The sequence below is a fragment of the Campylobacter sp. RM12640 genome, assembly GCF_020137595.1.
GTDB lineage: Bacteria > Campylobacterota > Campylobacteria > Campylobacterales > Campylobacteraceae > Campylobacter_E.
Genome location: NZ_JACGAU010000013.1, coordinates 1 through 53,853, shown reverse-complemented (window position 1 = coordinate 53,853; position 53,853 = coordinate 1). Strand labels below are relative to the sequence as shown.

Annotated in this window: 72 protein-coding genes and 1 other RNA gene; 47 read left to right on the top strand and 26 right to left on the bottom strand. The window is 30.0% G+C overall.

Translation table 11 applies throughout. The features are described from left to right. The first annotated feature begins 19 nt into the window (after window positions 1–19). Both AVBRAN12640_RS06405 and AVBRAN12640_RS06400 read left to right on the top strand, forming a co-directional pair. A complete protein-coding gene (locus AVBRAN12640_RS06405) occupies window positions 20–661 on the top strand; it encodes a hypothetical protein (protein WP_336612976.1) in 642 nt (213 codons plus the stop codon). A gap of 45 nt (window positions 662–706) precedes the next feature. After that, on the top strand, window positions 707–1,357 hold the full coding sequence (locus AVBRAN12640_RS06400) for a hypothetical protein (RefSeq protein ID WP_336608982.1): 651 nt from the start codon (window positions 707–709) through the stop codon (window positions 1,355–1,357). Window positions 1,358–1,494: 137 nt separating this feature from the next. On the opposite strand, the gene purU is transcribed toward AVBRAN12640_RS06400, so the two are convergent. Both purU and AVBRAN12640_RS06390 read right to left on the bottom strand, forming a co-directional pair. Next, on the bottom strand, window positions 1,495–2,322 hold the full coding sequence (gene purU / locus AVBRAN12640_RS06395; protein ID WP_214118690.1) for a formyltetrahydrofolate deformylase: 828 nt from the start codon (window positions 2,320–2,322) through the stop codon (window positions 1,495–1,497). A gap of 3 nt (window positions 2,323–2,325) precedes the next feature. Beyond that, entirely contained in the window at window positions 2,326–4,935 is a 2,610-nt protein-coding gene (locus AVBRAN12640_RS06390) for a valine--tRNA ligase (RefSeq protein ID WP_336608981.1), read from the bottom strand. A 104-nt stretch (window positions 4,936–5,039) separates the two neighbouring features. On the opposite strand from AVBRAN12640_RS06390, the gene AVBRAN12640_RS06385 reads away from it, so the two are divergent. Beyond that, window positions 5,040–7,043, top strand: a complete 2,004-nt coding sequence (locus AVBRAN12640_RS06385) for an ATP-dependent helicase (RefSeq protein ID WP_336608980.1) — start codon at window positions 5,040–5,042, stop codon at window positions 7,041–7,043. A gap of 13 nt (window positions 7,044–7,056) precedes the next feature. Here the strand turns inward: AVBRAN12640_RS06385 and AVBRAN12640_RS06380 are convergent, their stop codons facing one another. Further along, complete coding sequence (locus tag AVBRAN12640_RS06380; RefSeq protein ID WP_336608979.1) at window positions 7,057–9,396, bottom strand: heavy metal translocating P-type ATPase; 2,340 nt, start codon at window positions 9,394–9,396, stop codon at window positions 7,057–7,059. Window positions 9,397–9,483: 87 nt separating this feature from the next. On the opposite strand from AVBRAN12640_RS06380, the gene rho reads away from it, so the two are divergent. From rho to AVBRAN12640_RS06355, 5 genes are all read left to right on the top strand, one after another. Continuing rightward, window positions 9,484–10,803 carry a transcription termination factor Rho gene (gene rho, locus AVBRAN12640_RS06375; protein ID WP_214118675.1) on the top strand — a complete coding sequence of 440 codons (1,320 nt, stop codon included), beginning with the start codon at window positions 9,484–9,486 and terminating at the stop codon, window positions 10,801–10,803. A 1-nt stretch (window position 10,804) separates the two neighbouring features. Further along, window positions 10,805–12,547, top strand: a complete 1,743-nt coding sequence (gene dnaX / locus AVBRAN12640_RS06370; protein WP_336608978.1) for a DNA polymerase III subunit gamma/tau — start codon at window positions 10,805–10,807, stop codon at window positions 12,545–12,547. A 383-nt stretch (window positions 12,548–12,930) separates the two neighbouring features. Then, window positions 12,931–13,282: a transfer-messenger RNA gene (gene ssrA / locus AVBRAN12640_RS06365) on the top strand. A 231-nt stretch (window positions 13,283–13,513) separates the two neighbouring features. Next, on the top strand, window positions 13,514–14,641 hold the full coding sequence (locus AVBRAN12640_RS06360) for a tyrosine-type recombinase/integrase (protein ID WP_336608977.1): 1,128 nt from the start codon (window positions 13,514–13,516) through the stop codon (window positions 14,639–14,641). Further along, window positions 14,638–15,027, top strand: coding sequence for a type II toxin-antitoxin system PemK/MazF family toxin (locus AVBRAN12640_RS06355; protein ID WP_336608976.1), 390 nt, complete (start codon window positions 14,638–14,640; stop codon window positions 15,025–15,027). Before AVBRAN12640_RS06360 ends, AVBRAN12640_RS06355 begins: the two co-directional genes overlap by 4 nt. Window positions 15,028–15,301: 274 nt before the next feature. Here AVBRAN12640_RS06355 and AVBRAN12640_RS06350 read toward each other — a convergent pair whose 3' ends face one another. The 12 genes from AVBRAN12640_RS06350 to AVBRAN12640_RS06295 all read right to left on the bottom strand — a co-directional run bounded on the left by AVBRAN12640_RS06350 (window position 15,302) and on the right by AVBRAN12640_RS06295 (window position 20,624). Then, on the bottom strand, window positions 15,302–16,117 hold the full coding sequence (locus tag AVBRAN12640_RS06350) for a hypothetical protein (protein ID WP_336608975.1): 816 nt from the start codon (window positions 16,115–16,117) through the stop codon (window positions 15,302–15,304). Between the two features lie 142 nt (window positions 16,118–16,259). Further along, window positions 16,260–16,448, bottom strand: coding sequence for a hypothetical protein (locus tag AVBRAN12640_RS06345; protein WP_214118665.1), 189 nt, complete (start codon window positions 16,446–16,448; stop codon window positions 16,260–16,262). A gap of 193 nt (window positions 16,449–16,641) precedes the next feature. After that, on the bottom strand, window positions 16,642–17,130 hold the full coding sequence (locus tag AVBRAN12640_RS06340; protein WP_336608974.1) for a helix-turn-helix domain-containing protein: 489 nt from the start codon (window positions 17,128–17,130) through the stop codon (window positions 16,642–16,644). Window positions 17,131–17,225: 95 nt separating this feature from the next. After that, a complete protein-coding gene (locus AVBRAN12640_RS06335; protein ID WP_214118661.1) occupies window positions 17,226–17,396 on the bottom strand; it encodes a helix-turn-helix domain-containing protein in 171 nt (56 codons plus the stop codon). A 1-nt stretch (window position 17,397) separates the two neighbouring features. Next, the gene (locus AVBRAN12640_RS06330) at window positions 17,398–17,784 is read right to left on the bottom strand and encodes a DUF3310 domain-containing protein (protein ID WP_336608973.1); all 387 of its coding nucleotides are present in this window, start codon (window positions 17,782–17,784) and stop codon (window positions 17,398–17,400) included. After that, complete coding sequence (locus AVBRAN12640_RS06325; protein WP_336608972.1) at window positions 17,781–18,170, bottom strand: hypothetical protein; 390 nt, start codon at window positions 18,168–18,170, stop codon at window positions 17,781–17,783. The genes AVBRAN12640_RS06330 and AVBRAN12640_RS06325 overlap by 4 nt, the downstream gene beginning before the upstream one ends. Beyond that, window positions 18,167–18,349, bottom strand: a complete 183-nt coding sequence (locus AVBRAN12640_RS06320) for a hypothetical protein (protein ID WP_336608971.1) — start codon at window positions 18,347–18,349, stop codon at window positions 18,167–18,169. Before AVBRAN12640_RS06320 ends, AVBRAN12640_RS06325 begins: the two co-directional genes overlap by 4 nt. Beyond that, the gene (locus AVBRAN12640_RS06315) at window positions 18,333–18,848 is read right to left on the bottom strand and encodes a single-stranded DNA-binding protein (RefSeq protein WP_336608970.1); all 516 of its coding nucleotides are present in this window, start codon (window positions 18,846–18,848) and stop codon (window positions 18,333–18,335) included. The genes AVBRAN12640_RS06320 and AVBRAN12640_RS06315 overlap by 17 nt, the downstream gene beginning before the upstream one ends. Continuing rightward, a complete protein-coding gene (locus AVBRAN12640_RS06310; protein ID WP_336608969.1) occupies window positions 18,845–19,690 on the bottom strand; it encodes a lambda-exonuclease family protein in 846 nt (281 codons plus the stop codon). Before AVBRAN12640_RS06310 ends, AVBRAN12640_RS06315 begins: the two co-directional genes overlap by 4 nt. Window position 19,691: 1 nt before the next feature. Continuing rightward, window positions 19,692–20,246, bottom strand: a complete 555-nt coding sequence (locus AVBRAN12640_RS06305; protein ID WP_214118651.1) for an ERF family protein — start codon at window positions 20,244–20,246, stop codon at window positions 19,692–19,694. Then, entirely contained in the window at window positions 20,239–20,442 is a 204-nt protein-coding gene (locus tag AVBRAN12640_RS06300; RefSeq protein WP_214118649.1) for a hypothetical protein, read from the bottom strand. Before AVBRAN12640_RS06300 ends, AVBRAN12640_RS06305 begins: the two co-directional genes overlap by 8 nt. A 17-nt stretch (window positions 20,443–20,459) precedes the next feature. Next, the gene (locus AVBRAN12640_RS06295) at window positions 20,460–20,624 is read right to left on the bottom strand and encodes a hypothetical protein (RefSeq protein WP_214118647.1); all 165 of its coding nucleotides are present in this window, start codon (window positions 20,622–20,624) and stop codon (window positions 20,460–20,462) included. 156 nt (window positions 20,625–20,780) lie between these two features. On the opposite strand from AVBRAN12640_RS06295, the gene AVBRAN12640_RS06290 reads away from it, so the two are divergent. Genes AVBRAN12640_RS06290 through AVBRAN12640_RS06220 form a run of 15 tightly spaced genes read left to right on the top strand, consistent with a single transcriptional unit; the run spans window position 20,781 to window position 30,724 of the window. Then, entirely contained in the window at window positions 20,781–21,554 is a 774-nt protein-coding gene (locus AVBRAN12640_RS06290; RefSeq protein ID WP_214118645.1) for a S24 family peptidase, read from the top strand. A 44-nt stretch (window positions 21,555–21,598) separates the two neighbouring features. Next, window positions 21,599–23,428 (top strand): hypothetical protein, encoded by a 1,830-nt coding sequence (locus AVBRAN12640_RS06285; protein WP_336608968.1) that lies wholly within the window; start codon window positions 21,599–21,601, stop codon window positions 23,426–23,428. 59 nt (window positions 23,429–23,487) lie between these two features. Further along, complete coding sequence (locus tag AVBRAN12640_RS06280) at window positions 23,488–23,757, top strand: hypothetical protein (RefSeq protein ID WP_336608967.1); 270 nt, start codon at window positions 23,488–23,490, stop codon at window positions 23,755–23,757. Beyond that, window positions 23,747–24,784 carry a baseplate J/gp47 family protein gene (locus AVBRAN12640_RS06275; RefSeq protein WP_336608966.1) on the top strand — a complete coding sequence of 346 codons (1,038 nt, stop codon included), beginning with the start codon at window positions 23,747–23,749 and terminating at the stop codon, window positions 24,782–24,784. Before AVBRAN12640_RS06280 ends, AVBRAN12640_RS06275 begins: the two co-directional genes overlap by 11 nt. Next, entirely contained in the window at window positions 24,775–25,227 is a 453-nt protein-coding gene (locus AVBRAN12640_RS06270) for a hypothetical protein (RefSeq protein WP_336612975.1), read from the top strand. Before AVBRAN12640_RS06275 ends, AVBRAN12640_RS06270 begins: the two co-directional genes overlap by 10 nt. After that, the gene (locus AVBRAN12640_RS06265) at window positions 25,224–26,645 is read left to right on the top strand and encodes a tail fiber protein (RefSeq protein WP_336612974.1); all 1,422 of its coding nucleotides are present in this window, start codon (window positions 25,224–25,226) and stop codon (window positions 26,643–26,645) included. The genes AVBRAN12640_RS06270 and AVBRAN12640_RS06265 overlap by 4 nt, the downstream gene beginning before the upstream one ends. Window positions 26,646–26,648: 3 nt before the next feature. Next, window positions 26,649–27,140, top strand: coding sequence for a gp53-like domain-containing protein (locus AVBRAN12640_RS06260; protein WP_336608938.1), 492 nt, complete (start codon window positions 26,649–26,651; stop codon window positions 27,138–27,140). A gap of 11 nt (window positions 27,141–27,151) precedes the next feature. Next, the gene (locus AVBRAN12640_RS06255) at window positions 27,152–27,691 is read left to right on the top strand and encodes a DUF4376 domain-containing protein (RefSeq protein WP_336608937.1); all 540 of its coding nucleotides are present in this window, start codon (window positions 27,152–27,154) and stop codon (window positions 27,689–27,691) included. Next, entirely contained in the window at window positions 27,691–28,056 is a 366-nt protein-coding gene (locus AVBRAN12640_RS06250; protein ID WP_336608936.1) for a DUF1353 domain-containing protein, read from the top strand. The genes AVBRAN12640_RS06255 and AVBRAN12640_RS06250 overlap by 1 nt, the downstream gene beginning before the upstream one ends. After that, the gene (locus AVBRAN12640_RS06245) at window positions 28,053–28,259 is read left to right on the top strand and encodes a hypothetical protein (protein WP_336608935.1); all 207 of its coding nucleotides are present in this window, start codon (window positions 28,053–28,055) and stop codon (window positions 28,257–28,259) included. The genes AVBRAN12640_RS06250 and AVBRAN12640_RS06245 overlap by 4 nt, the downstream gene beginning before the upstream one ends. Beyond that, on the top strand, window positions 28,250–29,155 hold the full coding sequence (locus tag AVBRAN12640_RS06240) for a phage late control D family protein (RefSeq protein ID WP_336608934.1): 906 nt from the start codon (window positions 28,250–28,252) through the stop codon (window positions 29,153–29,155). Before AVBRAN12640_RS06245 ends, AVBRAN12640_RS06240 begins: the two co-directional genes overlap by 10 nt. Further along, window positions 29,155–29,445 carry a hypothetical protein gene (locus AVBRAN12640_RS06235; RefSeq protein ID WP_214117614.1) on the top strand — a complete coding sequence of 97 codons (291 nt, stop codon included), beginning with the start codon at window positions 29,155–29,157 and terminating at the stop codon, window positions 29,443–29,445. Before AVBRAN12640_RS06240 ends, AVBRAN12640_RS06235 begins: the two co-directional genes overlap by 1 nt. Continuing rightward, window positions 29,408–29,629: a hypothetical protein gene (locus AVBRAN12640_RS06230; RefSeq protein ID WP_336608933.1), complete on the top strand. Its 222-nt coding sequence runs from the start codon at window positions 29,408–29,410 to the stop codon at window positions 29,627–29,629. Before AVBRAN12640_RS06235 ends, AVBRAN12640_RS06230 begins: the two co-directional genes overlap by 38 nt. Next, window positions 29,630–29,944 carry a hypothetical protein gene (locus AVBRAN12640_RS06225; protein WP_336608932.1) on the top strand — a complete coding sequence of 105 codons (315 nt, stop codon included), beginning with the start codon at window positions 29,630–29,632 and terminating at the stop codon, window positions 29,942–29,944. Next, window positions 29,945–30,724 (top strand): DNA adenine methylase, encoded by a 780-nt coding sequence (locus AVBRAN12640_RS06220; protein ID WP_336608931.1) that lies wholly within the window; start codon window positions 29,945–29,947, stop codon window positions 30,722–30,724. On the opposite strand, the gene AVBRAN12640_RS06215 is transcribed toward AVBRAN12640_RS06220, so the two are convergent. The 9 genes from AVBRAN12640_RS06215 to AVBRAN12640_RS06175 all read right to left on the bottom strand — a co-directional run bounded on the left by AVBRAN12640_RS06215 (window position 30,704) and on the right by AVBRAN12640_RS06175 (window position 34,404). Next, window positions 30,704–30,940: a hypothetical protein gene (locus tag AVBRAN12640_RS06215; protein ID WP_336608930.1), complete on the bottom strand. Its 237-nt coding sequence runs from the start codon at window positions 30,938–30,940 to the stop codon at window positions 30,704–30,706. The two genes, AVBRAN12640_RS06220 and AVBRAN12640_RS06215, sit on opposite strands and share 21 nt — an antisense overlap. A gap of 2 nt (window positions 30,941–30,942) precedes the next feature. Continuing rightward, entirely contained in the window at window positions 30,943–31,152 is a 210-nt protein-coding gene (locus tag AVBRAN12640_RS06210; protein WP_336608929.1) for a hypothetical protein, read from the bottom strand. 441 nt (window positions 31,153–31,593) lie between these two features. Next, window positions 31,594–32,019, bottom strand: coding sequence for a Panacea domain-containing protein (locus tag AVBRAN12640_RS06205; protein WP_336608928.1), 426 nt, complete (start codon window positions 32,017–32,019; stop codon window positions 31,594–31,596). Then, the gene (locus AVBRAN12640_RS06200; RefSeq protein WP_336608927.1) at window positions 32,020–32,238 is read right to left on the bottom strand and encodes a hypothetical protein; all 219 of its coding nucleotides are present in this window, start codon (window positions 32,236–32,238) and stop codon (window positions 32,020–32,022) included. 6 nt (window positions 32,239–32,244) lie between these two features. Next, the gene (locus AVBRAN12640_RS06195) at window positions 32,245–32,706 is read right to left on the bottom strand and encodes a hypothetical protein (RefSeq protein WP_336608926.1); all 462 of its coding nucleotides are present in this window, start codon (window positions 32,704–32,706) and stop codon (window positions 32,245–32,247) included. After that, window positions 32,693–32,971, bottom strand: a complete 279-nt coding sequence (locus AVBRAN12640_RS06190) for a hypothetical protein (RefSeq protein ID WP_336608925.1) — start codon at window positions 32,969–32,971, stop codon at window positions 32,693–32,695. Before AVBRAN12640_RS06190 ends, AVBRAN12640_RS06195 begins: the two co-directional genes overlap by 14 nt. Then, window positions 32,968–33,327, bottom strand: coding sequence for a hypothetical protein (locus tag AVBRAN12640_RS06185; protein ID WP_336608924.1), 360 nt, complete (start codon window positions 33,325–33,327; stop codon window positions 32,968–32,970). The genes AVBRAN12640_RS06190 and AVBRAN12640_RS06185 overlap by 4 nt, the downstream gene beginning before the upstream one ends. Beyond that, on the bottom strand, window positions 33,327–33,767 hold the full coding sequence (locus AVBRAN12640_RS06180; RefSeq protein WP_214117609.1) for a hypothetical protein: 441 nt from the start codon (window positions 33,765–33,767) through the stop codon (window positions 33,327–33,329). Before AVBRAN12640_RS06180 ends, AVBRAN12640_RS06185 begins: the two co-directional genes overlap by 1 nt. After that, window positions 33,760–34,404, bottom strand: coding sequence for a hypothetical protein (locus tag AVBRAN12640_RS06175; RefSeq protein ID WP_214117608.1), 645 nt, complete (start codon window positions 34,402–34,404; stop codon window positions 33,760–33,762). The genes AVBRAN12640_RS06180 and AVBRAN12640_RS06175 overlap by 8 nt, the downstream gene beginning before the upstream one ends. A gap of 184 nt (window positions 34,405–34,588) precedes the next feature. Between AVBRAN12640_RS06175 and AVBRAN12640_RS06170 the strand changes: the two genes are divergently transcribed. The 22 genes from AVBRAN12640_RS06170 to AVBRAN12640_RS06065 all read left to right on the top strand — a co-directional run bounded on the left by AVBRAN12640_RS06170 (window position 34,589) and on the right by AVBRAN12640_RS06065 (window position 50,418). Further along, window positions 34,589–34,846, top strand: coding sequence for a hypothetical protein (locus AVBRAN12640_RS06170; protein WP_214117607.1), 258 nt, complete (start codon window positions 34,589–34,591; stop codon window positions 34,844–34,846). Further along, window positions 34,843–35,802, top strand: a complete 960-nt coding sequence (locus tag AVBRAN12640_RS06165) for a hypothetical protein (RefSeq protein WP_336608923.1) — start codon at window positions 34,843–34,845, stop codon at window positions 35,800–35,802. The genes AVBRAN12640_RS06170 and AVBRAN12640_RS06165 overlap by 4 nt, the downstream gene beginning before the upstream one ends. Continuing rightward, entirely contained in the window at window positions 35,762–36,361 is a 600-nt protein-coding gene (locus AVBRAN12640_RS06160) for a hypothetical protein (RefSeq protein ID WP_336608922.1), read from the top strand. The genes AVBRAN12640_RS06165 and AVBRAN12640_RS06160 overlap by 41 nt, the downstream gene beginning before the upstream one ends. Then, window positions 36,358–36,987, top strand: coding sequence for a hypothetical protein (locus tag AVBRAN12640_RS06155; protein ID WP_336608921.1), 630 nt, complete (start codon window positions 36,358–36,360; stop codon window positions 36,985–36,987). The genes AVBRAN12640_RS06160 and AVBRAN12640_RS06155 overlap by 4 nt, the downstream gene beginning before the upstream one ends. After that, complete coding sequence (locus AVBRAN12640_RS06150; protein WP_336608920.1) at window positions 36,923–38,629, top strand: terminase gpA endonuclease subunit; 1,707 nt, start codon at window positions 36,923–36,925, stop codon at window positions 38,627–38,629. The genes AVBRAN12640_RS06155 and AVBRAN12640_RS06150 overlap by 65 nt, the downstream gene beginning before the upstream one ends. Beyond that, window positions 38,626–38,790, top strand: a complete 165-nt coding sequence (locus tag AVBRAN12640_RS06145) for a ribbon-helix-helix domain-containing protein (RefSeq protein ID WP_214117602.1) — start codon at window positions 38,626–38,628, stop codon at window positions 38,788–38,790. Before AVBRAN12640_RS06150 ends, AVBRAN12640_RS06145 begins: the two co-directional genes overlap by 4 nt. Then, entirely contained in the window at window positions 38,787–39,248 is a 462-nt protein-coding gene (locus tag AVBRAN12640_RS06140; RefSeq protein ID WP_336608919.1) for a hypothetical protein, read from the top strand. The genes AVBRAN12640_RS06145 and AVBRAN12640_RS06140 overlap by 4 nt, the downstream gene beginning before the upstream one ends. Before the next feature lie 186 nt (window positions 39,249–39,434). Further along, window positions 39,435–39,656, top strand: a complete 222-nt coding sequence (locus AVBRAN12640_RS06135; protein WP_336608918.1) for a hypothetical protein — start codon at window positions 39,435–39,437, stop codon at window positions 39,654–39,656. Next, window positions 39,653–41,032, top strand: coding sequence for a phage portal protein (locus AVBRAN12640_RS06130; protein ID WP_336608917.1), 1,380 nt, complete (start codon window positions 39,653–39,655; stop codon window positions 41,030–41,032). Before AVBRAN12640_RS06135 ends, AVBRAN12640_RS06130 begins: the two co-directional genes overlap by 4 nt. Then, on the top strand, window positions 41,029–42,822 hold the full coding sequence (locus AVBRAN12640_RS06125; protein WP_336608916.1) for a phage major capsid protein: 1,794 nt from the start codon (window positions 41,029–41,031) through the stop codon (window positions 42,820–42,822). Before AVBRAN12640_RS06130 ends, AVBRAN12640_RS06125 begins: the two co-directional genes overlap by 4 nt. An 11-nt stretch (window positions 42,823–42,833) precedes the next feature. Continuing rightward, the gene (locus AVBRAN12640_RS06120) at window positions 42,834–43,112 is read left to right on the top strand and encodes a DUF7210 family protein (protein ID WP_336608915.1); all 279 of its coding nucleotides are present in this window, start codon (window positions 42,834–42,836) and stop codon (window positions 43,110–43,112) included. Next, window positions 43,112–43,408, top strand: coding sequence for a hypothetical protein (locus AVBRAN12640_RS06115; protein ID WP_336608914.1), 297 nt, complete (start codon window positions 43,112–43,114; stop codon window positions 43,406–43,408). Before AVBRAN12640_RS06120 ends, AVBRAN12640_RS06115 begins: the two co-directional genes overlap by 1 nt. Next, on the top strand, window positions 43,405–43,836 hold the full coding sequence (locus AVBRAN12640_RS06110) for a hypothetical protein (RefSeq protein ID WP_336608913.1): 432 nt from the start codon (window positions 43,405–43,407) through the stop codon (window positions 43,834–43,836). The genes AVBRAN12640_RS06115 and AVBRAN12640_RS06110 overlap by 4 nt, the downstream gene beginning before the upstream one ends. Beyond that, on the top strand, window positions 43,833–44,327 hold the full coding sequence (locus AVBRAN12640_RS06105; RefSeq protein ID WP_336608912.1) for a hypothetical protein: 495 nt from the start codon (window positions 43,833–43,835) through the stop codon (window positions 44,325–44,327). Before AVBRAN12640_RS06110 ends, AVBRAN12640_RS06105 begins: the two co-directional genes overlap by 4 nt. Continuing rightward, window positions 44,324–44,527 carry a hypothetical protein gene (locus AVBRAN12640_RS06100; protein ID WP_214117593.1) on the top strand — a complete coding sequence of 68 codons (204 nt, stop codon included), beginning with the start codon at window positions 44,324–44,326 and terminating at the stop codon, window positions 44,525–44,527. Before AVBRAN12640_RS06105 ends, AVBRAN12640_RS06100 begins: the two co-directional genes overlap by 4 nt. A gap of 12 nt (window positions 44,528–44,539) precedes the next feature. Next, the gene (locus AVBRAN12640_RS06095; protein WP_336612973.1) at window positions 44,540–45,655 is read left to right on the top strand and encodes a hypothetical protein; all 1,116 of its coding nucleotides are present in this window, start codon (window positions 44,540–44,542) and stop codon (window positions 45,653–45,655) included. Continuing rightward, on the top strand, window positions 45,652–46,092 hold the full coding sequence (locus tag AVBRAN12640_RS06090; protein ID WP_336608910.1) for a DUF5675 family protein: 441 nt from the start codon (window positions 45,652–45,654) through the stop codon (window positions 46,090–46,092). The genes AVBRAN12640_RS06095 and AVBRAN12640_RS06090 overlap by 4 nt, the downstream gene beginning before the upstream one ends. A 10-nt stretch (window positions 46,093–46,102) precedes the next feature. Continuing rightward, window positions 46,103–46,603 (top strand): phage major tail tube protein, encoded by a 501-nt coding sequence (locus AVBRAN12640_RS06085; RefSeq protein ID WP_214117590.1) that lies wholly within the window; start codon window positions 46,103–46,105, stop codon window positions 46,601–46,603. Window positions 46,604–46,612: 9 nt separating this feature from the next. After that, a complete protein-coding gene (locus AVBRAN12640_RS06080) occupies window positions 46,613–46,909 on the top strand; it encodes a hypothetical protein (protein ID WP_336608909.1) in 297 nt (98 codons plus the stop codon). A gap of 106 nt (window positions 46,910–47,015) precedes the next feature. Further along, window positions 47,016–49,502 carry a phage tail tape measure protein gene (locus AVBRAN12640_RS06075; RefSeq protein WP_336608908.1) on the top strand — a complete coding sequence of 829 codons (2,487 nt, stop codon included), beginning with the start codon at window positions 47,016–47,018 and terminating at the stop codon, window positions 49,500–49,502. A gap of 8 nt (window positions 49,503–49,510) precedes the next feature. Further along, window positions 49,511–49,897, top strand: a complete 387-nt coding sequence (locus AVBRAN12640_RS06070) for a hypothetical protein (protein WP_336608907.1) — start codon at window positions 49,511–49,513, stop codon at window positions 49,895–49,897. Further along, window positions 49,894–50,418 (top strand): hypothetical protein, encoded by a 525-nt coding sequence (locus AVBRAN12640_RS06065; RefSeq protein ID WP_336608906.1) that lies wholly within the window; start codon window positions 49,894–49,896, stop codon window positions 50,416–50,418. The genes AVBRAN12640_RS06070 and AVBRAN12640_RS06065 overlap by 4 nt, the downstream gene beginning before the upstream one ends. A 57-nt stretch (window positions 50,419–50,475) precedes the next feature. Here AVBRAN12640_RS06065 and AVBRAN12640_RS06060 read toward each other — a convergent pair whose 3' ends face one another. Continuing rightward, entirely contained in the window at window positions 50,476–50,691 is a 216-nt protein-coding gene (locus AVBRAN12640_RS06060; RefSeq protein WP_336608940.1) for a hypothetical protein, read from the bottom strand. A 398-nt stretch (window positions 50,692–51,089) separates the two neighbouring features. Between AVBRAN12640_RS06060 and AVBRAN12640_RS06055 the strand changes: the two genes are divergently transcribed. Then, entirely contained in the window at window positions 51,090–51,986 is an 897-nt protein-coding gene (locus AVBRAN12640_RS06055; RefSeq protein WP_336608564.1) for a Rha family transcriptional regulator, read from the top strand. Between the two features lie 453 nt (window positions 51,987–52,439). On the opposite strand, the gene AVBRAN12640_RS06050 is transcribed toward AVBRAN12640_RS06055, so the two are convergent. Beyond that, window positions 52,440–52,769, bottom strand: coding sequence for a hypothetical protein (locus AVBRAN12640_RS06050; RefSeq protein WP_336608563.1), 330 nt, complete (start codon window positions 52,767–52,769; stop codon window positions 52,440–52,442). Window positions 52,770–53,062: 293 nt separating this feature from the next. On the opposite strand from AVBRAN12640_RS06050, the gene AVBRAN12640_RS06045 reads away from it, so the two are divergent. Beyond that, window positions 53,063–53,281, top strand: coding sequence for an XRE family transcriptional regulator (locus tag AVBRAN12640_RS06045; protein WP_214117584.1), 219 nt, complete (start codon window positions 53,063–53,065; stop codon window positions 53,279–53,281). Window positions 53,282–53,853: the final 572 nt, after the last annotated feature.

The window sequence follows — 53,853 nt, the reverse complement described above, 5'->3', positions numbered from 1 at the left end:
GAAAGTATAGGGATTTGTTATGATGGTTAATGGAGTAAATAATTTTTCAAATACTTATGTAAATACACTTAATAATAAAAACTCACAAAATAAAGCAAATGATGGGGCTAGTTTAGAATATCTAAAACTAGCTCAGCAAAAGCTAGAAAACGATCCGACTTACAATCCAATAAATGATAAAAATCTAAATCTTGGAGAAAAGGCAGGTTATTGTGTGTTTGGAGCATTAGACCCTGATTTAGTAGAAGAAATAAGCAAAGAATTTATGAAAAATTGGGTAGAAATTGATAAAAAAGAGCTTGATAGAACGCTAAACTCACTAAATATGTCATCTTTAGGTTTGCCTGATGATTTTCCTTTAGGTTATATAGATAGTAAGAAAATGCCAAGCGTTGAAGAATTACAAGCTAGAGTTAAAGAAAAAGAAAATTTAAGAAATAATGCAATAAATACTAAAGAAGAAATTAAACAAGAAGAAAAAGAAGAACAAACTAAAGAAAAACCATTCGAAGCCATAGAAGTAAAAGGCACAAGCACTCGTGAAAGTATGGAAGAAATACTTAGTAAAATGGATATTCAAAATATCAAAGATGAAAGAGATTTGTTGGCTATATTTTTAGCCTATAAAAATGGCGAGAATTTATATGATAAAAGGGTTTAAAATAAAAGAATTTAAAAATCTTAATTTTTATCAAAAGAGTAAAAAATGAAAATTAATTTTAATGATTTAAATCTAAGAAATTGGAATGACGCTTATAAAGATTATCAAAAAGCAAAAACACCAGAAGAAGAGAATAAATACTTAAAAGAATTAAGTAATATCGCTTTGTTTAAAGGTAAAAATGATAGTCAAGAAAACAATAATATAAGTAACAATAATGCATCGACAAATATTAGTGATATTTCTATATTTTATGTTTATATGCGAGATTTTAGCTATGCTAGGCTTCATCCTGAAATGTTTATTTCTAAGCTTTTTCAAAACGATGATGAGGCAAAGGATATTAAGGCATTTTTAAAAGAAAATGCCTTAAATAACGATTACACTGCTAATTATGATTATGAGATTAAAGAACTTTTTGCAAGTGATATTAGCGTGAATGAATTTAAGCAAAAATACTTAAAGCGTATAAACGAGCTTAAGCAAGAAAATCTAAAAGATAATATAGAAGAAACTAGCGAAGAACTTAAAAAAGATGAGTTTAAACCCATAGAAGTGAAAAGTGATAATATTCGTGAAAGTATGGAAGAGATTTTAAGCAAATTAAATAAAACTGAAATCAAAAATGAAAGAGATTTGTTGGCTATATTTTTAGCCTATAAAAATGGCGAGAATTTATACGATAAAAAAGTTTAGATTAAAAGAATTTAAAATCGTAAAAATTAGCATAATTTTAAAACTAATCACAAATTATTATATTTGTTTAATAAGCTAAGGAGTTTAATAAAATTAAGGCTTAAAAACTTAAACCCTAATTGTATTTTCAAAATTTTTTAAAATATAATTGTTTTATTACCTGCAATAAATACTTTATCATCAAACACTTTTTCAAGGGCATTTCTTAGCACTAGAGTTTCTATTTTTTTACCTGCTTTTCTTAAATCTTTTGAATTATAAGTGTGATTTACTCTAACTATGTCTTGAAAAATAATAGGCCCTTCATCTAAATTATCCGTTACAAAATGCGCACTTGCTCCTATGATTTTAACCCCACGCTCATAAGCTTGTAGATATGGATTTGCACCGATAAATGCAGGTAAAAAAGAATGATGAATATTGATGATTTTATCTTTAAAAGTATTTACAAAATTTGGGCTTAAAATCCGCATATATTTTGCTAATACTATATAATCAACATTGTATTTTTTAATCTCTTGAATTATATCTTGCTCGTAAAGTTCTTTATCTTTGCTAGTATCAATTAGGCTAAAATCTATATCAAATCTTTTCACAAAATCGCTTAAATCGTGATTTGCCATAACTTTTAAGATATTTGCATTTAGTTCATCTTCATAGTTTGCAAGTAGCAAATCACCTAAACAATGAAGTTCTTTTGAAGCTAGGATTATTATGTTTTTCTTTCTTTTTGGGCTAAATGTGATTTGTGCGTCTGTTAAAATCTGTTTTAAATTGTTTATAAAATCATCTTTTACACTTTCACTTGAGCTTAAAATCGCTAGAAAATAAAAAGAATTTGTATCGCTATTTACAAATTCATTATTGCTTTCTATATTAAATCCCGCCTTATAAATCTCATTTGAGATAATAGCCACAAGCCCTTTTTTATCAGGGCAAGTGATTTTTAAGATATATTCATTCATAATTTATCCTATGTTATTTAATTCAGCTTTTATTTCATTTAATTCGTTTTCAGCTTTTTGCATAGCAATTTTGTTTTGTTCTACAACTTGTGCTGGTGCGTTAGCTACGAATTTTTCATTACTTAGCATTTTGTTTAGCTTTTCGTATTCTGCTAGAACTTTTTTATATCTATTTTCTAACTTAGCTTTCATTTCATCAAGTGCTTTGCTATCTATAAAAATAGCGGTTTTTAGGTTCGTGCTAACATTTACGCTAAAGCTTTCTTTAGGATTTTCATCTTGGCTTAATTCTCCTACTTTAGCTAATTTTGCTATTAGTTTTAGATAATATTCATCAAATTTATGTTCGCTTATAATTTGTGCCGGAGCGTTTTTATCAGTAATATTTGCTGTTTTTTTGATACTTCTTAGGCTATTAATCGCTTCTTTACAAAGCTCGTAGTTTTTGATAATTTGCTCTTCAGTGGTTGAAATTTCATTTATTTTAGGATATTTTTCTACCATAATTGAGCCATTTTCAAAAATACTTGTCCCGCTTAATTTATGATATAAATAATCACTAATAAATGGCATAAATGGACTAAGTAATTTCATAGCGTTTAAAAATACGCTCGCAAGCTCATCTATACTACTCTCATCAGCCTTGCTAAACTCAATTCCATAATCACAAAACTCATCCCATAAAAACTTATAAATATTCATAGCAGCATCATTAAATCTATATTCATCTAAGTTTTTGCGAGTTTCATTTACGCATTTTTGAAATTCTGCGTTTATATAAATACCTAGTGTTGTTTTATAGCTACCTAGTATCTTATAATCCTTACCTTTAAGTAGTAAGAAATTTACCGCATTATAAAGCTTATTTGTGAAGTTACGAACTAAAATCATTCTATCTTCACTCATTCTTATATCTCTTCCTTGAACGGCTAAAAGTGCTAAAGTAAAGCGTAAAATGTCAGCACTATATTTATCAATGCTATCAAGTGGGTCAATTACATTGCCTTTGCTCTTACTCATTTTTTGTCCGTTTTCATCTTTTACAAGTGCGTGAAGATAAATGTCTTTAAATGGGATTTCGCCTAGCTCATTTTCACTTTGAAATAGCATTCTACATACCCAGAAAAATAATATATCAAAGCCTGTAATCAAAAGCGAATTTGGATAAAAGTCTTTTATATCACTTTCATTCCATAAAGTGCCTTTACCAAAATCGCCATTGTTATAACCTAGAGTTGAAAATGCCCAAAGTCCCGAGCTAAACCAAGTATCAAGTACATCTTTATCTTGAGTGATACTATCACAGCCACATTTTTCGCATTTTTCTACCTTGCTTTCACTTACATGAATATGTTCGCACTCATCACAATAATAAACAGGAATTTGATGTCCCCACCAAAGTTGTCTGCTGATACACCAAGGGCGTAATTCTCTTAGCCAAGCATTAAAGCTATTTATCCAATGAGCTGGATAAAACTTAGCATCACCATTATTTACCTTTTCTATAACTTTTGTTGCGATATCAGTTTTTACAAACCATTGTTTAGAAATATACGGCTCAACGATATTTTTACAACGATAACAATGTCCAACTTGATTTACATAATCTTCAATTTTTTCAATAAAGCCTAATTCGTTTAGTTTATCAACTACTATTTTTCTAGCCTCAAGTCTTTCAAGTCCTTTAAACTCAGCACAATGCTCGTTTAAAATTCCATTTTCATCAAAAATAGTTAAAAACTCTAAATTATGTCTAAGTCCTACTTCATAGTCATTATTATCGTGAGCTGGTGTTACTTTTACAATTCCTGTTCCAAAGCTCATATCAACATGGCTATCAGCTATGATTTTTATTTTACGATTTATAATAGGCAGCGTAACTTCTTTACCAACTAAGTGTTTATATCTTTCATCATTAGGATTTATCATTACGGCAGTATCGCCAAAATAAGTTTCAGGTCTAGTAGTTGCAACTACTAAATAATCCTTATCATTTAAAAAATATCTTATATGATAAAGTTTGCCTTTATTTTCTTCATATTCAACCTCAATATCACTTAATGCTCCATCTTTTGTGCACCAGTTTATCATTCTGTTATTTTGCTCTATTAAGCCTTTATTGTAAAGGTCCACAAAAGCTTTTTTAACGGCGTTTTGAAGCCCTTCATCCATAGTAAAACGAAGTCTTGAGAATGCTGGAGTAATGCCTAGTGCTTGCATTTGCTTAACTATAGCTCCACCGCTTTGCTCTTTCCATTCCCATACTTTTTCTATGAATTTTTCACGGCCTAATTCTTCTTTTTTAATCCCTTTTGCTAAAAGTTGCTTTTCAACTACATTTTGAGTAGCAATGCCTGCGTGATCAAGTCCAGGTTGATAAAGCACCTTAAAGCCATCCATTCTTTTATATCTTGTAATAATGTCTTGAAGTGTAAAAGTAAGTGCGTGTCCTATATGTAAAACACCTGTAACATTTGGCGGTGGCATCATAATTGCAAAGTTTTTGCCATTTTCTTGAATATTTTTATTTCCATCTATTTCAAAATAGCCTTTTTGTTTGCAAAATTCATAATAATCTTTTTCAATTTCTTTTGGATTGTAAAAATCGCTCATAAATAATCCTTAAATTAGTGTTTTTTGCCATTTTATTAATTTTTGCTTATTTTTAGGTTATTTTGCTAGACTTTTTGGCTTTTAATTTAATTTGTGGAGATGTTTTGAATAGATTAAATGATGAACAATTTGCGGCGGTTAATACTAGTTTAGGTAGTAATTTAATAATAGCAAGTGCAGGAACAGGAAAAACAAGCACAATAGTTGCAAGGATAGAAAAATTATTAAATGATGGTGCTAAAGCAAATAGCATTATGCTACTTACATTTACAAACAAAGCCGCTCGTGAAATGATAGCAAGACTTGAAAAAAAACTCGGCTCAAGCAAGATAAAAGGCATTGTAAGTGGGACATTTCACGCAATTAGTCTTGAGTATCTTAAAAAGCATAAAAATATTCAGCTTAAGCGAAATAGTGAATTAAGAGCCTTGTTAAAAAGTATTTACGAAAAATATTCTCCTAATAAAGATGATTTGTTTGATTATTCATATTTAGCCGATATTTATTCAAGGTTTAATAATACTAATTTAGTTGATGATTTTCGTGGATATTTGAAGGCTAATTATGAAGAGCAAGGCGATAATATTAATTTTTATTGCAAAGTTTTAAGTGAATACGAAGAGCAAAAAAAAGCTCATAATTATTATGATTTTGATGATTTATTGCTAAATGCTAAGGATTTTTTCACAAATGATTATAAAAATGAGCCTTTTTATGAAGTTTTAGTAGATGAATATCAAGATACAAATAATCTTCAAAGTGCGATTTTAGACGCAATCCCTAAAAAATCTCTTTTTTGCGTAGGAGATTATGACCAAAGCATTTATGCGTTTAATGGGGCAAATATAGAAATAATTGGAAGTTTTAAAGATAGATATAAAAATGCTAGAATTTATTCACTTAATAAAAACTATAGAAGCGTTAGCAATATTTTAGAATTTGCAAATAGGGTTATTACAAAAAACGAAAGACTATATCCAAAAGAGCTAATCGTAACTAGAAAAGAAGCTACAAAACCTATTAAATTACATAGTTTTAATCTAGCAAACGAACAATATGAATTCATTGCCAATGATATTTTAAGCAAACTTGAAGCAAATAATAGAGCTGATATTGCAGTGATTTATCGCAATAATTCAAGCGGTGATTTAATGGAAAGAAGCCTAAAGCAAAAGGGCATTAAAATAGCTAGAAAAGGTGGCAGTAGTTTTTATGAATTAAAAGAAATAAATACTCTTATAAATCTAGCTAATTTAACTAATAAAAATAGTGATATTTTAAGTTTTTTAGGGATTTTATTAGAGAGTAAAGGTGTTGGAAATGCTAAGGTAAATATTATTTATAAAGCATTTTTAGAATTAGGAAATGGCTCTTTATTAGAAGGTATTTTAAGACCTATTAAAAAAGATAATTACGATTTTTTAGCTAAAAGCGATGAGGCTTTTGGTCTGTTTGCAAGCACTCAAAATCAAGCTAAGCAAAGTGAGTTTAGCTTTTTAGCAACCGAGTTTAAAAATAATCCTGTTTTATTGTTAAAAGAATTAAAATTTGATAATGTAACCTTTCTTGAAGAACTTTATAAATTCTTAAAAGAAAATGAAAATATTGATAATCCTAGCGTTTTATTAAATAATGCTTATTCATCTAAGATTTTTAGCTTGATTATCAATAATCTTGCAGCTAAGCGTTCTTTTAAAGGTGCAAAAATAGTCAATGAGATAAAAGAGCAAAAGCTAGAAAATATTAAAAATAATTGTAAATATATTTTAGACGATGCGAAAAACTACAATACTTTTAAAGAATTTTATGAAAAAACTATTTTAAATATTGATTATGAAAATACTAAAGGAGTTCAGCTTTTAACCGTTCATGCTAGTAAAGGTTTGGAATTTGAAATTGTTTATTTGATTGACTTAGCACAAGGTAGATTTCCAAATCTAAAGCTTAGCAAAAGTGCTGGGGGTATTGATGAAGAGCGAAGATTATTTTATGTAGCACTTACAAGGGCAAAAGATGAACTTATTATGAGCTGGGCTAAAAGGCAAAAAGAAGATGATAAAACAGACGCAATACGCTCAATTTTTATTGATGAAGGTAAGAAAAATTAAAAGAATTTAAATCTTATTTTAAATTCTTTATTTTTTTAGCATAATTTTTAATTCTTATAGAATTAAGTATCACACAAATTGAGCTAAGCGACATAAAAATGCTAGCAATTAATGGATTTATAAGCCCCATAAAAGCTAGTGGAATGCTAATTATATTGTATAAAAAGCTTAATGCTAGGTTTGTTTTTATTAGTCTATAAGTTCTTTTTGCTAATAAATGAGAGTTTTTAATGCCTATTAATTTATTATCAAGCATAATTATATCACTTGAATTAAGGGCTAAATTAGTAGCGTTTTTAAAGCTAATTGATACTAATGCTAATTTTAAAGCTAGTGCGTCATTTATGCCATCACCTACCATTAAGACTTTATTATTTTTACTAAGATTTTGAATTATTTTAAGCTTATCTTCGGGCAAGCATTCACTATATAAATCATCAATTTGTAATTCTTTTGCTATTTTTTCACAAGGCTTTTGCTTATCCCCTGATAGCATTATTACTTTTATATTTTGCTTTTTAAAATAATTTATTAGCTCTAAAGCATCATCATTTAATTGATTAGAAAATACAAAATGCTCTAAAATCTCATCATTTTTAGCAAAAAACATTTCAGTTTCGTTTTTAGAATTTGCATTAATATTATGATTATTTAATAATTTTGCAGAGCCTAAATAGTATTTATCATTTTCAAATTCCGCAATCACTCCTAAGCCGCTTAATTGCGTGAGCTTAAAGTCTTTTAAACTAGGCTTAGTATCTTTTATATATTCATTTAGCGAACTTGCTATGAAGTGATTGTTTTTATCTAAAATTGCTTTTAAAATGCTTTTTTCATAATCATTTAGATTTATTTGGCTTAATAATTCTAATTTTGATTTTGTTAAAACCCCAGTTTTATCAAATACAGCTATGTCAATTTTACTAAGATTTTCAATATAATTTGAGTTTTTAAATAATACTTTAAGCTTTAAAGCTTCGTGTAAGCACAAAAGATTTCCAACAGGAGCACTAAGTGCAAGAGCACAAGGACAAGCAATAATTAATAAACTAACGCTTCTAATAATTGCTTCTTGAATATCGCTCATATTATATAAAAAGCACAAAAATGCAATGCTAAAAATCGCATAACAAAAATAAACACCAATTTTATCAGTTAGTTTTTCTAGGTTTGATTTTTTGGTTTTATTTAGTAATTTTGCAAGTTTATTAATATAGCTATCTTGAAAAGTGCAATTTGCTATGTAATCAAAACTAGCACATTCAACCATGCTAGCACTTTTTATAAAATCTCCTTGCTTAATATCAACTAATTCACTCTCGCCTGTAATAGCACTTAGATTTAATCTAGCTTGTAAGCTTTTGCAAGTGCCATCTATTAAGATTTTATCCCCTAAAAACACTCTAATTACATCATCTTTTTTTATTTTAGTAACGCTTATTTTTTCTATTTTGTCATTTTTAACAATGTTTACACTAGCGTTTAATAAATCACTTAAAAAATCAATATTTTCTAAAGCTTGTTTATATGATAATTGTTCTAAAAATCTACCTATAAAAACAAAGCAAATTATCATAGCTACGCTATCAAAATACACATAAGAAAGTCTTGCAAACATAGCATAAATACTATAAATATAAACTAAACTAGCCCCAAATGTAACTAGGCAATCCATATTTAAAATCTTATTTTTTAAAGCAGAAATTGCGCTCTTAAACATAGATGAAGCACTATAAAAAAGCACAGGAGTGCATAAAACAAATTCAGCAAAATTAATAATATCTTGAACGCTTTGCTCCATACTAGAAAAATACCCAGCATATCTTGCGATACTAAGCCACATAATATTCATAACACAAGCAATTGCTACAATTAGTTTTGAATAAAACTCAATATGAGTTCTTTTAGCTTTCATTGTTGTATTTGGATTGTAAGCTAGTGGGATATAGCCTAGAGATATTATTATATTTAATATATCTTTTGCTTTAGTTTTATTAGGATTATATTCTATACTTGCTCTTTTTGTTTGATAATTTATATTAATTTCTAATACGCCTTCATTTTTAAGCAGCATTTTTTCAATAAGCCATACACAAGCTGCGCAATGTAAATTATCTATTAAAATTAAAATTTTTTCATAATTATTTTCTTTTTCTATGTAAAAAGAGTTCTCATCATAAGAAATTTGCTCATTAATTTTAGATAAATTTGAAGCATTTTTGTAAAAATCTTCTAAATTATTTTCATTTATGAGATTAAAAACATTTTTACAACCATTACAGCAAAATGCGTTATTGCCTTGAAAAATCATACTATTTTTATCAAAATCTATTTTACAATGAGAGCACTTCAAGATAATTTCCTTTAATTTTATTGACAATTTTATTTTTAATTTATAAAATAATTTTTAATACTTCGTTTTTTACAAATAAGGAAATCAATGGATAAAGATATACAAACAGAACAAAAGCAAGATAAAAAAAATCAAAAAAAGCATATTCCAGTAGATGGATATAAAATAGAAGAATTAAAACTACTAACTCTTGAAAAACTAATAGAAATCGCAAACGAAGCTGGTGTTGAAAATCCGATGGAATTTAGAAGACAAGAGCTAATGTTTGAAATATTAAAAGCTCAAACAAAAAAAGGTGGTTTTATACTCTTTACAGGTATTTTAGAGATTAACCAAGAAGGTTACGGCTTTTTAAGAGCTATGGATGCGAATTTAAGTGATAGTGCAAACGATGCTTATGTTAGTAATTCACAGATTAAAAAATTTGCTTTAAGAGTGGGTGATATCGTAACAGGTCAAGTAAGAGAGCCAAGAGAACAAGAAAAATATTATGCACTTTTGAAAATTGAAGCGATTAATTATTTACCTTTAGCAGAAGCTAAAAAAAGAGCTTTATTTGATAACTTAACTCCAATTTTTCCAACAGAAAAATTACAACTTGAATACGACCCTTTAAAGCTAACGGGTAGGGTGCTTGATTTATTCACACCTATTGGAAAAGGTCAGCGTGGATTAATAGTAGCACCTCCTAGAACAGGAAAAACTGAATTAATGAAAGAATTAGCAACTGCAATTGCTAAAAATCATCCTGAAAGCCAACTAATAGTGCTTTTAATTGATGAGCGACCTGAAGAAGTAACTGATATGCAAAGATGTGTAAAAGGTGAAGTTTTTAGCTCTACATTTGATCAACCTGCATTAAATCATGTGCGTGTGGCTGAACTTGTGATTGAAAAAGCTAAGCGTTTAGTAGAAATGGGTAAAGATGTAATAATCTTACTTGATAGTATCACAAGACTTGCTCGTGCTTATAATACTGCAACTCCTAGTAGTGGTAAGGTTTTAAGTGGTGGTGTTGATGCAAATGCACTTCATAAGCCAAAAAGATTTTTTGGAGCTGCTAGAAATATTGAGCATGGTGGAAGCTTAACAATAGTTGCAACTGCTTTAATTGATACGGGTTCAAGAATGGATGATGTGATTTTTGAAGAATTTAAAGGAACAGGAAATAGTGAAATCGTTCTTGATAGAAATATTTCAGATAGAAGAATATATCCAGCTATAAATATTACAAAGAGTGGAACGAGAAAAGAAGAATTATTACAAGGGCCAATTAATTTACCTAAGATTTGGGCAATTCGTTCAGCTATGAATTCTATGGAAGATGTAGAAGCGCTTAAATTTTTATATGCAAAAATGCTAAAAACTCAAAATAATGAAGAATTATTGTCAGGATTAAATGAATAATATGCAAAATTTATCACTTAAATATCGTCCAAAAAATTACGATGATTTAGTAGGACAAAGTGCTGTTAGTAAGAGTTTAAAATATGCACTAGATAGTAAAAACATAGCTAATGCTTATCTTTTTTCTGGTCTTCGCGGGAGTGGAAAGACTAGCTCTGCTAGGATATTAGCAAAAGCACTAAATTGTGAGCGTGGGATTAGCTCAAAACCTTGCGGAATGTGTGCTAGTTGCGTTAGTAATGATGGAATAGATATTTATGAGCTTGATGCGGCTAGTAATCGTGGTATTGATAGTATTCAAGATTTAATAGAAAATACAAAATATGCACCACTTCATTCAAGATTTAAGATTTTTATAATTGATGAAGTACATATGCTTACTCGTGAAGCCTTCAATGCGCTTTTAAAAACACTTGAAGAACCACCTAGTCATGTTAAATTTATTTTAGCAACAACTGATGTGCATAAATTGCCAGCTACTATTTTAAGTAGGGTTTTACATTTTAGATTTAAAAAAATTCCTTTACAAGATATTGTAAGTAGAATGGAATTTATATTAGCAAATGAGCAAATTCCTTATGAAAAAGAAGCTTTAACTCTTATTGCTAGAAGCGGTGGCGGGTCTTTAAGAGATAGCCTTACTTTATTAGAGCAAGGCATAATTTATTCTCAAAGAAAACTTAATAAAGAAAGCATAGCTTTAATGCTAGGTTTAATAGAACCAAATATTATAAAGCAATTTTTTGCTGATGTTTTAAGCTCAAATGATAATGGTATTTTTAGATTTTTAGAACTTGCTAAATCTTATGAAGCAAGTGTGGTAATTGATGAGATGAGTTCTTTTTTAAAAGATAGTTTTGCTAATAAAAATCCAAATTTTTCTTTAATTTTATACGATAGGTTTTTTCATATTTTAGCAAAGGCTAAAAATATGACAAAGATTAGCGATGATGATGAATTTATTTTATACATTTTAGCATTTATGCTAAAAGACGCTACAAAATTAAAAAGTATAGATGAAGATTTAAAAGTAGAAAATATAAATAAAAACGAGCAAGATTACTTAAATTTTGTAACTATGATTGCTAAAAGAGATTATAAATTAGGAGAAATATTTAAAGAATGTGCTTCTTTTGTAAGTTTTGATGGTAGTGAATTTTGTATTAAAATCAACCCTAAAAATGAAGAAGATAAGCAGTATTTTAAACAATATTATACAAGCGTTGTAAAGAATGTATTTGCTAGTATCTTTAATGATGCAAAATTAGTTTTAATTAGCGATTTAACGAAGCAAAATGTAAAAAATGAAGCAATAAAAGAAGAAAATAATTATCCTAAAATAAATAATACTAATTTTGAAAATAATTCAAATAAGAATTTAAAACAGGAATTTCAAAATAATTACAATACTTATGAAGAAGAGATTAAATATCCTGAGTATCAAAGCGATGATTTTTTAGATTCTAATATGACTTTTGAAGATGAAGATAATATTTATGAAATACCAGATGATATTTTAGAGCAATACGAACCTGAACTTCAAAATATTTTATTTGAATCATTAGTAAAAATTAAAATAGAAAATGATACTTTAGAATTACATGTAATGCCGCCTTATAATGAGAAAGAAAAGGCTATTTTAAGAGATAATATTAAAAATGTTTTAGCTAAATGTAGTGCGTTTTTTAAAACTAAAAATGCAAAAATAATCAATGCAGAGCTAGATAAAAAAAAACTTCATTAGAAACTAAACCTAATGAGTTTAATAAAGAGCAAGATTTTAATATATCTAGGCATTTAGGCGAATTAGAATTATCTAAATTTGTAATAGAACCAGATTTTCAAAGTAGTATTGATTTAGAAAATAAGGCTAATGAATTTAATAGAGAACAAGATTTTAATATATCTAGGCATTTAGGCGAATTAGAATTATCTAAATTTGTAATAGAACCTGAAAACATTGAAGAAAAAAATATAAATTTAGAAATAGAGCATTTAAAGTTAAGTAAAGAACAATTAGAAATTAAGAAAAAATTAGATTTAATTACAAATGCTTTAGGACCTTTAAGTGAAAATAGACCTTGAAAAATAATGTTAATTTGATATAATCACAACTTTACTTTTCTTGGGGCTGACTAGGTTTCGACAGGATTAGTAAGGGATTAGCTGCATGCCGTGTTGCTACGTTAAACGCTAAATTAAAATTAAACGCAAACAAAAAAGAATTAGCTCCTGCTTACGCTTACGCTGCGTAAGTTCAGTTGAGCCCTGCGATGCTTAAAGCTTGTAATAGCATTAGCGGGTCATCATTCAAGCTAGTTTAAAGCTTTGGCTAGACTTTAAATAAAATAAAAGCCTTAGTTTTTGCTAAAGTCGTAAGCTGCACTTGGCAAAAATGAATTTAAGCAGCCTACTAAGCATGTAGACGCTGGTTTTGAGCTAGTTTTGGACTGGAGTTCAAATCTCCACAGCTCCACCATTCTTATTTTTTATCATCTTTTATCATTATTTATCAAATTATCTTTAAATGTCTATAATATCACGCTTTAAGCTTGTTTATTTTGTATGTTTCTTTTATCTTTATTTATCATTGTTTATCTTTTTTTATCATTATTTATCAAATTTTTAGTCCTTAATTTAAGTCCTTAATCATTTTTAAGGACTTAAATTGAACTATTAGGGACTAAAACAATAAAAAAAGGAGCTTATTATGCTAACTGATAGTGAAATCATAAAATTAAAGCCAAATGATAAAGTTTATATGAAAAAGGTCGTTTATAATTTATATATTTGTATAACACCTAAAGGTAAAAAATCTTTTGTTTTAATTACATTCATTAATAAAAAAAGAGTTAAAAAGACACTAGGCGAGTTTAGCTCAAGTTTTAGAATAAGAAATGCAATAATGCAAATTGATAGCACACAAGAAAAAATTATTAATGATAAAAATAAAATACCTTTCAAACAAGTATGTTATGATTATATGCAAACTCAAGAAAACCAAATTAGCGATAAGCAATTACACACATATTATTCACTATTAGATAGATTTATACTTGATAAAGAATTGAGCGACAAAGACATAAAAGAAGTTAGCAAAGCCGATATTATAAAACGCTTTGGAATACTAAAAGATAAAAGTTCAACTGCTAAAAAGCTTTTAAATCTATTAAAACGCATATATTCTTACGCTTGCATGCTTGATTATACTGACAATCACATATTATTTCCTATAAAGCTTGATATGATAGTTCGCTATAAGCCAGTAGAAAATTATCCTACAATAACTAAAGGCGATGATTTAGAATATCTATTCACACTAATTCAAAAAGCAAGACCTATTACAAAATACGCATTAATTTTTAATGCACTTACGGCATTAAGACCTGGCAATGTGAGACTGCTTAAATGGGAATATATAAACGATGATATTTTAGAAATACCTGCCGAACAAATGAAACGCAAAAAGCCGTTTTATTTACCACTTAGCACCCAAGCAAAAAGAGTGCTAGAAATTATGAAGACTATGAAAAATAGTGATTATGTATTTTATAGTGAGAAACAGCAAAATCAAGGTATAAGCGATAATACTATGCGTTCATTTTTGCGTAAAAATGGCATTACAAACGATGAATTCACGCCCCACGGATTTCGTGCAATGTTTAGCACGATAGCTAACGATAATAATTATTCAAGCGAGATTATAGAGCTTTGCCTAGCTCATACGGTAGGAGGAGTTCGTGGCGTGTATGATAGAAGCCATAAGCTAGAAGCTAAAAGGGAATTAATGCAATGGTGGGGAGATTATTTAGAGAAGTTTATTAAGGATTTTCTATGAATTACGATGAATGGAATGAAGTAAAAAAGAATACTAGTAAAAGCACAGAAAAAGCTGTTAAAGTAGGTAAAGTATACTGGGTACGATTAGGTTTAAATATTGGCTCTGAAGTGTACGGTAAGGGTAAAAACTATGTAAGACCTGTGCTTGTGTTAAAATTAATTTATAAAAACTCTTTTATAGGAGTGCCATTAAGTACTAAGGCGAAAGATAATAGCTTTCCATACTTTTATAGCTTTTATACTAAAAATAATGATATTAGAACGGCTTTGTTATCTCAAATAAAATTATTCGATACAAAAAGAGTAGAAAATATAGCAAATATTAATATAAGTAAAAGTGATTTTGAAAACATTAGAGATAAGATAAAGGCTAATTTAATTTAGCCTTTTTTAATTCCCCTAGCTCTAAGGCTAGGCATCCGAGCCGTTATCTTGCGATAAGGGGACAAAACTTGCTATTAAAAGCAATTGTCATTATTTTAACTAAAAATTATTAACAAACCATTAAATTAACCCCACACCTAAAAGGTGGGGGAAACCCGAGCCATTATCTTGCGATAAGGGGGCGACTAAGCCAACACGGCTGAAACATTTTAATTATAGTGTTTATTTGGTTAAAATAAATAAGAATAGAATTTATTTCCGTATTAGGGAGCCATTAGCCCCCATAACTTAATTTTTTATCCCCTTTCCACCTTAACTCAAGTTCCCAACCTACAATCTGCTTTCCATCTTCAATTACCCATTTGCCATAGATTGGCGTATAAGAACTATCGGCTCTTTTTATTTTATAACTTTCTGCTGTAAATGGCAATCCTTGATTAGTACTAATTCTTTTATTAAAATAATTCCTTGTTTCCATAAAACTAACATCAATTAATTGCTTCAAGCAAGGCGGATAATTAGTGCCTAGAATATCTCTTAGGCTAATGCAAATCCTAGTTGCTATATTTTCTCCTAAAACACTGAAATTATCCTTATTCATAAGCAACCACCCACGCTCGGCTAATGCTTTCTTTAGCTCTTGGCTTGGTTTATCATAATCAATCTTGCTTTTATGTTCTAGTTCGCACTCTAAAACCTTGAGCTTTAATTCATACTTTTCTTTCTGTTGTGCTAATTGTGATTTATAACCTAAAGCAACTCGCTTATTTCTGCGTTCTAGGGTTGTGATGCTATTATTTAGGCTTTTTAGTTTTTCTTCGCTTTGTTCTCTCAATAGCCTTGCTACTTTTTTACGATATTCTTTTGCTTTGGCACTTTTGATAAAAAAGCCTAACATATAAACGCCTTCTAAAGTCCATTTAATTACTTTTTGAACCCCACCTTTTGTTCTTTCGTATTCGTAAAAATAATGTATTCCTTCTATTAACTCGTCTGAATTGCGAGTAAAATGTTTTAAAATTGTGCTTTTTATAATTCCATAATAAGAAGCAACTAACAGTGAGTTGCTATTTTGTATTTTTTGCAACATAATCATCTCCTAATTTAATATTTTTAAGAGATGAATGTTTAATTTTATTTAACTATCTTTTCCCTTTTTTGGATTTGGTACGAAAAACCATACCAAAATCGTTAATATTATTCCAACGAAAGTAATTGTTTTATAAATTATATCAAGCGTTTCCATCTTTACCTCCTTTGTAAATACAAGCTGAACCAAATGCAACACATACGATAACAGCTATAATGCTCCAATAATTAAAACTTTCATCTTTTAAAACAGGTGTGATTATCGCTAATGCAAAAATCACTTTTGCAAAATCAAATGAAAGTTTGCCTAATTCTTTTAATAAATCTTTCATAGTAAAAATTATAGCAAATAAAATTAATTAACAATCATCTCTAAAAGAACATAAATTACTAATACTAGTAATTATAATAATATTATATTCTAATTTTAGAATAAAGTCAAGTATTTTATTTTAATTTTAGGATTTTATTTATTTTAAAATACTAATTTTAGTATTTTAAAGGTATAGACATTTTGTCTACACCTTATAATTTGCTAGCGAGTTCAAAAGCTTTTTTAAATACATCTAATTTTTCCTTTAGTTGTTTGTTTTCTGCTAAGAGATTAAGCGATAACTCTGCCATCTTTGGAATATTCGTTGTAGCCCAGCCTGATATTGTTGATTGTGGAACATCTAGCATTTCACTTAGCTCTTTTTGTGTAATTCCTAATTCTTTACAAGTTTGTTTTACTATATTTTCTTCTTTGTTGTTTGCATAATGCCACTTTATACAATAGTATTCACCACCGATTGATTTTTCTGCACTTTCTGCAAACACTATATGATTACCACCTTCATGAATAAATGGCTCTTTGCCTGTAATGGCTTCAATTTGTGCTTTTATATCTTCTATTAATAGTTTTTCGTTTCCACGCTTTACTTCTATATTGTTTTTTATTTTTCTTTTTAATGAACCGTAAATATAAATTCTTTCATTTGTTAAACTATCATAACCATAAAAATCTTTTCCCATAAAATCTCCTACTTATTCCTAAATACTAAAATATTCAAGTAAGAATTAAGTTAATTTATTACTTAATTCTTTAATATGTTTTATAGCCATACTTACTAGGCTATCTTGTTTAAGTAGTCTTGTAAATTTTCTTCGCTAACTTTCCAAGTCGCTTTAAAAGCTGTTGATTTAGCATTTAAAATACCTTGCTGTAAATGTCTATAAACTGTTATATAACTTTGGCTTGTAATTTTTGCTACTTCTTTTAATGTGTATGTTTTTTTCATTTTAACCCCTTGCCATATACTCTAAAATTTCAAGCATACATCTATCATCTACTGAATGAAAATCTTTATTTTGTAAATACTCTAGCTTCGTTTTAAGCGATTCTTCTGTCACTTTCCCAGCTAAAATACGATAAGCTAATTGATTATTCAGTAACTTCGCACAATCAATAAGCAAAGCTGTGTAATAAAAGCTCTCGTATTTTTCTTGATTGTCCTGTTCGCTTTCGCCTTGCTTTTTGCCTTTTCTTGCTTTGTATTTTGCAGTATTAATTCTGCACCAAGCTAATAAATCTTTTTGCTTATACTTATCATACATTTTATAAATGGTTGCGTCCTTACCACTTCCGTAGTGGGGGCTTTTTGGATTTAGTAATGGATGTAGTTTCATTCTTCATCTCCCCAAACAAAAGTAATATAATCTTGCTCTTTGTTGTATTCATCAATGATTTGCTCTATATATTTTGCTATGTCTTTTGAAGTACAATGCTTTTCTAGCTCGATGGTTTTTTGAATGTTAATAGCTTCGTTATAGCTTGTAAAATTTGTGTCAATTGTTGCATAGTTCAAATCAATATAAAAAATAAAGTTATTTATATAATTAGTTCCTAGTTTTTTTCTTATTTCTTCATTTTTTATATGCAAGAAAACGCAACCGTCAACTAATAAAGCAACACTGAATAAATTACTATACTTATAAAAGTTATTAATTTTTAATTCTAATTCTATTATTTCTTCTAAATCTTTTTTATTAATTAGTTTTACTATTTCTCTCATCTTAAACTCCTTAAAATCTTTAATTCTTTATCTCTTAGTTTGTTTAGGCTGCTAGCTGTGTAGCTAGTGCCTAAGTTTTCGTTATATCTTGCTAAGCCAAAACGCTTTATAAAAAGCTCTCTAATGCTTATTTCTAAGCAAAAGATAATCATATTTCTTACATTACCAAGGCAATTCATCAGCTCCACCTTGTTGGTAATTATTGTTTTGATAATTCTGCTGTGGCTGTTGATAATTATTAGCTTGATTTTGTCTTGGTTGTTGCTGATAATTATTGTTTTGATAATTATTTTGTCTTGGTTGCTGATAGTTATTTTGATAACCACCTTGATTGTTATTTTGATTATCTTGCTTATTGTCTAGCATTTCCATATTTTCTATAATCAATACGATTTTACTTCTATTCTGCCCTGTTTGATTATCTACCCAAGTCTGTTGTTGCAAATATCCTTCAACTGCTAGTTTTGAGCCTTTATGTAAGTATTGGTTCATTACTTCAGCTGTGCGATTAAATGCTACTATGTCTAAAAACAATGTTTCTTCTATTCTCTCGCCGTTTTGATTATTTCTAATACGACTTGTTGCGATAGTGTTATTTACTATCGCTGTGCCTGTGCTGCTTGAAGTTTTTAGCTCTATATCTTTTGTTAATCTTCCTATGATGATTGTCTTATTCACGCTATCTCCTTAATTCTTATTGTTCTTGTTTCGCTAGTCTTTTTATCACTTTCTAAAATCTCATATCCGTTACGCTCAACTATCGCTTTATAATCAATTGTTTCTCTCGTGCTTATGCTATAAGTTAGCTTTGCTGTAGGCGTTTCATAAATCGTGCTATCATCAAACTGATAAAAGTAGCTTTTAAGCTCTTTTTCACGCTCCCCTAATGTTTTTAATTGCTTTTGCACTTCGCATAATTCATCTGTTTTTATTAGTGCTTGATAATCAATATTTTTGTATCTATAAGTGCTTTCAAACTCTAGCCATTTGCTTTTAATCTCATCTTGCATTGCCAAATCAGGCTCTATGTTTATAAGTTCAATATCAAGTGTGCCATCGTATTTTGGATAAGCGATAGCTAAAAGTGCTTTTTTAGCTACGCTTACCATCATTTGATGCTGTATTTGATACATATATCTTAATGGAACTTCGTGTGACTTTCTATAAGCGATTAACCCTAGTTCGCTTACCTTAATTTCTAATATCTCGCCGTTATCATATCCATCTAAACTCGCAATAAAGCGTCCGTCTTGTTCGTCTTCGCACACGATAGGCTTAAAATTACGCTTCAAACTAACATTTATAAAATCTCTAACTTTTGGCTCATATTCTACGCCAAGCTCAACTGCAGGTATCCAAGAGATGTCAGGACGCTTTCCACCACCATATCTATAATATGCTTCTTGATAGGCTTTGTGATAACCCACACCAAAAAGCACAGGTGTAATACTCGCACTAAACTTATCTTTGCGATAGTCTAACCATTCTTGTGTATTTTGCTCTAAATTAATTATTTTCATATTAACTCCTTAAATTGTCTAATATTTTGTGTAATTGCTCAGGTTTTGCATTTTCTAAACTTTTAAGTTTTTCACACTTTAGTATTTGTTCTATTGCTACATTGTTTATTTTTGCTAGGTTTTTGATTTCATCAACTAAAGAATTTGAATTTGGGTTTTCGTCATTATCTAAACTATCAGGATCATCTTCGCTATCATCAAGACATAATAAAGATGAAACGGCTCTTTTTTTAGCATAAGTTGAAGCTGTTCCCCAAATCTGCTCCTTACTCATACCTTTGTGGTTATAGTCAATCTCCACGATAGCATTAGAACTAATACTCTCATTTGCTTTTTGTAGAATAGCTGTAGCTTCTAAGATAATCTTGCCATCAAAATCGCATAAGATTTTTTCGCTAAATGTAAGCGTCGTTTCTAATCCTTCGCTTGCCTTTTTATAATTTTCTAAAATGCTTTCTATTGTTCTATATTCGTATTTTGCAAACTTATTTTTGGCATCTTTTTTCGCTTTTATCTTTTGCTGAATAGTGCTTAATACTTTTATAATCTCACTCATCTAAATCTCCACAATCAATTCTGTATTTTCTAGTTCTAATAATTGAATTATCAACAACGTGGTGAGTTGAACTAGAAAACTCAACCCCTTCTTTATTGCGATAAAATCTACAATCATCACGGCTTTTATCCCTAAAGCCACTACAAAAGTTAGTAAGATTAAATCTTGCTATGTCTGTTAAATAAAAATCACGCATTTTTTAAATACCTTTCATTAAATATCTTTTTTAGTATTTTTTAATCTATCAACTGCAAACTTAAATCTTCTATCTCTTATTATGTTACGATTATCTACATAATATACTAAAGCCGAATAATCTTTTCTATGTCCTGAAATTGCATAATCATAAGTTAAAGTTTTGATTTCTAAACAATTCATATAAATCTCCTTTTTTAATAATATACTTAAAAGTATAGTTAAAAATATCTTAATAATATCTTAAAATATATTTTTTAGTATATTATTTTTAAACTATTGATTTTTTTTATTTATTTCACTATACTAAAAAAGATATTTATAAATTAAGGACTAGCTATGAATACACAACAAGTAAAAGAAGAAAGTAAAATAATCAAAAAAATATTAGATATTGATGTGTTAAGAACATATCTAGGCAGAAATGGTTATGCTTGGTGGTCTAGGCATTTTCTTAGTTTGGGTATTAAAGGAGCAAAAGAACCTAGTATTAAGTGTTGGGTAAACGAAGATAAAAATATGGCACCAAAAAGAGAAATGCTTTTTATAATTGCTAAAGAGAATAATGTAGATGTTAGTACATTTTTTAAAGACAGGACAATGTTAAATGATAGCGAGAGAGAAGTATTAGATAGTATATTAAATGAGGCACAAGAATTAGATTTGGAAAGCTCTAAGATTATTTATATCCCTTTTTATAAAGATTTAACTGTTTCAGCTGGAACTGGGATAGAAGTATTTGAAACTGACAAAGTTGATATACCTTTTTTAAAAGATGAGATTATGGCTCATTTGGAAATAAGAAAAGTAAAAGAGCTTAATGAATTAGCACTGTTTCCCATGATAGGAGATAGTATGAAGCCTACAATAAACGAAGGAAGTTCGTTAGTCGTTAAAAGGCTAAGTAATATTCCTGTATATGGTGCCATTTATGTTTTGTTTTATGAAGATAAATACTATGTAAAAAGAGTAGTTGAGATAGATGATAAACTATTTTTACGCAGTGATAACAAAGAAGATTATAAAGATAAAGAAGTTTTACCAGACCGTAATTTTAGTGTCTTAGGAATGGTCGTTGGTATTTATAATTACGATTTTAAAAAATTATGCTAGTTTAAAGTATTTTAGCTATCCTTTTAATAAAAAAAGGATGGCTTATGAATAAAGATGATGTTTTAGCAAAATTAAAAGAAGATATAAATATTTTTAAAATACTTGATAAAGAATTATATAAAGATAAAAATATTTGCTATTACGCACTCACACAAAATACAAAGCTAGTAAAATATGTAGATGAAAGCTTGTTAGATGATAGTGATTTTGCCTTTTCTATCTTACAGCTTAGTAGCTCCCATTTTAACAAACTTAGCGAAAGATTGCAAAATGATTATGATTTTATACTAAAGCTATCCGAAAACAAAATCAATGTGCTAAAACACATAGGTCCTGTTATCAGACAAGATGCTAAGATTATGATAAATTATGTAAAAATGCTAGGCATTACAAAAGCATTAAGCTATGCTGCTGAAGAGTTGAAAAATAATAAAGAGTTTGTTTTATATATAGCACAAAATACTAAAAAAGCTGATTTTATAGGCGATAAGCTAAAGCAAGATGATGATTTTATGAAAGAGTTAATTAAAATTGATTTAAATTACATAAAACACGCCTCTAATAATATTAAAAACGATAAAAGCTTTTTGATGTTTTTAGAGAACTTTCATCACGCAGAACATCTAGGAGAACAAATATTAAACGATTTGGAGTTTTGCGAATGGTTGCTTGATTTAGACGCTAAAAACTTACAATATATATCAGAAAATATGCAAAATAACCTAGAATTATTTAAAAAGATATTGCCTAAAAGATATTCTTTAATAAAATATGCAAATGATAATATAAAAAACAGCTTAGAACTTGCTATGTATTGTGTGGATATAAACAGCTTTAGAACTCTTGCTTTGTTTAATGATAGCGTATATTTAAATAAGGATTTGTGGAAATACGCACTTTCTAAAACCACTTGGGCTTTAAGTTCAATGCCAAAAGAGTTTAAGAATGATAAGCAGATGTGGATTTTTGCTTGGGAAGAATATGTAAAAAGAGTGCAAAATCACTCTATGGATAATTATGATATAGTATGTGAAAGCTATTTAGATTTTATAGATCAAGCACCTGATGAATTAATTGGCGGATTAAAAAAAGAAAAAGTCAGCACTAGAAAGCTTGATAAACAACTATTAGTAAAAGATTTGCTATCTAACAATACTTATAAACTAAGCGATAAACAATTAAAAGACTATGATGTTTTAGTGGAGCTTTTGACAAAAGATAGAGAGGCTATAAAAGATTTATCAGATGAGATAAAATCAAGCGAAGAAATGTTTAGAGCATTGATTACTTGTAGATACTTTGGTGGATTTTATGAAGTGCCTGAAGAAGCATTCAAAAACCATTTACAAATAATATATGATGAGCTTTGCAAAAGTCCGCACTTATTTAAATACTTACCTGATGAAATAGCTACTGAAGCGGTTTTTTGTAAAGCTTGGTATGAATATAGCAAAACTACGCCAAAAAACGAGAGAAAATATAGCGTATTAGATGAAATAGATTTAAGTCATTTAGATAGCGATAACATAGATAAATATGCTGAATATTATAAAGATTTTAAAATACCTGATGCGTTTTTTGATAGCGAAATAAGAGAAATAGATAGTCCACTTAACGAGTATCCTGAAGAATTACAAAAAATGCTAAAAGAAGAGATAAGAAAATCTATGAAATTTTCAAAAGATAGTAAAGGCATTTCAATTTCATCTGATTTTGATAGCAAGAATGTAGAAAAAGTCATTAAAGAATACGAAATGAAACAAAATCAATCATCAGACATCAAAGCAAAAAAGAAAAGCAAATGGAAAAAATATTTATTGATTTATTTAGCTATTTGTTTAGTTGGTTATATTGTAGAACAAATGCTATCTTGATATAACATTCTTTTTATTTGTAATACAAATAACAACCAAAGCTTTTTTAAACTTCATCTATGTATAAGATAAGCATAGATGATAATTTAACTAGAATTATAAAAAAGCGTAAGTTTAGTCACGCATTACGCCCATTTTTGGGTTGTGATAGCTTGGTTGATAAAGAGCTAACACATGCTAACACTCACGCATATTTAAAGACTTTAGCAGAGCAAATAAAACTACTTGAGCCACGCATTATCATTAAAAAATTAGCCCTAAACGGAACAAATGTGCTTATTGATTACGAAGTAATTGAGAGCAAGGAGCGTGTCATTTATGAATTATAATGATGTATTTTTCGCTCCATTTGATATAGATAAAGCTCGTAATGAAATCATAGAAAATTACAAAAACAAAGCAAATCAAAGCGATTATAAGCCGCTAATAAATGATGATATTATGATTTTAACTGATTGCTTTTTGGAGTGGTTTAAGACAAAGCATGAATATATCACAAATATAGCTATGCAAAACTATTTAGTATATTCACGCGATACATTTTTAGATGAGCTTGTAGCACTTGTAGGACTAACTAGAAAACACGCAAATAATGCAACATGCAAAATAAAAATCACAGCAAATAGCCCTACATTTATACCTAAGAATACCAAATTAAGCGATGGCAAAGGTCATTATGCGTATTTGCTAAATGATGTATATGTAAAAGATGAGATTATAGAGCTATGTGAGATAGAAAATAACGAGTTTTTAGATATGAAAATATCAATGCTTGAAACTCAAAATATCTACATTGAAAAAATAGAGCAAATAACAGAATGGCAAAACGATAGTTATCGTGAGAGCGATGAAGAGCTAAAAGAACGCTTTAAACTAGCACTTCATAGATTTAGCACGGCAGGAAGTGCTGAAAGCTATTTATTTTATGTCTTATCAACTAAAGCTGTATTAAAAGCTAAAGTATATGATGATAACACAAAGCCAGGACAGGTCTTCATTTGCTACTACACTCAAGCTGAAAATATAGAGCCACAAATCTTAAAGGCCCTTGAAAATAAAGTGCCATTAACAGATAAAATTAATCTTATTAAATGTAAAGAAATCACGCAAGATTTAGTAATAAAAATCAAAGTAAAAGATGATTTTTTATTTGCCGAGAACTTAGCAAAGATTGATTATATCATAAAAGATTTTTATAAAAAGCTTGACATTGGCGAGAGCGTAAGCGAGAGTAAAATCATAAGCTTATGCAATGATGAGAATATAAGTGATATAAGTATCACAACGCCACTTCAAACGATAGATAAAAATAGTATTTTAAAGCTAAATTCATTAAGGATTGAAAAATGGATTTAAGTATTTATTCAAAATCTTTAGAAGATTACAAAAACTCTATTTTAGAAGTGCTTGATAATGCATATTCTATAAATACCGAGCATTTTTATAAGCCAAATGTAAAAAATACAAAAGTTTTATCATCACAATGGGGACATTATCAAGAACTAAAAACTCCACTTCTGCTAAATCAAAGCGAAGGGACTGCGAGCTATTTTAAAACTATGCTTCGTGGGGTTTTTGCTGATTGTAAAGTTGTTAATTTAGATAAACCTTATACTTTTAAAGCAGTGGTTGAGATTAGCGAAAACACAACTAGCGAAAACATACTAAAGCTTAGCGAATACATAAATAAATATAAAAACGTAAGAAGCGTATGTGAAAACATAGAACTTATCACAATACACGAAAAGCCTTTAATAATTCAGGCAGTAATGCAAATTAAGGAGTTTAAAGAACTATGACAATAATTACGAATGCAGGTAAAAAGCTAATAACACACGCAATTATAAATAAGCTTGATTTATTTATATCAAAGGTTGTTTATGCTGATTGTAATTTAGATACACTAGATGAAAACACAGCGTCTTTAACAAATATCAAATATGAAAATCTTCCAACAAGCGTAAGAATAGATGAATTTGATAACTCAAAAATAATCCTTGAAGCAGTGCTAAGAAATGATACAGCACAAGATTTTTTCATAAATTGCGTTGGATTTGTGGCAAAAAATAGAGAGCTTTTATGCTTTACTAAAATAAAAAGAACACCAGTGCTAAGTAAAGCAACAGATACAAACGCTTCATTGTTTCATTATAAGTTAGCAATGGAGCTTAAACACGCAAGTGAATTAAGTATAAAAATAGATGAAACGATAGTCTATCCAACTTTAGCACATTTTAATACTTCTCAAAAAGCACAAGATGAGTTAATAGCAAAACTAGGATTAGATAAAGTCAATATAAGCGATTTTACAGCTTCTCAAAACTTGCAAGATGATAAGATAAAAACTCTTGAAAATACTAAAGCTGATAAAGCAGCTTTGAATAATTACTATACTAAAACAGAAACGTATACAAAAGCTGAGATTGATAAAAAAGATACAGACAAGTATAATGCTTTAAATAATACTAAAGCTGATAAAGCAGCTTTGAATAATTACTATACTAAAACAGAAACGTATACAAAAGCTGAGATTGATAAAAAAGATACAGACAAGTATAATGCTTTAAATAATACTAAAGCTGATAAAACTACAACTTACACAAAAGCTGAAGTTGATAACAGCCAAACCACACAAAATACAACAATTAGCACAAATCATACAAGTGTATTAAATCAACTCGCACTTCAAAACACACAAATGAGTAAGTTAATGACCCAATGCCAAAACCTACTCACTAAAATTGAATTGGGGGGGGGTAAAGTAGGTATGATATTTATGTATGCAGGTGCGACAATTCCTAGTAACTATATGTTGTGCGATGGTCGTGAATTATTAAAAACAGCTTACCCACAATTATTTAGTGCTATCGGCACAATTTATGGAGAAAGTGCTGACAAACTTAAGTTTAAGATACCTGATTTGCGTGGTCGTTTTGTTCGTTGCGTTGGCGGTAATGCTGCAGCATTAGGCGTATCACAAGGTGATGCGATTAGGAATATAACAGCTTCAATATTTGCTTCTTATCCAATATTCACAAAAGGTGTCGGAGCATTTGTTAAAACTAATGGCAAAGGTGATGATTTGGCGCAAGGTGGTAGTAGAGTAGGTAATGGTAATTCCTATGTTGACTTTAATGCTAGTCGTGTTGTTCCAACCGCTAATGAAAATCGCCCAATCAATATGTCAATGAATTTCATAATTCAAATAAAGGAATAAACAATGGAAGAAATACAAAGAAGTTTAAGTGAATTAATCACCAATCAAAGAGCAATGTTAGATGCTCAAAGTAAGCTACTAGCTAGTGTGTATGATAAGCAAGTAGTAGATAACAAGCTTAATGCTAAGCTTAATATTACTGATTTTACAGCTATTAAAAATGCTATAAATATGCACTTAAGCCAAAAATCTTTTGCAGACAATGGTTATACAAAATTACCTAACGGACTAATTTTGCAATGGATAAATGCGAACAATACAAAAGTATCAACTGAAGTAATAAAATTTCCTATAGCTTTTCCAAATAAAGTTTTAAGCGTTATTGCAAATTCAAAAGATAAAACAGATTCAGGTAGTAGTATTGGTGGTGGTTATGGCTCTATATTACATATTACAAATTATACAAATACGCAAGTTGAAATTCATAAGACTTATTGGAATAAATATGCCACTAATTCAAATGTTATAGGTTCAATTTTTGCGATTGGTTTTTAAAAGGAGAAAAAATGATTTATGTAAATTATGATGAAAATACAAGAGAAATTAAAGCTTATTATGATGATGAGATAAGTGATTTTATACCTGAACCAAATTTTACAATAAGCGAAAAAGAACACTCACAAGCTTTAAATATAAATGCTAATTATGTAACAAATGAATTGCGTTTAATTTATAAAGAAAGAGAGCTAAGCATAGATGAGTTGAAAGAGCTTAAATTAAACGAGTTAGAAAGTTTAAAATCATCAGTTGAGAATGCTGATATTTTATATAAAGATAAGTTTTATCAAGCAGACGCTAAAGCAAAAGAACTTTTAACCCAAAGTTTAGTTATTTTTTCTAGTGTTGGTGCAGTACCTGATAATTTTTCGTGGAAAGCAAGTGATAACTCACTTAATGTTTTTGTCTTAGATGATTTAAAAAATCTATCTTTATTAATAGCACAAAGATTACAAATAATCACAGCTAAATACTGGACTTACAAAGAACAAATTAGAAATGCTGAAAATAAAGAAAGTTTATATGCAATTAATTTGGAGTTTAACTAATGCAAAGAGTAGTAATAAAACCTTTTGATAAAGATAAATACGAATTAGCAGAGCCATATTGTTACGAATGTGGATTTGCTAAAGTTGAAATTAATAAAGGTTATCAAACCAACGGGGCAAATATACCTCGTTTGCTTTGGTCTATCTATCCACCCAATTCGCCTGAATACTTATCAGCAGTAGTTATTCATGACTACTTGTGCGATAAAGCATATCAAAACGATAAAAACTATGAAGACTTTATTTTAGCTGACAATATATTTTTTATTGCGTTAAAAGAGCTAGATGTTAGCAATTTCAAATCGGCTTTATTTTACAACTCGTGCAGATTTTATCATTTTTTAAAATACAAGGTTTTTAGATGATTTATATTGCAAAGCAAGGCGAAAAATTAAGCGTGATTTATGCCAAACATTATAAAAGAGATGATTATTCATCTAGCTTTTATCAAGAGTTTTTAAGAGCTAATCATAAGCATTTAAACGCGCTTTATTTTCGTGGTGGCGAACAAATAGAACTAATAGAGCCTAAAGTTGAAACTAAAAAAACGGAGACTTTATGGAGCTAGTTTATAAGCCAAAGATAACATTATTTTATAATGATATTGATAAAACGGCTCAAATACCTTTTATAAATATTACTATTAATGATTATGCAAAAGGTCAGGCTGATACTTGCAATATCACGCTAAGTTATAACACACCTGAGCCAAGATTAAATGACACTATAAAAGTATTTTGCGATGGTGTGCTTTTAGGTGCTTTTTATATAAATAAAATCAAAATCAAGTATAAGCAAACTTATGAGCTAGAATGTGTGAGTGCAAATCTAAGCCGTGCAAAACAAATAAAAAATAGGACATTTAAAGAAAGCGAGTTTTTAAAAGTTGCACGTAGTATAGCAAAAGAAAATGGCTTAAAGTTTAAAGCACAGGTTAGCAAAAACGAGCTTAAAAACTATCAGCAAAACAATCAAAGTGATTTAGCCTTTTTATCTAATGAATGCGACAAGCTAGGTGTAAATATGAGTATCAAAAATGATACATTGATTTTGCACGATGCAAATAAAGAGAATAAAAGACTTAAATATGAATTGCAAGAAAGCGAGTTAATAGAGCTTGATTATGAGTTCATTGCAGCAGTTAGTGCAGGTAGTGTAGAAGTAACTTATTTTGATGCTAAAGAGAATAAAGATATAGTTATAAGAGCAGGTAACAGTGAGCCTGTAAAAAAAATCAATAGTTTTGTAAAGAACAAGCAAGAAGCACTAACCCTAGCAAACTCTAAGCTACAAACTCAAAAGAATGCGAGCTTTAAAGGCTCTTTAAAAGTTTTGGGTCGTGCTATGAATGCAGGTGCATTGCTTGATATAGTGCTTGAAAATAAGACTTTAAACACTCAAATAGAAAAAATAACGCATTCAATAAATGCTAGTGGGTTTATTACTAGCGTGGAGTTTTGCTAATGAAAATAAATGCGATTTTAGGAGTTATCATCTTGCTAATGTATTTATACATAAGTGATTTAAAAGCGAGTTTAGATAAAGCAAAAACTAAAGCATTTGAGCTAAATGCCGTGATTTTAGCAAAAGATGATGAGCTAAAAAGAGCAAATTTAGCAAGAGATGAGCTAAATAAAAAACTACAAGATAAACAAAAAATCCGTTTATCTTTAACAAAAAAGGTAAGTGAAAATGAGAAAAGTAAAGATAAGCTTGATGATTATTTTCTTGATATTTTTAACAGCTTGCAGTGAAAAGATAGTGTATGTAAAAGAGCAAGTGCCAACAGACTTTTTAGAATGCGAGAATTTAAATATAAATAGAGATATGAAAACAAACGGCGATTTTGCTTTATTTGTTATAGATAGCGTGAGTGCTTATCGTGATTGCAAAGCTAAGTTAAAAGCCGTGAGAGATTTTGTAAAACAAGGAGAATGAATGGACGCAGGTATGGTAGATATACTAATCAAGATAATTACACTTGATGGAATTACGCCTAATGGACTTTTAGTAGCATTTATTTTGTATCAAGCATGGCAACATAACCGACACTCAAAAAAAGTAGATGAAACAATAAAAGCTTCATTAGAACGCAACGCAAAAGCATTAGAAGAAGTAGCTCAAGGTGTAAAAACTAACGCTGAAACATTTAAGGCGTTGACTGAATGGAATAAAGAAATGTGTAAAGAAGTAAAAGAAGAAATCAAAGGCGTTGATAAGACCGCTCAAGCCATCTTAAATAAGGTGGCTTAAATGCAAAAAATACTTAAGTTAAAAGCTCCGTTTGCGTGGGTCGGTGGAAAATATAAACTAGCTGATACAATAGTTCCGTTTATAGATAAAGCAAAGCACAAAATATATGTAGAGCCGTTTTGTGGTGCTTTAAGTGTATTTTATGCTAAAAATCCGAGTAAAATAGAAGTAATAAATGATGTAAATGATGATTTAATTAACTTACATTTCATCATTAAAACACGACCACAGAGCTTAAAAAATGAACTTGAAAGATTGTTAATTAGTAGAAAATTACACGAACTTATAAGAGATAAAAAGGCAACTGCAAGAAATGATATTGAAAGAGCTGCATTTACATTTTATATGATTAAATGCTCTTTTGGTTCTAAAATAAATAAAAGTGGTGGCGGAGTAACTTTTGCTTGCGGTAAGCATAGAAGCCCAGCTAATATTGTAAGAGATTTTACTGTATATTCAAGACGATTAAGAAATGTTTGTATAGAAAATAAAGATGCCCTAGAACTTATTGAGTATTATAACGATAAAGATACATTGTTTTATTTAGATCCACCTTATGTAAGCAACAGAAAGCTTTATGATAATATTGCAGGTTTTAGCCATGAAAAACTACAAACATTATTAAAGCATACAAAAGCAAAATTTGTATTAAGCTATAACAACTGCGATGAAATTTTGGCACTTTATAAAGATTTTAATATACATTTTACAAGCGTTAAGCAATGTTTTAGAGCAAAATATCAAAGCGATAGAGCCGAGCTAATAATTACTAATTTTTAGTAATTTTGCTTGGTATTTATGTTTTTTTGGCTTTATTTTCTTACATTCATTAATAGTAAAATATCTATATTTATATGGTGCTTTTAAACGATTTATAAAAGCATTTAGGTCGTTTCTTATCCCCCTGAACACTTTTTTAATAGCTTTAGCATATTTTTTGTAGTGCTTGTTAATTTCATTAATTATCATTTGCCATTCTGGACTTAATTCAATCATCATTACTCATTGAATTTCTCGAACTCTGTTTTCATTAACTCATAAAATTTCTTATACTTATAATTATCAAGCCAACTTTCCACCCACTTAGGCGTTTCCCCTTTGCTGTTCCAATTCACAACCCCATTATAAGTAGCACCTACAAGATTAGCAAAATCTTTTTTACTAAGTCCTAATTCATTTAATTTTTTTTCAAATGCAATTATATCCATTTTAATCCTTTTTTTATGTTAATTATATCAAAATACATAAATAATTAATAAAAAGCTTAAAAAAGTTATAAAAATATGTATTTTAGTCTTGACAAAACTTATAAAATTATGTATAATATTGGTGTAAAAGTTAAAGATTTATGAACTTTTACAAAATAAAACAAAAGGAGCAAAAATGACTAAAGTTCTGCAGATTTTAGTTTTGGTTTTGCAAATGCTTTACTGGATAGCAAAACTACTAGGGTGGCTTTAAAGCCACTCCCCCTACAGGGGACTAAAATACTTTAGTTTTAAGCTCCTTGATAATTTTATCAAGAAAGGATTAAAAATGGTTTTAGATGTGATTATGGTTTTAGTTTTTATTGCCACTTGCGTGTGGATTTATAAAACAAATAAAAAACATTAGCAACTACCGAATAATTCTCGGTAGTTTATATTTGGCTAAGCTGTTGTTGCTTCTAGGCTTATTAATTTTTTATCAATAATATTTCCTATACCAACACCGTTGCGAAAAGTTTTATACCAAGCCCCACCAACTTGAGTGTTTATATCTACTAATTTAAATGCAGCTAAGTTCATACAATTTTCAATCAGTGATTTTTGCTTATATGACAATTCTAGTCTATCTGTAATATCATCTGCTATCGCATGAGCACCATAACGACTATAATTGTTATATACTTCATATATAATTGCCCCATACTTAAAAGCTTCAAAATCATCTTCAAATAACGGCTCATTATAAAGTCTTAGGTTTTGTGCTTGTAGAAAATACAAAATCTTTTGTAATTGCAAATTAGTTATGTCATGATTATTTTCATGGCAATATTTAATCACTTGTCTAGCGTAAAACATTGCATTTTTCATTTATTTTCTTTCTATATTTTTATTTATATAATATAATAATTCATCATTGATTTTTTGCGTTTCCCTTATTTCTTTTATTGCATTTTCTGCTATTTGTCGTGAGAATTCTGATTGTTCTAGTGCTTGATTTAATAGTTGTCTTTGTTTTGTATTTTCCCAACTTGCTCCTAATAACAATATTAAAATAAATATAGATATTACATTCCAAATAGTTTGCATTTTTACCTACTTACCATCAAAAAAATTATCGCCATTTATATTATTTTGCGAAATAACTATATTTCCACCTGCCATATTTCCACGATTAAAAAAGCTTCTTTGCTTTATTTTGGCTTTCTTTTTCCCATCGCCTATATTTGTAACGACGCTACTAAAAAATGCTGTTGAATTTATGTTATTTCCTATGTAGCTATTTATATTATTACTATTAATGTTGCTACTATTAACATAAATGCAGTTATTACTATCAAATACAAAATCGTTATCTTGTTCTATTTCTTTTTGTATTTGTTCTAATCCATCTCTTATAGCTTTTACATCATCAAAGCTTTTCTCTTTTATAGCTTCATCAAGTCTAGCGATACATTCGCTAAAGACTTTATTAATATCAATATTATTTATAATAATACTCTTGCCACAAACTGTCACACCTTTATTTTTCTTTTTAAATAGATTAAATATTTTCATCTCTTTTCCTTTGCTTTATTTCATTAAATAACTTTTCGCTTTGTTTATCTAGTTCTTTATTCCGTCTTTCACGCTCTTTTATCTTGCGTTGTCTTTCTTCGTATGCAACTTCTTCTATTAATTTAATTCTTTGTCTAGGGCTTAATGCTAGATATTCATCAATGCTAATGTCGTAATATTTTTGAACCATCCTTAATGGCTTAAGCCTATTTTGAAAATATAATTTGGTAATTTTTAAAAATTCTTTTATTTTTTGTAGGTTCATAGCTCATTCTCCTTTTCTTGAGATAATGATTTTATTTTACGCTCCACACACTCATCATAAAGCCCTTGCAAAGTATCAGAAGATAAAATAGCAATGCTTTCTATGTCCGTCTTAAGTTCTTTAGATACAAATATGATTTTTTTATAATATTCATGTGCAAAATCAAAGCAAAAAACGAAAACACCCAAGTTTATAAAAGCAACTGCTAGAATACCCATGTTATCCCACAAACCTGTGCCTAAATAAACAAATCCATAAAAAAAGCAACTAAATAACACAACACACAATAATGCTAAAAAGAGTAATAATATAAACATTGCGAGTTCATGCCTAATAAAAGTAAAAACTATTCTCATCACTCGCTCCAAACTAGCTCAAATAAAGACTGTTTATTATTAATCTCTTCTATTAGCTCGATAATTGCGTTTGTGGTTTCTTCTACCGTGCTTTTAGGTGTGCGTCGTATCCTTAGCTTGTCGTAAGAAACATCATAAATAAGGTCATAACAATATACTTCTATATCAATTTCTTTATTGCAATATGCAATGTTTAACTTTATAAATAATGAAAGATTGTCAACACAATCATCAGGCTCTGCAGCATAAATATTAAAATTCTTAATTTTTCTTAAATCTACAGCGTTTTCAAATAAGTAACTGCATTCTCCACTTTGTAGCAATGGAAAACACATTTCTACATAATATTTATCACGATAAATTTTCCTTTGCTCATACACTTGATTTACTAGCGTTTTTAAATCATCTTTGCTTATGATATTGATTAGTTCTTTACTCATTTTTAACTCCTAAATCATCAGCCAAATCGCTTAATATTTTCTCAACAACTTTTATCGCTTCAAAATCTTCATTATGTAAGCCAATATCTAAGTATTCTATGCTTTTATTTAGCACATTAAGAGTATTGATATTTTTATCATCGCTAGGTTTGAATAGCTCTAAAAACTCGTGTAATGAGATATGCTTATCAATGTATTTAAGATCAGTGAATATGTATTTATCATGCTTAATATCGCTAGATTTGATTTTCAAATCAGCTTTTTCTATCGTATAATCAGCTGTTTCGCTAAACTCATATTCTAAGTCTTCATGACAATAAACTAAATTATCATAATATCTAGCTCTTAAATTTAAATCCTTATCTATAAAATAAATTCCATTATCATAACAATCATATTTGTCTATGAATTTTGCCACGCTAAAATTCTCATCTATTTTTATAACTTCATTAAGGACTGTGCCTTCATTGTAAGCCTTTTCATTTAGTTTTGCAAAATCTTTAAAATCAAGTTGTAAATGTTTAGCAATTTCAAGCGTTGGCACAATACTAGAAAATCCACCATTCCAGTGATTATAAAAAAGCTCAATTTCTTTCTTTTCTACATCAATTTTAGCAACATAACATCTGTTTCCCATGTTTTCTCCTTTTTTTTCTAATTTAAATTCTTAATACGATTACAAGAATATTAATATCTTATTCTTAAAATATCCTTTTAAGTATATTAAAAAAACATTATAATACAATCATTTACTAAAAATATTTATTATTAATATATTTTTTAGTATAAAATAAGATATTTTAAAATAAGGTGCAAAAAAAATGACACTAGGCACATTTAACACAAACGAACTTTTGAAAGCTCAAAAAAAGCGAACTATGTTTATGGCTAATTTGCGTGCGAAATTGCAAGGCGAGTTTTCTTTAGATGAGCTAAAGAAAACAATTCTAAAGCTTGATAAGGATTTAAGATACAACCTTGATAGCTTCATAGAAGAGCTAAAAGCAAATGAGCTAACAGAGATAAGCACACTTTTTAGTGATACCAAATATTATCAATTTAGAAAGGAGAGAAGATGACTTTTTGCGTAGCTGATAGTAAAATTGATGAATTAGTAAAAGTCAATAAGACCCAAAAACAATTATTGTATTTTTTACTAAAAAGCAAAACCAAGTTTAATTTAGACAAATGTATAAAAGCCTTGCAGATTTCTTCAAGGACATTTTATAGAAATGTTGAAGTTTTATTAAATAAAAATCTAATAATAAAAAAGGCTAATGATGATAAATTATATCATAATGAAAGCAATGTCGTTTATCAATTAGAACCTAATTTTGAAAATAATTTAAAGGGACTTTTTGGCATAAAGCAAGTGACAAAATGTCACAAGCCAACTGACAAAATGGCACACAACGACTGCCAAAATGACACAAACCCTACCTATATATATAAGAGTAAGAGTAGAGTAAGAGATGAATTTATAAAACCCCAAACCCCTTATAAAGGGGCTAGTGTTGTTTGTGATGAAATTTCTCAAACAAAAACTAAAGGACAAAATGAAAATAAATCTCAATTAAAACTTAAAGCACAAAGAATAGCAACCGAGCTAAATAATACTAGCGATGAGTTTATTTCTAAACTAGATGAGTTTTTAAACAATCGTAACAAAAAGCACAAGATAACTGAAGCTTACATAAGCGATTTAATAAACGAGTTAAAACAAATCCCAAGCCCACTTATTGCAATAAATAAATGCTTAGCAAAAGGGTGGATAACTTGCGAGAGCCATTATTTTAAGAGCAACGCTCAAATTGGTTTAAATCATAATTACGCACTACATCCAAACTTGCAAAGACAAGTAGAGAATAATGAGCTTACAGGACTAGAAGCACAGCAAAAACAAAATTTAGCACTAGCACTAGCAAGAATTAAAGACAAAGAAGAAGGCACAAATTACTATGAACAAATGAAAAATCAACTAAGAAAGGATAATTATGAAAATAAAAATACTACAAAACTTATTCAATGCATTTAATGATGATTTTAAAAGATTTGATTTATATTATGATAAGCTAAAGGATTTAGATAATGATGAGTTAGCTTGTGTTGTAGATAAAGCTATTGTAACTTGTAGAACTTTACCTAGTATTGCAGAGATATTAGATTTACATTATGAAGAAAGTTTTAACACTGCTTTGAATACTCTTAAAAATGTAGCTAGTTTTTTTAACTTTAATTGCCAATGCGTTGCGTTTGAAGATGACACACTAGCTGAGTTAATTAGGCGTAAGGGATTAAAACATTTTGCATATTCTGATGCTGATTATTTTAGCAACTATTGGAATATTAAAAATCTTAAAGATGAATATATTCAAATAGCGAAGTCTAGTAATAAAAAAGCAATTAGACATATTGAAAACAAATGTTTTAATGCTATTTGTTTATTTTATGATAAAAAAGGAAATAAGCATATATTAAAGAACACCGAAGAACTACAATTATTTTTAAGAGATGATAAATCTAAACAAGAATATTTAGCAGAATGCAAGAGCAAAGAAAACTTAAAAAATATTCTAGTTAAGGTCATAGTATGAGTAGCTCAAAACCTGAATTAAAACGCCTTGAAATCTTGGATAGTTGGCAAAGCGTAGGAGCGATTAAAGACTTAGTTCATCAAGCACCGATTAAGATTATTGACACTTTAGAAACTAAATATTCTTTAGAACGCAATAGTAAAAATCACGCAAGAAAGCCACCATTAAAAAACACAAGAGTAGAGCGTATTTATACGCCTGATTTTGCTTATAAAATACCGAGCCTAAAGCTACTAGTATTTGAAGAGTTTAAGAGTGATTACACAAGAGTTAAGCTAAGAGAAGCGTATTCGCTAAGAAGACAATTATTAGAGCAAAAAATCAAGGCGTTCAATGAAGATAGTGAATTAACAAACTTTATTAAAGAAAGCTTTAGCGTTTTACACTCAACTTGTAAATATACAAATCTTAATGAGATTGAGAGCATATTGCTAAGAACTGCTAGAGAGCAAAGCAAGAAAGATTTTAAAGATTTCTTAAGCAATGAAGAAATAAGGCAAGGTTATAAAATCGTGTTTTTTGAAAATGAGTTTATATACTACAAATATGCGGAGCTAATAAATGATTACAAGCGTAAATTACGACTTAGAGAATACGAAGCATCTTTATTCGTTACTTGCGAATAGTATTTTTACTAAGCCACACTTGGATTTGTTAGCGTGGAGTGAGAAATATCGTTTCTTAAGTGCGGAAGGAAGTGCTCGTCCAGGAAGATTTAAAGCAGCTAGTTATCAGCGTGAGATACTAACTATAATTAGTGATAAAGAGCATAAACGAGTAGTATTAAACTTAGCTTCACAGCTTGGCAAGACTGAAATGTGCTTAAATACTTTAGCGTATCTAATCGCACACGATCCAACGCCGATACTTTACATGCTACCTGATGAAGGTATGGCAGAAGATTTTAGTAAGCGTAGGTTCGCACCACTTAAACGAGATTGTAAAGAAGTGGCGAAGATTATGGGAGAGAATGCAAGTGATACGATATTAATTAAGAATTTTAAGGGCGGTTCTTTAAACTTCGTAGGTTCAAATAGTGTTAGCAAATTAGCATCTAAACCCATTGGCTTTTTAATAGTTGATGAAGTAGATAGATGCTCTAATACAGCAGAAGGTGATAGCGTTGCACTAGCAGAGAAAAGAACAATTACTTTTCCAAACGCAAAGATTTTGCTAGTTAGCACGCCTACTTTACATGGCACTAGCAAGATACAAAACGAATACGATAAGAGTGATAAAAGACGCTTTTATGTGCCTTGTCCTAAATGTGAGTTTAAGCAAGTTTTGGAATGGGAGAATGTGGATTTAGATAAAGAATGCCTAGTTTGCATTAGTTGTAAATATGAAATAAGCGAAAGAGAACGCCTTGCAATAATTAAAAAAGGTGAGTGGATAAAAGAGTGTGAAAGCGATGTGGCAGGGTTTCATCTCTCATCACTTTATAGTGAGTATGTGAGTTTAAAAAGCATTATAAAAGACTATAAAGATAAGTGTAAAAGCGAAGCAGGTTTGCAAGTATTTATAAATACCACACTAGCTAGGACCTACACACCAAAAGTAGAAAGCAAGATGAATGAAAGTGATTTAATCAAGCTTAAAAGAGATTATGACAATCTTAGCTTTTCAAGTGATGTGGCGTTTATCGTGGCTGGCGTGGATGTGCAAAAAGATAGGCTTGAAGTTAATTTCGCAGGAGCGAACAAAGACTTAAAAGATTTGCGAGTTTATAACATTACGCATAAGATTATCAAAGGTAATCCAAGAGAGTTAATGGTATGGGACAAGTTACATGAATTAGTGCAAAATGGTGTTTTTATGAGCGAAGTTGGCGAGTATTTAAAATGTAGCCTATGTTTTGTAGATAGTGGCTATCTAACAGAAGAAGTTTATAACTTCGTAGCTAGGCATAAGAGCTATTTTGCCACTAAAGGAGCGAATGAAACAAGCAATAATAAAAAGCTTTTGGTAAACAAAGTAAAGGCGATTAAAAGTGGTGTAGGATTAATTGAAATCGGCACTTTTACAGGCAAAAGCGAAGTGTTTGCGATGATAGAAAATAAGCGAGTTGTTTTTGCAAAAACTTATAGCGATGAGTATTTCAAGCAACTAACAGCCGAGAGCTTAAAAGTTGTAAAAAATAAATATGGAGATGAGAATTTAAGATTTACAAAAGACAGAGATAGAAATGAAGCATTAGATTTAAGTGTACTAAACCTAGCAGCTATAAAAACATTTTTAAGCAAAAAGAAAAGGAAGATTAAGCAATGAAGAAGATAAGGAATAAAAAGTCAGCATTTATGCATAGCTTAAATTGTCGTATTGATAATAGAACACTATACAAATTAATTAAATATAGCGAAGAAAGAAATATAAAACAAAGTGTCATAATAAGACAAGCATTACAGCAATACTTAAAGGCATTTGAGTGAAAGTAAGAGAAGTAGCTAAGATTTTCAATGTTTCACCACGAGCTATATATGATTTTATTAATTCACGAGAATTTAAACCTATAAGTCCGTGCGGGGACTATGATATGGAGCTTGCTAGTGAATATTTTCGCCACATTCAAGATAAAATGATACTTGATAGCGATGACCCCAAAATAGCAAAAATAATCGCTGATACAGAAAAGGCAAAAGCTGAAACAGATTTAAAAAGACTTGATTATGAGATAAAACAAAAAGAATACATAAAAGCTTCAATAGTCGAGAATGTATTAAGCGATGCTTATAAAGCACTTACGAAAAAAGTTTATGAGCTTGATAAAGAAGTGCATAAACATTCAAGCTTGCAAGAAGCTTGTGAAGTATTACTAAATGATTTAAAACTTGAATTATTAGAAAAATATAAAGAGTTAGATAGCAACTGTGAGCTAGATATTGTTTAGGTTCTTCCTGTGATTTTTCAAGAGTTGGGGGTTCGCGTCTGCAGGTTTCCGATTTGTGAAAAAAATTAAAAATCAACTTCATTCATTTAAATTATAAAAACACATAAAAACATTGCCTTATCTACAAATTAAATAAATTCTTATTTGTAATACAAATAACAACCTTTTATTTTTTAAACTCACGCTATGAATAAAGAGCGTATAAGAGAAAGAATTAGATTAATTGACATTGCCATTGATGAAGTTTTGCAAAGCGAGAGCCTTGCAGACCCTATCACTTCATATACAATTGATGGCGTTGTAATTAGCAAAAAATCAAGTGCAGAGCTAGTGCTTGAGCTTGAAAGATTAAAAAGCACTTATGCGAACTCTTTAAAAGTTAAAGAGATGAGGTTTATTTTTGCATGAAGTTATTTAATTTTTTTTCTAAGCAACGCAAAGCAAAAACAAACCTAAGTAAGTCAATTTACACTAATTCTATCAAGCAAAACACATTCGCAAGACTTAATGTTCCACGCCCAACAGATACATATTTTGAGCGAGTTAGGATACAAGCAAGAAATTTAGAAAATGATTTCCCGCTCATTCAAGGCTACTTAAATACAATGGTCGCTCAAATCCTTGGCGATGAAGGTCTAGTATTAGATGTAGCCACGCCAAATACAAAGCTAAACAAAGCTATTCAGAACAAGTGGTTTAAATACGAGCTTGATATTGATTTTGAAGATATAGAAGAGCAAATATTACGCAACCTAATTCGTGATGGCGAAGTCTTTATATATTGCGAGATTATAAAAAATAAGCTTCATATTAAGTTACTTGATAGTGAGAACTTTTTAGCAGCCAACACGAATTATAAAGATTTATTTTATAGCATAAAATACAAAGATGAAAGCTGTGAAGAGATAAAATCATTTATCTACACAGATCCAATAACTCGCAAAACAATTGAAATCAACTCAAACAATATTATCTATGTGAAAAATGATAAAGCTACTTTTTCACATCGTGGGATAAGTGAATTTGTATCAGTGATTTTGAATGTTACACAATGTGCTGACTTAAAAGAAGCTGAATTAGATAGAGCACAATTGCAAAGTAAGCTCACAGGCTTTTTAAAAGAAAAAGATAATCCATTAGCCGACACGCTAGGCGATGATGAAGAGATACAATTAATTAGAGAAGTTGATAGTGGAAAAATGCAATTCATTCCATCAAACGTCGATGTTGAAATGATAAAAGAATATAACCCAGTATCACTCCAACAATTCTTATTAAGTGCAAATCAAGAAACAGCAAAAGCTTTAAAAGTTGATTATGCCACATACACAGGAGATATGAGCCAAGTTAATTTCTCGAGCATTCGCCAAGGTGCATTAATAAATATAAGAAATTACAAAAGACTACAAAAAAAGTTAGCTAGAAAAATACACTCAGTAATTTTTACAAAATGGCTAGAGATTGAGTATTTAAACGAACAAATAAGCTTAAAAGACTACGAACTAATAAAAGCTAATTTTAGCTTCAAAGGGCAAGGATACGAAAGCATTGACCCAACCAAAGACGCACAGGCAAATGATATTCAATTAAAGAACGGCACAAAAACTTATAGCGAAATCTTGCGTGAAAAAGGCAAGGAACTCGACACACATTTAAGCGAAATGCAAAAAGAACAAGAATTGATAAAGCTGATTAAGGAAAGAGATTTAGACAAAAATACACAAAATTTTACACAAAATAATACACAAAATAATACACAAAATAAGAAAGGAGAAGAAGAGTGAAAGACTTCAAGCTAAGTGCAAAAGCACTAAGCCACGATGATGAAAAGCTAGAGATCTGTTTTATGGCTTTAAGTAAAGACAACAAGCACGAGCGAACTGACTTTTTTAGCGATGAAAAATACTTTTTATCAATAGATATTAGTTCGGCTAAGTTTAACGCAACTACGCTTTATCTAGACCACGAGCCAAGCTTTGAAAATGCTATCGGCAAGATAACGCAGACTAAACACGAACAAGACGGCATTAAATGTAAAGTTCAGTTCTTTAAAGAAGTAGAGCAAAGCTATCAGGCATATTTAAAGTTTAAAAATGGACTTAGCGATAGTGTAAGCGTTGGTGCTAGAGCTGATGATTATGAAGTAATTACAGAAGTAAGTAACGGCGTTGAGTTAGAGCATATCATTTTAAAAAATGCCGAAATCTATGAATTATCAGCCGTGTGGCTAGGAGCTGACCCAAACGCAAAAACAATCAATCAATTTAAAAAGGAGACAAGAATGAATAAAAAACTAAATGATGAAGACATCAAAAAAGATGATGAGTTAGAAAAGGATGAAGAAGAGCTAGAGCAAGAAGAAGATAAAGAGTTAGAAGAAGATGAAGACAAAAAAGAGCTTAAATCAAAAAAGCTTAGTGCAAGATTAGCAGAGCAGCAAGAAATCGCAAGAGCTGGAGCGTTGTTTGGCAAAAGCGAGTTAGCGAGCGAATTTATTGCTAAAGGCAAAAGTCTTGCAGAGTTTAAAGATGAGCTTTTATTAAGCCAACAAAGAGAAATTAAAACATTTAGCACGAAAGGGGCAAGAAATTGTATGAGTGATAGTAATTTTTCATTAGCACAAGCATTAAAGCTACAAGCTGGAGTGATTAAGAGTAGTGATTTAAGATTTAATCTAAGTGAATATCAAAAAACAAACACAATGTTAGAACTACCAAAATCATTCGGTCATCAGTTTGCAAATCCGTTTAATGGCTATTTAAACGACAACTTAAAAGGTGCAACACACGATGAGTTTAGAGCTGATTTATTGGTAGAACAAATGAGAATAGAAAGCGATATTTTAAATAAATGTCGTATGTTTGCAGGTCTTACAAATGAAATCGTAATCCCAAAAGATTTATCAACGCTAACAGCTGAAAAAGTTGCTTACGGAACAGAACAAGCAAGTCAAAATCTAGATTTTGATGTATTAAAAATAAGTCCTGTAACACTTAGAATTACAGTAAAACTTACTCATCAAATGCTATATATGTGCGATTTTGACCTTGAAAGCATTGTTTGGAGAGAGAGCGTAAGAGCATTTAAAGCTAAGTTTGAAAACATGGCTTTATATGAAGGTTATGGCGAAGTTGGGAAGTTCGCAGGGCTTTTTGCTACAAATGGCATAGCTAGAAACGATAATTACATGAAAGCTCCTACATTTGCTAAAACTCTTGATTTTGAAAACGCTTTAATAAGTGCTAATTATGACCCAAGCAATACAGAGTTTTACGCAAATAAAACAGATATAAATATCTTAAGAACTACAGAAAAATCATCAAACACAGGTATTTATCTAATAGATAAAGATAACACCTTAGCAGGCAATAAAATCTCACATTGTCAAACGCTCAAAAAAGGAGATATGGTGTTTGGTGATTTTAGCAATCTAGCACTTGCAACATTTGGAAATCTAAGAATGTCAATGTTGCCACAACCTGCAGGACTTTATATCTTAGAGGCGTTTTATGATGTAGGAATGGGCGTGTTAAATGAAAAAGCATTTTGTCTAGCACAAAACACCGCAATTTAAGGAGATAAAAAATGAAAAAATATGAAGTATTAGTTAGCTTTTATTACGAGAAAAAGACCTACCCAGTAGGTGACAATATAGAGCTTAGCGAACAAGATGCCAAGCAATTATTAAGGGCAAATTACATTAAAGAGCTTAATGAAACAACTAAACAAGCTAAAAAAGAAAGCAAAAAACAAACTGAGCCAAAAGCAGATGAGCCTAGCGATTTAGGTGAAGAACAAAAGGCAGATGAGCCAAACGAAGAGCCAAAGCCTGAAGAACAGAAGGCAGATAAAAAAGGCAAGTAATGAAAATACACAAAACACTTGAGCGTGATTTAGCTAGAGTTTTAAAAAACGGCGTAGAAGTAGCCCATTCTAAGGGCAATTTTTACGCTAATTTTTCAAATAGGTTGCTAAATTACGATGAGCTAAGTGAAGTTAAAACTTCAATAATAGCTTTAAAAAGCTCAAGTGATTATGTATGCGTAGGTGATGAAATCACAATTAACAAAAGCGTATATGAAGTAATCAAAAAAGAAATATACGCCGAAGTTAATAATAGATTTTATCTAAGAGAAGCAATAAAGAAAGCAACATTATGAAGATTACAGAGCAATTTATAAGCGAAGAGCTACAAGCACCAGCTATTAAAATCAATGAAATAATGCTGAATTTAAAATCAGTTTTAGAAAAGCTGATTAAAAATACTTCATTATTTGCATTAAGTATCAAAAGTAGCGATGAGTTTCCACTATGCATCATAACAGACAAGAGCGATAGCATAAGTGCAAATGTTGAGCAGTATTTTCACATAATAGATTTAGATATTAGCGTGTTTGATAGTTCTTATACTAAATGTAATGAACTTGTATTTAATATCTTGCAAATGCTTAAAAGTGCAGAGTTAGGGGCGATGATAAAAGGCATTAAAAGTATTGAACGAGAACATATAGAACTTACGAATAAAGAAGCTTTTAAAATGTCTATTAAATGTGAGCTTAAGTATTCAACGGAGCATTTTGCGATATGAAGGCTTATTTAGGAAAAATCGTAGAAGTAAACTACGAAAAAAGCTTGGTTAAAGTTGATTATCAAGGAACAATAAGCGATTTTATGCCTTATAAACAAGTGGCTAATTCTTATGTGAAAATCTACACACCAGCTAGAGTCGGAGAGCAAGTAAGCATAATTGAATTAGATGGTGGCTTTATGTATGCAATTGCAAGTTTTTTTAACGCTGATTATCCAAGTAACGGCGATGAATTTACACACAAAATCACTTATGAAGATGGCACAGAGCTAAGCTATAACACACAAAGTAGCACATTAGAAATCAACGTAGTAAAAACTATAAACATTACTTGCGTAGATTGTAATGTAAAAGCAAATACTGTTAAGGTTGATAGCCCTTCAGTTGATTTAGGGCTTGGTGGAACTGGGGTTATTACTTGCCAAAGCATTTGTCATTTCACAGGTGCACCACACGGTGATGGCTCAAGTAATACAAGGAGTGCAAAATGACTAAAGAAGCTATGAGCGAAGCTATATGTAATGCTCTTGGTAATGCTGGATATAAACAAGTTAAAGGTGGAGCAAATCATAAAGCATTTAATAAAGAGTTTATAGATGCAATCGCTAGTGGGGTAGTAGCTGAAATTAAAGCTAACGCTAAAGCAGATATTACCAGTGGCTCAAGTGCTGGAAAATATTCAATTATATAAAAAGGAGAAAAAATGTCAGTAGGAAGTTTTGGAACAACAGTTATTAAAAAGAACAAAGGCGTTCCTTTAGTTAAAATTGATAACGCAAGACCAACGGTGCTAATTTTAGCGAGCGAAAATGTAGGCATTAATTATTATTTATATGATGATTTAATTAATTTAGAGCAAGACCTAACAGAGCTAAAGCTAAAAGATACGGAATATTTAAACGACTTAAAGGCTGCTAATTTTAGCTCACAAATAGCTATTATCACATATCACGATGATACATTAAACACTACGCAAAATTGCTTAGATGCGATTGATAAGCTAAATGATTGCGAAAATGCCTTAAAAATTAGAGCGTTTTGGGTTTTATGTGATTTAGATAGTGATGATACTTATTTTAAACTTCATCAAAACGCAGTGAAAATGGGCTTTATTTTCTTTCATCAACTAAGCGAAAATACAGAAAGTGCGATTTTAACAAAGACTGAAAATTACCCAGTGCAACAAGCGATAATCTCTTATCAATTAATAACAAGAATTGGTGGTGGTATTCGCCCATTGAAAGCATTTTTACTAGCTAGATATAGCGAGTTATTAGCAAGTGAGCCTTACGCTTTTGGCAAAAGCTTATCAAGTAAGTACCTAAAAGGCATTACAGCAATAAATACAATCGCTACATATCTTGAAGGTGAAGACACCACAGCTGATAGGCTAAGAGCTAATTATATTACGATGGTAGTAAGTGATGATGGCTTTAAGATTTGGGGTTGTGAATGCAAAATTCAAAAACTTGAAGATGATTTCGCAGATATTAGAACAGGTATTATCATCAATGAATATGCAAGAGAGATTAAAAAAATACTTAAAAAAGTAAATGATGAAGATTTAGAGCTATTTAGCACTGTTTTTGCAGGCATAACTGATTTTAACAATAGATTAATTGCAAATAAAGTTATTGCCTATGGAAAAATCAGTATTGATTTAACTAAAAACACAGAAACGAGTTTAGCAGGATGTGAGATAAGTATAGATTTTGACGTACAAGAGCGTCCAGTGGATAAGAAAATCTATGCGTATGTAAACAGAGTTACAGGGCATCTTGGCGTTATTATTGAAAATATACAAAAGGCTGCATCATGAAAAAGCTAATCGTTCATAGAGATTTAAGAACCCCACAAGCAACCCTTAGCGTGTGGGATTTAAGAGCAGAAAATAACGAGAGCTTGTTTGAGTGTTTTGGTTGTGAGCCACCAGGAGAGCCTACTATCAAAAGTGGGCTTGATAAACCTATTTTACCTGGTGTTTATAATGCTTCTTGGTTTAGAAGACCAAGTGGCAAAATTGTTCCGATTTTATGGAATGAAAATGTGCCACTAGCAAGACTTATTTTAATTCACACAGGCAATACCGATGAAGATACGGCTGGGTGTTTATTACCAGGCAGAAGAAGAGATAAAAAAGGCGTTTGGCAAAGTCGTGATGCGTTTAATGAGTTTATGAGTTTTTTTCCAAATCCAAAACCACAAAACGATGAAAATGGCTTACCAGTCGTTGTATTTAAAGTAGAAATTATTTAAAGGAGAATAAATGAGAATAGAACCACAAGCACTAACAGGTGCAAGTTTAACCTTAAATGGCATTAAATGTAAAGGTGCTTTAGTAGAAGCAGATTTGCCAGAGCATGAATTTATAACAAAAGAAGTAGCTGCTAGTATAGGCAAAAAAGAAATAGTTTTGCCAACCCTAAAGCCACAAAGCTTAAAAGTAGTTGTAAATGCAGTTGATAATGCTATGTTTAAATTAGCGTTTAATCCAAGTCTAAAAAGAACACTGATTGTACTTGAAAATAATATAAGTGATAACGACAAAAACACTAGTTATAAAATTGTGGCAAATGGCAAGATTAAAAAAATCACACCACCAAAAATCGCAATGGAAGAAGAGATTAAAGTAGAGATTGAGTTAAGTTGCTATGCATATACAGAGCTTATCAATTTAACTCCAGCATTTTTATATGATGTAGATAATGAGATATTAATGCCAGACGGCATTACAGATATTTACGCAGAAATTAGAAGTAATATTTAAGGAGAAGAAATGGATTTTAGTACTTTATATAAGAGCAAAGAAGTTGTTAGAGGTGAGTTTAAAATAACTTTAAAAGAGCTTTCAGTTCAGAAAATGAGAGCTGTCGAAATTGAAATGAAAAAAGATAAGCATAAGGGATTAGCTTTAGGTTTATATTACGCCAGTGATGAACTTATTACAGAAGAAGATTATAACGCAATGCCTTCATCGTTGCAGATGGAGTTATTAGATGCTTACAATACATTAAATGTCCCCGAAGGTGTATTAGAAAAAATTGCAAAAAACTCGCTAGGTCCTATTGCGTAATCAGTAGGACCTTCAACACTTCGCTAAAAGATTGTGAAAAAATGACTTTTAGCGAAATCAAGTTTTATATGAGCGAAGCTGTGAAAATCATTAAAAGGGGTGGTTAGTGGCACAAGAAAAAGTCTTAGAATTTGGAGTTGGCATCAACGCTTGGAGTAAAGCATTTGAGCGTATTAGCAAAGAAAGCGAAACATTAGGCACTAAATATAATAATTTAATTCTTGATGGTTACGAGCAATACAAAAAAGCTCAAGAAGAACTAGCTACAAAAATCTCACAAAGTGCTGATTTGGATATTAATAAAGCTCAAGCAAAAATAAAAGAGCTAGGAGATAACTTAAAGTTAGCATTAAAACAAAAGTTAGTAGTTGATACTAAAGAAGCCTTTAATTCTATTGTAGAAAATGGTGCGAAAGCCTTTGCTGGCTTTTATACTCTTAAAAATACATTTGGAAAATATGTAAGTGCTGCTGCAAGTTTTGAAGAAGGCATTAATAGTATCAAAAACCCACTTTCACTAAGCCAAGAGCAGGCAAAAGCCTATGAAAACGCTATTAAAGAACTAGCAAGAACTACACCAACGGCAACAAGCGAACTAATATCAATGAGCCAATCACTTATCCAAAACGGCGTAAATGCTAGTAATCTAAATGAAATGACAACACTAGCAAATAAAATCGCTATTGGTTTTGGGCTTGATAGCACAAAAGTAGCAGAGCTCACGGGAAAGCTTAGCCAAATGGGGTTAAAAGCTGATGAGATAAACACTCTAGCTGGTGCAATTCACACTATGGGCGAGAGTTTACAAACCAATCCACAAGCGATATTAAATACGCTTGATAAATTAGGTGAAAGTGGTAAGCAAATCGGATTTAGTTTAGAACAAACCGCCGCACTTAGCGGAGCATTAAACAGCTTAGGAGTTGGGGCAAACGAGAGCGAAAAAGCAATAGAAAAGCTTTATGAAAGCTTTGCAAAAGGTGATAATAATGCACTTTTACAAATGGGAATAGACCCACAAGACTTTGCTAATGCACTTAAGCAAAATGCAGATGTTACGCTTCAAGCATTTATGAAAATGATAAATAAGTATGACAGCCATACGCAAAAGCAACTTTTAACAAGTCTTGTAGGTGCTAAAGAGAGCACAGCTTTGCTGAAACTAGCTCAAAATATGGATATTTATACTGAAGCTAAAAAGAAAATGAACGATATAAATGCTAGTAGTAAGCTTGATGGCGAAGTTGAAGCAGCACAACAAGGCTTTAATAATCAGCTTAAAGTTTTTAATAATAGTATTACTGACTTATGGCAAAATATCGGTAATGCACTTTTACCTACTGTTAGCACTCTATTAGATTATTTTACAAAAGGAGTTCAGCTTACGAGTGATTTTATAGCTAATCATCAAACGCTAACTCAAGTAATCGTTGGTGGTGTTAGTGCCTTAGTTGCTTATAAAAGTGCATTGTTTGCAATTGAGAGTGGAAAAAATATCTTTAAATTAATAGTTTTGCCGATTACTGCATTTAATCAAAGAATAAAATTAGCCACTATGCTTACTGGAGCATTTAATAAAAAACTCACAGCAACAAGCTTAGTAAAAAATGTTAGAAACTCTTTATTTACTTATGCAGTTGGAGCAGAGCATTTAGTTAGATCACAAAGCAAAGCATTCGCAAATATTACAAAAAGTGCAACGCTAAATCTAGCAAGTATGCCGAGCAGACTTTTTAAAGCAGTTACTAGCTTTAATCCATTAGCCTTTATAAAAAGCTCATTTTTAGCTATTCCAAAGCTAATAGCAAGTGTTGGTAGCGGTGCTATTAATGTGATTTTAGGAGCTTTTAATGTTTTAAGGGTTGCATGTCTTACTAATCCCATAGGGCTTATAATTGCAGCTATTGCAGCCGTTGGCGTGGCTGTATGGAAAAATTGGGATATTATAAAATCCTTTTTTGTAGGTGTTTATGATGGCTTTGTGAGTGCATTTGCTCCGATTACCGAGAGCTTAACACCTACTTTTAACGTAATAGGCTCAGCTATTAGCTGGGTATGGGATAAGATAAAAGCATTTTTTAGCTTTTTTACTACACAAACAGAGCATTCAAGCGAACAATTAGAGAGTGCGAAAAGTGCAGGTGAGCGTTTCGGGCAAGGATTAGCTAGTGCATTTAAATTAATTGCTACGCCTGTGGTTTGGGTTATAGATATTATAAAAGAGCTTATTGATTGGATACATAAAGCTTATGATTATACAGTAGGACTAATTGATAAAGCGAGTGAAATCACAGGAAGTATCGGCGATAGTATAAGCGACGCGTGGGATAGCACTAAAAAAGCTTTTAGCACTGGTTTTGGTTTGTGGGGAGATGATGAGCAAAAAGTCATCAAAAATACACAAGTAAATGAGCTAATAAAACTAAACGCAGAATATGATAAAGCTAAACAAGAACAAGTGATAAACAATCAAAACAAGCAAAAAAGCATAACTGATAATAAACAAGTAAATATTTATATAGATAGGCAAGAAACAGCACAAGAAATAGCAGCAATAGTGCAAACACAAAACTATAGCTTTGCTGATATGTAGGAGCAAAAATGGTAATTATGATTGATGATATAGAGCTTTATATTAAAGATGGAATTGATGGTATAAAGCGAACTTTAACGCCTAAGATAAATAAAGTAGAAGGTATTGCTAATACATTTTATCAATGCGTGGGTGGATATACTGAAGAAATAAGTTTTAATGCTTATTTGGTAGAAGATAGGCTAGATATTTTAAATAAACTTGATGAGATTGTAAAAACTAAAAAGGTTGTGGATTTTGTGTGTTTTGATGACTTTTTAGATTGCAAAATATTCATTACGAGTAAAACAGACAGCCCTGAGCTTTTTACTCGTGGGGCAGAGCCAAAAAGCAGTATGTATCACGCAAAAAGCGTAAAAATTACAGGGTATTTAATCAATAAGGATAGCGAATGATTACAGGGATTAAAAATATAAAAGACATAGAAAAACAAGCAAATAAAGAGATAAAAAATGCACTAAATAGAACTATTACAAAAGTAAAAAAAGATACCATAAACAATATGGTAAAGAAAACAGGTATAGACAAAAAGATTTTAAACAAATCAAGCGTTATGAAAACATACAGAGCAAAACCAAACGAGCTAAAGATAAAAATTAGTGCGACAGCAAGAGCTAAAATTGGTATTGATGACTTGAAAGGTAATAAAACAGAATATATTGACAAAAAGCTAGGAGTAAAGAAAATTGATATAAATGAAAAGTTAGGAGTTAAAGTAATTACAATTGACAGAGAAGGAGTGTTGCCTTACGACCCAATTGCGATTAAAAAAGCTCCTGATTTTTTTGGTAGGATAAAAAAAGGCAAAGATGAATATTTGAAAAAATCAAAGAAAACTATAAAAGAATTGTTAGAAGAAGAAGCAACCACAGAGATAGCAGATGAAATATTTGCCGAAGAGTTAAAAAAGAAATAGAATTTAAATTCGGAATTTCGTTTATTTAGTAGAATTTATTTTATGTATTTTAAGGGCTTATTGCCCCCTATATTTTTCAATAATAGCTAACAACTCATCAAGTTTTAAGCCCTTTTCATAATAATACAAAAATGGTTCTACCCACGATGGGATTTCTTTATCATCTTTCCAATTAGTAGAAATGCCCGTGTAACTAACATTTGCAATTTCTGCGAAGTCTTTTCTGCTAAGTCCTAATTCTTTAATCTTTTTGTCAAATTCTAATCTTGTCATTAAAGTCCTTTTTAGTAAATAATTAAAAAAATTATATTATTTTTTAGTAAATAACATAAAAAGCCTTGACATTTTTAGTAAAGTATGATAATATTACGATGTTTTTTTAGTAGATTACTAAAAAACAAAACTATGAAAGGAGTAAGCATAATGAAAAAGCTAGATTTTTTAATCAAACTCGCAACCTTGATTTATGTAATCTCGCAAATCATTTTACTATGGTTTAAAGCACTTACATAGCAAAGCGATAAGGGGGCAGGTTGCCCCATACATAGCTTAACATTATGCTAACTCATATTATATCAAAAGGAGTTAAAAATGATAGAATTTTTAGAAGTTTTACAAGTTTTATTACTTGTATATGTAGCATTAAAAATTAGCAGTAAAGGAGAAAGAAAATGACAGATTTAGTTGTTATAAACGGGCAGAATGTAGAGTTTGAGGTAGCCAACGACCAAGTAACGACTACCTCTTTAAGCGTGGCTAAAATATTCAATAAAAACCACAAAAACATTATACGCAAAATTAATGAATTCCCAAAGGATAATTTCACTCAGCTCAATTTTGAGCCGAGTGAATACACCGACAGCACGGGAAGAAAATTAAAAGCTTACAATATAACTCGTGATGGGTTTGTTATGCTTGTAATGGGTTTTACTGGAGAAAAAGCTTATCGCTTTAAGATTGATTATATTAATGCGTTTAACAAAATGGAGCAAATGCTAAAAAATAAAGAGCTTGAAAGTAGTAATAAGCTAATCTCAAACCTAGAACGCAGAAATAAGCGAGTTGCCTTAGGTTATAAATCACAATTAGCACAACAAAAAGAAAAGTATGAGTTAAAGCTCAAGGTTTTAGAGTGTGAACTAGAACATAAAAGCAAGATTGACTATGACAAGCCAAGCCAAGAGCTTAAAAAAGCATTGGCAGAGCGTGGGTGGTTGCTTATGAATAAGAATGATTTTTTATTTATCGCCGAACACTTAGCTACTAAAATCAATAGTGGAGCTTCTTATATTTTAGGCACAAATAAGCCAAAGTGCTTAAATCAATTAGCAACAATCGCACACCACGCTTGTATTAAAAAATATGAGAGTGATATTGATTATTTGCTTGGTAAAAAAATTAAATATTGGGGACTAACAGACCATATTGAAGAGCTAAAAATAAAAAGAGCTGATAGCGTGTGGTCGCCTATTTATAATAAATGGGTTATTGAAGATGGAGAACAAATCGCAGGTTGGGAACTTGAGTTAAGGTGGAAAGGGGATAAAAAATTAAGTTATGGGGGCTAATGGCTCCCATTGATTAAATTAGAATTTAGATTTGGAATTAGTTTTAGTCTCTAGTGTTTTTGTAAAAATTCGGCAAAATGGGATAGTTTGGTTCTCAGTGGTTTGTTTATATATTTATATATAATTTTACTTATTTTTTATATTGATTTTATATTTTTTAAAACCCTTGTAAAATAGTAATTTTTAGTGTTACGCAGGTGCAATCTTTATTAGTCAGTGTCCTTTATTTAGTCCTTAGCATATTTAAAACCTTTATTTTATAGATATTTTCAAATCTCCACAGCTCCACCATTCTTATTTTTTCCATTCTTTTCTAAAGCTAATTAGATATATATAAAAACTAATCTAATTTATATAATATTATTATTTTAACAAGTTTTACATTTTTTATCCTTTTATTTATAATTTTTACTTAAAATAAAAGCCCTTGCTGTAACAAGGGCTAAAAGGCTCTTAAGCAAAAAGCCTTTTGCAATGAGATATTAAAATCTCTTTTAAGTTGGTGTTTTTAGAAAGAGTGCTTATCTCTTCTAAAAACATTTCATCATCGTAAAGCTTTACGAACTCATCTTCTGAAATTTGTTCTCTAAATAATATGTGTTTTAGCAAAAGATTGTGCTTTTCTTGAAACTCATAAGCACTGAAATTATCTTGCCTATAAGCTATGACAAGTGTTTGTGCTTCTAAGCTCAAGTTATTAAAATCTTTATCATTCAACTCGCTAACTATAACCCTTGCAACTTCGTTTAAGAAGTCTTCTAAACTCATATTTAAATCTATCATCATTTATCCTTTTTGTTTTTTTATTTTTTTTTGGCTTTTTAAAGCAACTTGTTTTTTATCCGTTTTAAAATCTTTTTTTTGTTTTTTTATGGCATTTGGTTAGTCTCCTTTCGTTTGTAATTATTTAGTAATTTACTTATTTTTATTTTGTATTTAACTAAATATAAGCGAAATGTAACATAATATTCTTAAATTAAACTTAATTATTTGTTATTTACAAAAAAATATTTTGTAATTTGACAAATATATATAAAAATGCTATTATCTTCATAATTTTTTTTTAAGGAGTAGAAATGACAAAAAAAGATTTTTTATTAAAATTAAAAGAATTAAAACTAACAATAAACGATTTTGCTGAAATTGTAAAATTGCCTGTAAGTACTCTTTATGGTTGGCATAGAGATGGAAAAGAAGCACCTGCGTGGGTTGAAGCATTTATTTATTACTATGAAAAAGCTATGAAGTATGAAAAAATAATAAACGATAAGCTTTTAGAAATTGATAAAAAATAATCCTAATTCTGAATTTAAATTCTTTATTTTTTTAAGAATTTAAATTCGCCACCCCACATACCACAAAAAAATTAACAAACGATTAATTATTTAAATTTTTTTTAAGGAAAATATGGTAAAATATCGCTACCTTTAAGTTAAAAAGCTAATAGTTTTATGTTTGAAAAAACTTAAAATTGGGTTTCGCTTTGGAGGTGTAGAATGATAGAATATATTGTTTTAATCGTTTTACTAATCGCTTTACTTAAAGCTTTAAAAAACTTCAAGTAAAGCACCTTTAAAAAAATAACTCTTCAAAATTATAAACTAGCACGGCTTAGCAAAAGCTTAAGGAGATTTAGTGAAACTCGCCGTGCAGTTTCACAACTTTCTTAAAATCTTTCAAAATTACGCTTAAAATCAAAAAATCTTTACTAAAACATACTAAGATACTAATTTTATATTTAAAACGATTTTAGATATGTTTTTGTTAATTTAAAAGCATATTTTATAAACTCGCCACATCAGATTTTTTTTACACTTTTAAAAATTCGCCGCCCCCCCCCCACCGAAAGGAAAATTTTTATTTTTTT

Coding starts and splice junctions, on each gene's coding strand:
- AVBRAN12640_RS06120 (WP_336608915.1), top strand. CDS start 42,834: ATGAAAAAATATGAAGTATTAGTTAGCTTTTATTACGAGAAAAAGACC.
- AVBRAN12640_RS06310 (WP_336608969.1), bottom strand. CDS start 19,690: ATGAAAATAATTAATTTAGAGCAAAATACACAAGAATGGTTAGACTAT.
- AVBRAN12640_RS06330 (WP_336608973.1), bottom strand. CDS start 17,784: ATGAAACTACATCCATTACTAAATCCAAAAAGCCCCCACTACGGAAGT.
- AVBRAN12640_RS06145 (WP_214117602.1), top strand. CDS start 38,626: ATGAAGAAGATAAGGAATAAAAAGTCAGCATTTATGCATAGCTTAAAT.
- AVBRAN12640_RS06220 (WP_336608931.1), top strand. CDS start 29,945: ATGCAAAAAATACTTAAGTTAAAAGCTCCGTTTGCGTGGGTCGGTGGA.
- AVBRAN12640_RS06210 (WP_336608929.1), bottom strand. CDS start 31,152: ATGGATATAATTGCATTTGAAAAAAAATTAAATGAATTAGGACTTAGT.
- purU (WP_214118690.1), bottom strand. CDS start 2,322: ATGAATGAATATATCTTAAAAATCACTTGCCCTGATAAAAAAGGGCTT.
- AVBRAN12640_RS06230 (WP_336608933.1), top strand. CDS start 29,408: ATGATTATTTTCTTGATATTTTTAACAGCTTGCAGTGAAAAGATAGTG.
- AVBRAN12640_RS06045 (WP_214117584.1), top strand. CDS start 53,063: ATGACAAAAAAAGATTTTTTATTAAAATTAAAAGAATTAAAACTAACA.
- AVBRAN12640_RS06340 (WP_336608974.1), bottom strand. CDS start 17,130: ATGGGAAAAGATTTTTATGGTTATGATAGTTTAACAAATGAAAGAATT.
- AVBRAN12640_RS06205 (WP_336608928.1), bottom strand. CDS start 32,019: ATGAAAAATGCAATGTTTTACGCTAGACAAGTGATTAAATATTGCCAT.
- AVBRAN12640_RS06250 (WP_336608936.1), top strand. CDS start 27,691: ATGCAAAGAGTAGTAATAAAACCTTTTGATAAAGATAAATACGAATTA.
- AVBRAN12640_RS06240 (WP_336608934.1), top strand. CDS start 28,250: ATGGAGCTAGTTTATAAGCCAAAGATAACATTATTTTATAATGATATT.
- AVBRAN12640_RS06290 (WP_214118645.1), top strand. CDS start 20,781: ATGAATACACAACAAGTAAAAGAAGAAAGTAAAATAATCAAAAAAATA.
- AVBRAN12640_RS06350 (WP_336608975.1), bottom strand. CDS start 16,117: ATGTTGCAAAAAATACAAAATAGCAACTCACTGTTAGTTGCTTCTTAT.
- AVBRAN12640_RS06195 (WP_336608926.1), bottom strand. CDS start 32,706: ATGAAAATATTTAATCTATTTAAAAAGAAAAATAAAGGTGTGACAGTT.
- AVBRAN12640_RS06200 (WP_336608927.1), bottom strand. CDS start 32,238: ATGCAAACTATTTGGAATGTAATATCTATATTTATTTTAATATTGTTA.
- AVBRAN12640_RS06400 (WP_336608982.1), top strand. CDS start 707: ATGAAAATTAATTTTAATGATTTAAATCTAAGAAATTGGAATGACGCT.
- AVBRAN12640_RS06080 (WP_336608909.1), top strand. CDS start 46,613: ATGGATTTTAGTACTTTATATAAGAGCAAAGAAGTTGTTAGAGGTGAG.
- AVBRAN12640_RS06295 (WP_214118647.1), bottom strand. CDS start 20,624: ATGAATTGTTTAGAAATCAAAACTTTAACTTATGATTATGCAATTTCA.
- AVBRAN12640_RS06280 (WP_336608967.1), top strand. CDS start 23,488: ATGTATAAGATAAGCATAGATGATAATTTAACTAGAATTATAAAAAAG.
- AVBRAN12640_RS06130 (WP_336608917.1), top strand. CDS start 39,653: ATGAAGTTATTTAATTTTTTTTCTAAGCAACGCAAAGCAAAAACAAAC.
- AVBRAN12640_RS06305 (WP_214118651.1), bottom strand. CDS start 20,246: ATGAGTGAGATTATAAAAGTATTAAGCACTATTCAGCAAAAGATAAAA.
- AVBRAN12640_RS06155 (WP_336608921.1), top strand. CDS start 36,358: ATGAGTAGCTCAAAACCTGAATTAAAACGCCTTGAAATCTTGGATAGT.
- AVBRAN12640_RS06065 (WP_336608906.1), top strand. CDS start 49,894: ATGATTACAGGGATTAAAAATATAAAAGACATAGAAAAACAAGCAAAT.
- AVBRAN12640_RS06190 (WP_336608925.1), bottom strand. CDS start 32,971: ATGAACCTACAAAAAATAAAAGAATTTTTAAAAATTACCAAATTATAT.
- AVBRAN12640_RS06135 (WP_336608918.1), top strand. CDS start 39,435: ATGAATAAAGAGCGTATAAGAGAAAGAATTAGATTAATTGACATTGCC.
- AVBRAN12640_RS06300 (WP_214118649.1), bottom strand. CDS start 20,442: ATGCGTGATTTTTATTTAACAGACATAGCAAGATTTAATCTTACTAAC.
- AVBRAN12640_RS06095 (WP_336612973.1), top strand. CDS start 44,540: ATGTCAGTAGGAAGTTTTGGAACAACAGTTATTAAAAAGAACAAAGGC.
- AVBRAN12640_RS06405 (WP_336612976.1), top strand. CDS start 20: ATGATGGTTAATGGAGTAAATAATTTTTCAAATACTTATGTAAATACA.
- AVBRAN12640_RS06180 (WP_214117609.1), bottom strand. CDS start 33,767: ATGAGTAAAGAACTAATCAATATCATAAGCAAAGATGATTTAAAAACG.
- AVBRAN12640_RS06055 (WP_336608564.1), top strand. CDS start 51,090: ATGACAGATTTAGTTGTTATAAACGGGCAGAATGTAGAGTTTGAGGTA.
- dnaX (WP_336608978.1), top strand. CDS start 10,805: ATGCAAAATTTATCACTTAAATATCGTCCAAAAAATTACGATGATTTA.
- AVBRAN12640_RS06100 (WP_214117593.1), top strand. CDS start 44,324: ATGACTAAAGAAGCTATGAGCGAAGCTATATGTAATGCTCTTGGTAAT.
- AVBRAN12640_RS06160 (WP_336608922.1), top strand. CDS start 35,762: ATGAAAATAAAAATACTACAAAACTTATTCAATGCATTTAATGATGAT.
- AVBRAN12640_RS06245 (WP_336608935.1), top strand. CDS start 28,053: ATGATTTATATTGCAAAGCAAGGCGAAAAATTAAGCGTGATTTATGCC.
- AVBRAN12640_RS06050 (WP_336608563.1), bottom strand. CDS start 52,769: ATGATAGATTTAAATATGAGTTTAGAAGACTTCTTAAACGAAGTTGCA.
- AVBRAN12640_RS06360 (WP_336608977.1), top strand. CDS start 13,514: ATGCTAACTGATAGTGAAATCATAAAATTAAAGCCAAATGATAAAGTT.
- AVBRAN12640_RS06320 (WP_336608971.1), bottom strand. CDS start 18,349: ATGAATTGCCTTGGTAATGTAAGAAATATGATTATCTTTTGCTTAGAA.
- AVBRAN12640_RS06355 (WP_336608976.1), top strand. CDS start 14,638: ATGAATTACGATGAATGGAATGAAGTAAAAAAGAATACTAGTAAAAGC.
- AVBRAN12640_RS06175 (WP_214117608.1), bottom strand. CDS start 34,404: ATGGGAAACAGATGTTATGTTGCTAAAATTGATGTAGAAAAGAAAGAA.
- AVBRAN12640_RS06185 (WP_336608924.1), bottom strand. CDS start 33,327: ATGAGAATAGTTTTTACTTTTATTAGGCATGAACTCGCAATGTTTATA.
- AVBRAN12640_RS06285 (WP_336608968.1), top strand. CDS start 21,599: ATGAATAAAGATGATGTTTTAGCAAAATTAAAAGAAGATATAAATATT.
- AVBRAN12640_RS06090 (WP_336608910.1), top strand. CDS start 45,652: ATGAAAAAGCTAATCGTTCATAGAGATTTAAGAACCCCACAAGCAACC.
- rho (WP_214118675.1), top strand. CDS start 9,484: ATGGATAAAGATATACAAACAGAACAAAAGCAAGATAAAAAAAATCAA.
- AVBRAN12640_RS06225 (WP_336608932.1), top strand. CDS start 29,630: ATGGACGCAGGTATGGTAGATATACTAATCAAGATAATTACACTTGAT.
- AVBRAN12640_RS06110 (WP_336608913.1), top strand. CDS start 43,405: ATGAAGATTACAGAGCAATTTATAAGCGAAGAGCTACAAGCACCAGCT.
- AVBRAN12640_RS06235 (WP_214117614.1), top strand. CDS start 29,155: ATGAAAATAAATGCGATTTTAGGAGTTATCATCTTGCTAATGTATTTA.
- AVBRAN12640_RS06170 (WP_214117607.1), top strand. CDS start 34,589: ATGACACTAGGCACATTTAACACAAACGAACTTTTGAAAGCTCAAAAA.
- AVBRAN12640_RS06265 (WP_336612974.1), top strand. CDS start 25,224: ATGACAATAATTACGAATGCAGGTAAAAAGCTAATAACACACGCAATT.
- AVBRAN12640_RS06215 (WP_336608930.1), bottom strand. CDS start 30,940: ATGATTGAATTAAGTCCAGAATGGCAAATGATAATTAATGAAATTAAC.
- AVBRAN12640_RS06115 (WP_336608914.1), top strand. CDS start 43,112: ATGAAAATACACAAAACACTTGAGCGTGATTTAGCTAGAGTTTTAAAA.
- AVBRAN12640_RS06105 (WP_336608912.1), top strand. CDS start 43,833: ATGAAGGCTTATTTAGGAAAAATCGTAGAAGTAAACTACGAAAAAAGC.
- AVBRAN12640_RS06165 (WP_336608923.1), top strand. CDS start 34,843: ATGACTTTTTGCGTAGCTGATAGTAAAATTGATGAATTAGTAAAAGTC.
- AVBRAN12640_RS06335 (WP_214118661.1), bottom strand. CDS start 17,396: ATGAAAAAAACATACACATTAAAAGAAGTAGCAAAAATTACAAGCCAA.
- AVBRAN12640_RS06390 (WP_336608981.1), bottom strand. CDS start 4,935: ATGAGCGATTTTTACAATCCAAAAGAAATTGAAAAAGATTATTATGAA.
- AVBRAN12640_RS06070 (WP_336608907.1), top strand. CDS start 49,511: ATGGTAATTATGATTGATGATATAGAGCTTTATATTAAAGATGGAATT.
- AVBRAN12640_RS06085 (WP_214117590.1), top strand. CDS start 46,103: ATGAGAATAGAACCACAAGCACTAACAGGTGCAAGTTTAACCTTAAAT.
- AVBRAN12640_RS06270 (WP_336612975.1), top strand. CDS start 24,775: ATGGATTTAAGTATTTATTCAAAATCTTTAGAAGATTACAAAAACTCT.
- AVBRAN12640_RS06060 (WP_336608940.1), bottom strand. CDS start 50,691: ATGACAAGATTAGAATTTGACAAAAAGATTAAAGAATTAGGACTTAGC.
- AVBRAN12640_RS06260 (WP_336608938.1), top strand. CDS start 26,649: ATGGAAGAAATACAAAGAAGTTTAAGTGAATTAATCACCAATCAAAGA.
- AVBRAN12640_RS06325 (WP_336608972.1), bottom strand. CDS start 18,170: ATGAGAGAAATAGTAAAACTAATTAATAAAAAAGATTTAGAAGAAATA.
- AVBRAN12640_RS06345 (WP_214118665.1), bottom strand. CDS start 16,448: ATGAAAGATTTATTAAAAGAATTAGGCAAACTTTCATTTGATTTTGCA.
- AVBRAN12640_RS06150 (WP_336608920.1), top strand. CDS start 36,923: ATGATTACAAGCGTAAATTACGACTTAGAGAATACGAAGCATCTTTAT.
- AVBRAN12640_RS06255 (WP_336608937.1), top strand. CDS start 27,152: ATGATTTATGTAAATTATGATGAAAATACAAGAGAAATTAAAGCTTAT.
- AVBRAN12640_RS06275 (WP_336608966.1), top strand. CDS start 23,747: ATGAATTATAATGATGTATTTTTCGCTCCATTTGATATAGATAAAGCT.